Genomic DNA, 57,671 nt, shown 5'->3' with positions numbered 1-57,671 from the left:
AAAAATCCCAACGTTTTAGAAGGAACCCTCGCTTACATCTCGCCGGAACAAACTGGTAGGATGAATCGCTCTATCGATTACCGCACTGACTTTTACTCCCTCGGCGTCACCTTCTACGAATTGCTGACAGGAAAACTACCTTTTGAGACAGAAGACGCTTTAGAGCTAGTTCACTGCCACATTGCCAGACAACCAGTTCCCCCGCACGAAATCAAGCCAGAAATTCCCCTAATCCTCTCGCAAATTGTCAGCAAGCTGATGGCAAAGAATGCGGAAAATCGCTATCAAACTGCATTGGGTCTCAAGCAGGATTTAGAAATGTGTCTGGTTCAATTACAAGAAACCGATAGCATAGCAGAATTTGACTTGGGAACCCTGGATCTTACAGACCATTTCCTGATTCCCGAAAAGTTATACGGCAGAGAAACAGAAGTTTTTCATCTATTAGCTGCCTTTGAAAGAGTTCGTAATGCTAGTGCCGAAATGATGCTAGTAGCTGGATTTTCTGGGATTGGTAAAACCGCAGTAGTGAATGAAGTGCATAAGCCGATCGCCCGACAGCGCGGCTATTTTATCAAAGGCAAATACGACCAATTCCAGCGCAATATCCCCTTCAGTGCATTTGTGCAAGCATTTCGGGAATTGATGGGACAATTATTATCAGAAAGTGACGCTCAGTTACACAGATGGAAAACCCTGATTCTCACCGCAGTAGGCGAGAGTGGGCAAGTCTTGATAGACGTAATTCCTGAATTAGAGCACATCATTGGCGCTCAACGTCCTGCATTAGAATTGTCGGGGAGTGCAGCACAAAATCGCTTCAATCTGCTGATGCAGAAATTTGTGCAAGTATTTACCCAAGCAGAACATCCCTTAGTGATGTTTTTGGACGATTTGCAGTGGGCAGATTCGGCATCTTTGAAGTTATTACAACTATTGATGGAAGATACGGGGCATCTGTTAGTATTGGGTGCTTATCGGGATAATGAGGTATCACCGGCTCATCCGTTTATGTTGACGGTGGATGAGATTGTGAAGTCGGGAGCCACGGTGAATACGATTACTCTGCAACCGTTGAGTTTAGCAGATCTCAATCAGTTGGTAGCAGATACGCTGATTTGCGATTTATCTTTAGCCGGGCCCCTGACAGAATTGGTTTATCAAAAAACCCAAGGTAATCCCTTTTTCTCGACTCAATTCCTCAAAGCCTTGTATGAAGATGGTCAAATTATTTTTAACCCCCCTCAATCCCCTCTTACTAAGGGAGGCAGTAAAGGGGGGTGGCAGTGCGATATTAATGAACTTAAATTTGCCGACGCCTCGGATGTGGTGGAGTTTATGGCGACGCAATTGCAGAAGTTGCCTAAAGAAACTCAGGATGTTCTCAAACTTGCCGCGTGCATTGGGGCGCAGTTTGATTTAGAGACATTGGCAATAGTCAGCGAAGAATTACCAGAACAAACGGCATCAGCGCTGTGGAAAGCCTTGCAAGAAGGACTCATTTTAGTGATTTCAGAAGGCTATAACTTCATTCAAGCAGATGCTCAATCCCCGAATCAGTCTGTTGCTAATCCCACTTATAAGTTCCTGCACGATCGCGTCCAGCAAGCGGCTTATTCCTTGATTCCCGACGATCGAAAACAAGCTACTCATCTCAAAATTGGACAGTTACTGCTACAAAGTTCTTCCGAGATAGAAACAGACGAAAAAATCTTTGATATTGTGGGGCATTTAAATCAAGGAATTGAGTTAATCCATCAATTCAGTGAACGCTCAGCCTTAGCTCAACTAAACTTAGAAGCTGGACGTAAGGCTAGAAATTCTACCGCCTACGCTGCCGCAAATATCTATCTACAAACGGGAATTGAGCTACTGACACGTCAATGTTGGCAAACTGAATATGAATTGGCGCTAAATCTTTACGTTGCTGCTGCTGAAATTGCCTATTTGAATGGTGATTTTGATAGTATGGAACAGATGGCAGCACTGGTTTTGCAAGAAGCCCAAACAATTTTAGATCGAGTTAAAATTTACGAAATTCAAATTGCCGCTCAGACAGCCCAGAGCAAGGTTTTAGAAACGATCGCAGTAGCCAGAGACGCACTCTTACAATTGGGCATTGAACTTCCTGCCGAACCTGATGAAGCCAAGATTGGCAAAGCGCTACAAGCCCTTGCGGGCCAACTAAGCGGCAGAAAGATTGAGGAATTGGTTGACCTACCTGTGATGACAAATCCACAGACTCAGGCAGCTATGCAACTGTCTGGTATGTTGTTTCCACCCATTTTCCAGGGAATGCCCGGTTTGCTGCCCCTGCTGAGCTCCACGATGGTAAGTTTATCGCTCTCCTTTGGGAATGCGCCCGCATCGACGGTGGGTTATGCGATGCACGGGATGGTATTCTGTGCCTTTTTACAAGAGGTGGAAACGGGCTATGGCTTTGGGCAATTGGCACTCTCATTGCTGGATAGGTTGAATGTACCCGAATTCAAGTCCACAGTTCTACTTTTGTTTGGTGGCTGGATTCAGCATCGCCAAGAATCTCTTTTGGCAACGATACCGACGCTGAAAGAGGGCTATAGGTTGGGCATGGAAACAGGCGACTTTGTAAACGCTGGCTACAACATATATATTTGTTTTTATACTTATTTATTTGCTGGGGTAGAACTAGACACTTGGGAACCAGAAATAGCAAGTTATAGGGCTGTCATGGCGCAGTTGAAACAATCTTCTGCTGGGGTTTATTTGGATATGATTCAGCAGACGGTGCAAAACTTGAGGGAAACCCGTATTCGACCGGATTTGTTAATAGGCTCTGCCTACGATGAAACGGTGATGATTCCCAAGCACTATCAGGATAATGAATTTACGGCGATCGCTTGTGCCTGCATCTACAAACTGCTGCTTGCTTACTGCTATGGGAATTATACGGCTGCCTTAGACCACATTTCCCAAGTTAAACAGTATTTGATGGGAGTATCTGGATCAGCTTTTGTTCCAATTTTTCATTTTTATGCCGCCCTGACGCACCTGGCACTTTTTCCCGCACAGCCAGCAATTGAGCAAACTGAAATTATTTCCTTAGTGGAAACCCATCAAACCACGCTGCAACAGTGGGCGCAAAATGCTCCGATGAATTATCTTCATAAATGGTATTTAGTGGAAGCAGAACGGCAACGGGTGTTGGGCAATAAGGCCGAGGCGATTGAAATGTACGATCGCGCAATTTTTGGAGCCAAACAAAACAAATATGTTAATGACGAAGCCCTGGCAAACGAAATCGCAGCCAAATTCTACGGGGAATGGGGCAAAACAAAAGTTGCTCAAGCCTACATTTTTGAGGCGTATTATTGTTATGTTGAATGGGGAGCCACTGCTAAGGTAACGGATTTAGAAACGCGATATCCCCACTTATTCGCAGTAACTCAACCGGGAAGGAAAAACACTCAAACTACCGTAGCAATGACAACGACTGGTTCGGGAAATCACCTAGATATCACTGCCGTCATGAAGGCTTCTCAGGCGATTTCTGGAGAAATTATGCTAGATAATTTACTGTCTAGCTTGATGAAAATTTTGATGGAAAATGCAGGGGCGCAACGAGGCTATCTGATTTTGTTAAGCCAGGGACAACTGTTCATTGAAGCTGAAGGGACAATCAATGACGAACTCGTCACCGTGTTGCAGTCAATCCCCGTTGAAACCTGTCAAGACCTTTCCTCCGCAATTGTCAATTATGTGAGTCGGACTCAAGAAAGCGTGGTACTAGATGATGCTGCGCGATCGGGACAATTTACTAACGACGCCCACATCCGAAAGCATCAGCCCAAATCAATTTTATGTGTGCCGCTGATTAACCAATCTCAAATCATTAGTATTGTTTACTTAGAAAATAATCTGACAGCGGGAGCTTTTACCCCTGAAAGAGTGGAACTATTAAAAGTGTTATCTGGACAGGCGGCGATCTCGATTCAAAATTCTAAGCTTTATACAGAAGTACGAAAAAATGAAAGCAGGCTGGCTCAACTCAACAAAGCTTACGAGCGATTTGTTCCCCATCAATTTCTCCAGTTTTTAGAGAAATCAAGCATCATTGATGTGGAATTGGGCGACCAAGTGCAGTTAGAAATGTCGGTGTTGTTTTCCGACATTCGTGACTTCACCACGCTTTCGGAAACTATGACGCCGGAGAATAATTTCAAATTTATCAATTCCTATCTTTCTCGTATGGAACCTGTTATTAATCAAAATCACGGGTTTATTGATAAATATATTGGCGATGCGATTATGGCGCTGTTTAGTGGGGAAGCTGATAATGCGGTGAAAGCGGGAATAGCGATGCTGCACCGTCTCGTTGAATATAATGAATACTGCACCAACTCGGGCTGTGCGCGGATTCAGATTGGGATTGGGATTAATACGGGTTCTTTGATGCTGGGAACTGTGGGCGGACCAAATCGCATGGACGGGACGGTAATCAGCGATGCGGTAAATTTAGCTTCTCGTGTGGAAAGTTTGACAAAAAATTATGGGGTTTCGCTGTTAATTACTCAGCCAACTTATACGCGCCTGAAAAATCCATCTCAGTACACAATCCGCACTCTAGACACGGTAAAAGTCAAAGGAAAATCCGAAGCTGTGACGATTTATGAGGTGTTTGATGCAGATCCGCCAGAAATTAAACAGACCAAGTTAGCTACGCTGGAATTGTTTGCAGAAGCTAGGGCACTTTACTCGGAAGGCAAGTTATTTGAAGCGGCGCGACTGTTTTCTGAGTGTTGGCGTCAGAATCCGGGCGATCGCGTTGCTAAAATTTACTGGGAACGCTGTGAGTCTGCATTGGTGACTCGCACCAAAATCAAAGACAGGCTACACAATTTAAATTAAGCGGTTTCTATACCTGAAAATCACAGCAAAAGTACGATCGACTGTTGAGTCAGCATACAAATTAGGCGATCGAAATCGGGTAGGTATGTTGTGGCGCTAAAGCGCTTTAGCGCCACAACATAGGCAGTCTAAAAAGTTACTGCCTGAACTATACTGCTGGCAGTGACTCCTTTCAAGACAGCTAAATATTCCCCTGTTACCTGATACTGAATTATAGTATCGCTAACAAAAGCGCCTGTTCCTTGATAAATATTTAACTGGCTAAAAGCCAGGGGGCTAATTAAATCAATTTTGTCTTGATTTAGGGTAAAATCAGCAATCACATCGGCAGCGGAAGCGTCTGTTCCACCAGTATCGATCGCGAGGGCAAACACATCAAAACCCAATCCGCCTGTGAGAGTGTCGGCACCAATTTCTCCACATAAGTAATCATTGCCCCCGTCGCCAAACAATATATCGTCACCATCGCCGCCGTAAATGCGATCGTTTTCCTTACCTGAGTAAATCAAGTCAGAACCGCCGTCACCCCGAATGAATTCAATGCCTTGGCCGCCAAAAATAATGTCATTGCCATCACCGCCGCTAATACCATCATCACCTTTTTGTCCGTAAAGCAAATCATCCCCTGCTTTGCCATGAAGATAGTCATTGCCGGGGCGTGCGTAGATAATGTCATTCAATGGCGATCCTGTGACGCGATCATCTTTGTCTGTCAAACCGATTACTGATTTGTTCAACAAGGTTTTGACATCGCCTAAGTTATCGTTATCGCTGATATTGACTGTGAGAGGGGCGACGAGATTATTATACAAAGTGTCTGTGCTGGTAGTGGCGTGGCTAATTGGGCTGACACGATCGCCCTCAACAACCGCATCGTTAACCGCAGTCACCGTTACCGTTTGAGCGACATTCCAATTGGCGGGAGTAAAAGTAAGGGCCCGTTGGCTGAGTGTAACTTGAGTTTCAGGGGTAATGGCGACCGTGACATTAGCAGTTGGCTGAGTATTTAGTCGCACTTTGTATATATCGCTGCCCAAGCTTTCGAGTACGTCGGTACTGCCAAGTGGTTGAAGGAAAATGACAGCGGGAGTACCTGGAGTTGGCGTGGGAGTCGGAGTCGGAGTCGGAGTCGGAGTTGTTGTCGGAGTTGGAGTGATTGTGGGAGTCGGAGTTGTTGTCGGAGTTGGAGTTGTTGTCGGAGTCGGCGTGGGAATCAGAGTTGGCGTCGGAATCGGAGTTGGCGTCGGAATCGGAGTTGGAGTTGGAGTCGGAGTTGGAGTTGGAATCGGAGTTGGCGTCGGAATCGGAGTTGGCGTCGGAATCGGAGTTGGCGTCGGAATGTTAACAGTAAAACTGCCTAAATTGCTACCTAAAACTTGATTGCCAAAAGTATCTTTTACTTGTGATGCTTGCAAATTAACAGCGTAACTGCCATTATCTGTATCATCCCAACTTCCCCCAGGTGGAGTTAGAGAATAAGTTGCCGTGCGAGGTGTACCGTTACTATTAGTATCGACGCTGACAAATGTAGCGGGAATTGCACCACCTGACCAGTTTACTACCAGATCGGAATTATCTAAACTGCTAACATCAACTCCACTGCTATCAGTGAAAGTAACTGTCAATGTCTGACTTGTGCCGCCCGCTGTAGTAATGTTAGAAATTGCACCCAAGTTACCAGTAGGTGCGGTGATATTAGCAGTACGAATTAGTTGAGTGGCAGCGACATTGTTATTAGTCGCAATATCATTGGCTTTAGCAGCAAGTACATCAACTGTGACGGGGCCATCAGCATTCGGAGTAACGGTAAAATTATAAGTCGTGGCGCTACCTGTAAAGCCGCTCACCGTACCGTTAGTAACATTAATGCCACTCGAACTAAATCCTGTTACATTTTCACTGAAAGTTGCTGTGACTAAAAATGGTGCGTTTGTGGTTGTTGGGGAGGCGGATATTAAGGCAACTGTGGGTGCAATGCCATCAATAACTATTGCTTTGGAAGCACCCAAAGAATTCGCTGCACCCGGAGTTACTAAAGTTAAGATGGCGTCACCATTGGCAGCATTCTTAATAGTACCCCCGCTCAGGGATAAAGCAGTTGTGGAAAAATAGTCTAAATCGGTACTGTTATCACCTGCGGCTACAGTGTAGCGGAATGTTAAAGTATTGCTACCTGTTCCTGAAACGTAATTGGCAACAGGAATTACACCAGCTAAACTTAGTTTTGGCGTACCAGTGACGTTGACTGTTTGAGAGAATTGAACGGTGATGTCGATCAATGTACCAATACCGTAAGTCCCGTCTGCTGTGGTGGCACTGACACTGGTAACGGTGGGGACGGGATTAATTGTGATGTCGGCGGTTTCGGTAGTGCTGCTGAAAACGCTGGATGTCGTGTTAGTAGTTTGGTCTGTGGTGTAGTCGGCTACACCGCCGTTAGTGCCAGTAATTTGATCCCAGGCGGCAAAGGTAATGACGTTAACAACAGTGCCGTTATAACCTGCAGTGGGAACCAACCGGATTTTGGTATTAGCATCACTGGCTAATAGTAAGGCGTTGGTGGTAGAAACGGTTGGGGTATTATTCCAGGTTGTGCCGTCGGTGGTGTATTGCCAAGTGCCGTTAGTGGTGTCGAGGTTGGTGATGGCAATACCTTGTAAGGCACTGGCGTTGGGATCGGTGATTTTTGTACCGCCGAGGTTGGCGATGATGGTGCTAATTAATGTACCTGTACTAGCGCTGTCGTTTTGGTTTTGGGGGTTGAGAGTGGGGATGCCGGAATTATCGAGGGTGGGAGAATCGTTGACTAAAACGCTGACGGTGGTGGGTGTGGAGGCGGTGCCGTCGGTGGCAGTGTATTGAAAGGTGTCTACACCGTTGAATCCGGCGTTGGGGGTGTAGAAGATTTCTCTACCAGCATCGATGGCGATCGCATTGACAACATCTTCCGCATTCGGGTCAAAGGTAGCATCGGCAACACCTGTGGTGGGGTTTAATTTAGCGATATAGTTGCGGGTACTACCGCCGATGGTGGTGATGAACTCGCCGCCCACTATGGGGTTGCCACTGCTGTCAAGGGCGATCTCATTGACAACACGATCCGCATTCGGGTTGAAGGTAGCATCAGCAACACCTGTGGTGGGGTTTAATTTAGCGATATAGTTGCGGGTACTACCGCCGATGGTGGTGAAACCGCCGCCCACTATGGGGTTGCCACTGCTGTCAAGGGCGATCGCATTGACATTACTATTAGCATTCGGGTTGAAGGTAGCATCAGCAACACCTGTGGTGGGGTTTAATTTAGCTATTCTATTGCGGGTACTACCGCCGATGGTGGTGAATTGGCCGCCCACTATGGGGTTGCTACTGCTGTCAAGGGCGATCGCATTGACAAAAGCATCCGCATTCGGGTCAAAGGTAGCATCGGCAACACCTGTGGTGGGGTTTAATTTAGCTATTCTATTGCGGGTACTACCGCCGATGGTGGTGAAATAGCCGCCCACTATGGGGTTGCCACTGCTGTCAAGGGCGATCGCATTGACAACAGCATCCGCATTAGGATTGAAGGTAGCATCAGCAACACCTGTGGTGGGGTTTAATTTAGCGATATAGTTGCGGGTACTACCGCCGATGGTGGTGAAATTGCCGCCCACTATGGGGTTGCCACTGCTGTCAAGGGCGATCGCATTGACAAAACTATCCGCAATCGGATTGAAGGTACCATCGGCAACACCTGTGGTGGGGTTTAATTTAGCTATTCTATTGCGGGTACTACCGCCGATGGTGTTGAAATAGCCGCCCACTATGGGGTTGCCACTGCTGTCTAAGGCGATCGCTTCGACAGTATTATCCGCATTCGGATTGAAGGTGCTATCTACCGTGCCATCGCTATTCAACCGAGCGATATAGTTACGTGCAACTCCGCCGATGCTGATGAAATCGCCGCCGACATAAATCGCATCATTAATAATCGCTGTACCGTTGGTAGGGGCGGTGGCGATGCTTTGTACATTTAGTCTTCCGGTGCCGCTGTCGTTGGCTAATACGTCTATTTTTGTGGCGGTTGGAGATCCGCTGACGAGGAGGGCTTTGTTGTCGGGGTTGGCTGTTGTAGGTAGAATGTGACTGTAGGCTGGGGCGTTAATTGGTGTGGCTTGAATTGTGCCGATTTTTACTTCTAGTTCCCAGTCGCCGCCTAATGCTCGATTCCCAGTTTTGTTATTCGATGCGGCGATGTTTGCCCCTGTTAATTGATGCAGCTTTTGAATGAATTGTAATCCGGTTTCTGTGGCGGCTACATCACATCCATAGAGGAGGATATCAGCATTTTTGGTTAATGCTTTCCCCCACTGTTGAATTTTGTGGCTGAATTGTGGTAAGTTCTGATTGCTTATGGTTTCTGAGCCGAGGTTTAAACTGCCTGGACTGCCGTGAGAGATAATGTGGATAGCTTCTATATTTTGTTTAGTTGCTAACCTTTCGGTAATTTGCTCAACGCCATCCCGCGTTTCATCTAGGATAATTGCTTCAGCATTTTGGGAAACACCGCTAATTAAACTCTGGTAATCTTCTACATTTGAGTCAATAAAAACTAGATTTGAAACATTTTTTGGCTGTATCATTATGCACCATCTTTACTTTTTAAGTTTTATATATCTCATTCAAATAGGACTTACAGCAGATTCCACGTTTAGGAAGTACCCCCGCCTATCGTTCTATCCCCGTAGGGACACGGCGAAAGCCTTTGTCCCTACACTTCATCAACTAGCATCTGATTGCGAGCTACGCCTAAAGTCCTTACGATTGCTTTGTTCCTCGCAATGACATTACCAAGGACTTCCAATCATCGTAAATCCCGACCAATAATAAGGATGGGAGAGATTTTCATTACCCAGTTTAGCTAATTCTGGCGGCAATTCTAAATCCTTATTTGAGTTTGACAAAATTAAACGACCATTTTCAATGCGAACTTGACCTTCGATCATAGCAATTTGAGCCTGCCGCAAAGCTTCAGCTTTAATCGGCGCAACTTTCAAGTGATGGTAAAATTCAGCCATTAACCCTAAAGTACCTTCATCGCTGACAGACCAAAGACTCGCCAAAACAGACTTCACCCCCGCTTGCACAGCTAACCCCGCAAAACCTAATTCGGTGTCGTCATCACCCACAGCAGTTTTACAAGCGCTCAACACCAATAGCTCAACTTTAGGTGGCTGATTCCACCCTAGTTCGCGCACGCGATCGAGTGTTAGCCTGCTATCTGATAACTGAATGTAAGAATTGCTCGGCGATCCTGACTTAAAGTATCCGTGAGTAGCGAGGTGAATAATCCGAAAGGCTTGGGCGGTGCGTTGCGACCTCAGATTATTGAGAGTAAAGGTTTGGTTGAGGAAAGATTCGCCTTTCCATTCGGAGGCAATAGCGTCAAGTTCTGCAGGTACTGCTAGCAAGGGTTTGTTATTGGTAAATTGCGAGGCTCCCATTGCTAAAACGTCAGCATCTTTAACGCTTTCATAGCTAGTATCGGTTAAGTTGACGCTGGGAATGAGTCCGATGCTGTATTTTTCTACTAGAAATTGAGAACCGTCATGGAGGGCGGCTAAGGGGAGCGATCGCAACCCCGCATCCATACTAAAAACTAGGGTGTCGATGCCCTCAGCTTTCAAATCAGCTTCCAAGGGAGCAATTATCCACTGGTAAAGTTGTTGGGATGCTGGCAAATAGCTCTGAGTATTGATTTTGCTGGGACTAAGGAGTTCCGATCTGAAATTGGCGACGACTTGCATCAGAGTTTCGCGCCGGGCGGCGGGGATGCTTTTGTGAATTGGGATGCCTGTAGGGGGAACGATGATCAGGTCTAATTGTTCGGGGCGAGCTAAGGTGTAGATAATGGCTGGTTTTTTACCAGTTTGGCTAGCGATCGCTCTAATTCTTTGCTGTATGGCCGTAAAAGATTGCAAATCCCGCCTGATTTGCTGGTTAATGTATGAGCCAACTTGTTCACTGTAGAAGATATCGATAAAGAAACTGGCTTGTGGGATATCACCTCTATCGATTAGGCGTGTGATATCGCTGGGGCTAACTCTACTTAGAGGCGATGCCGTTTGGACAACTTCGCTTACCCAATCGGATCTGTAGTTAAAAAGAGATTCAATTCTATTAATGCTATTCAGGTTGCCAGATTGGGCGATCGCATTGGTAATTGAAATATCCGGTAAAGGGAAGGTGGCATCAAGAGACGGAGATAAAGTTGGTGTCGGAGTAGGTAATGGCATCGGGGCTAGCCTTTCAGGCGCAATGGAGGGCACAACTAATATCGGAGACGGTATTGCTTGTGGAATTGGCGCGGGTGATGGCGTTGGTTCTGGTATTAAAGATGGCGCAGGTGATGGCGTTGGTTCTGGTATTAAAGATGGCGCAGGTGATGGCGTTGGTTCTGGTATTAAAGATGGCGCGGGTGATGGGGATGCCGTTGGTTGTGGGGTTGGAGATGGTGTCGGTTCCGGTGTCGGTTCCGGTGTTGGAGATGGCGTCGGTTCCGGTGTTGGAGATGGTGTCGGTTCCGGTGTCGGTTCCGGCGTTGGAGATGGTGTCGCTTCCGGTGTTGGTTCCGGCGTTGGAGATGGTGTCGGTTCCGGCGTCGGCGATGGTGTCGGTTCCGGCGTCGGCGATGGTGTCGGTTCCGGCGTCGGCGATGGTGTCGGTTCTGGTGTTGACGATGGCGCGGAAGAACTGATCGCAATATTGCCCTGAGTGTAAGTGCTAGGTGGCACGGGCACCGCAAACTGTGGCGAAATTGTCTCGGAACCTGATGTAATGGCTCCCGTCGTCCCATTCGTTCTCGCATCGCCGACAATAAAAGGTGTAGTAGTGCCCCCTGCGTGACGAATAGTAATCGCGCCGCCACCCGTGCCATTAGCGCTGGAAATGCTCACATTTACACCGTTACTATCTGTAAAAGTGCCGCTGACTGTGAGAAGATTGCCAGCCGTAAGGTCAATACTGCCGCCAGTAGACTGAAGAGTACCTGTAACGGCGATGTCGCTGGCAGCTTTGAGAGTAATATTACCGCCAGAAGTCGCGATCGCATCCAGCGCAATGTCCCCTGCTGATTCCAAAATCACAGGCCCGCCTTCTGTCGAAATCGCTCCCACTCCGATGCTATTGCCCGAAGCAACACCGGGCGAAGCAAAAAATGTCTCCCCTGCTGTCGTATTCGGCGGCACATTGGCAGCATTCGCCAGAGTCGAAACGCCCGATCGCAGAATTAAAGCTGCACTACCTGAAAGCACCGCCGCATCTGGATCGGCGGAACCTGACAAAGTAGTATCTGGCCCTGTGATGGTAATATCTCCCGCCGCGATCGCGCCTTTTGCTTCTACCTTAAGTGAGGTTCCAGTATAATCACCAAATCTCACATCTCCGTCGGAGCTAATAATCGGGTCGTACAAACTCAAAAAACTGCCACCGTTGCCAGACAATGTGAGAATACTTACATTACCTCCCGCAGCGAAGTGAGCATCACCGGAAACATTGCCGTTGCTCAATAATGTGATATCCCCTGCAGATTGGAATGCAGGGTTAGGGTAATTTAGCGCGAAGATATCAATATTTTGATTACCTTGTATAGTAAGATTTCCGCCCGCGATCGCCCTGAAAGCGTTATTTCCATCCCGCACCCGCACCGTATCTCCTGCCAACAGATACAAGTTGTTCTCAGTAAGTAGCTGGCTTTCTACCAAAGTGAGATTACGTGCTGCCGAGAGTGTAGCATTCTGACTATTAACAGTAGAACTAGCGATCGCCACATCCCCGCTTTCCACCCTCAAACCCGCCGTCAAAACCACTTCTCCTGCACCGTTAACGGAGATACCAGTAGCAGAGTTCGTACCTGCGCCCGCAAGCAATTGCGGAAGAGACAAAGGCAGAGATAATTGCCTATCCTGTGCCAACAATCCCCCGTCAACAACCCCTATTTCTAAATTTAATAAATGTCCTTCTTGACTAAGACGAACAGCATTTTTACCGGGAACAGCAGCGACAATAATATTACCTTGGGGAGCATTGAGGGAACCAGTGTTGACAATTGTGCCGCCAATTAAACTTATACTTTGCCCCGGCATGACTGCTAAATTACCTGCATTAATGATACTTCCCGGTTGGCTGAGATTAAAGTAAAAAGTGTTCGGAGTTCCTATCAGCGTACTGTAATCGTTCGCTCCTGCAACATTGAACAAACCGGAATCAAAACCGATGTTAGTAGCAGTAGTAGCTGTAAAAGCAGCCGGAAGATTCAAGCTAGCATTAGGGCCAAAGATAATGCCCGAAGGATTGATTAAAAACAGGTTGGAATTGCCGCCACTTACTTGAATTAAACCGTTAATAATAGAAGGATTGCCGCCTACTACCCGTCCTAAGATGTTGCGAATAGCGGGATGAGAGATAAAATTAGCAATCTGCCCTTCGCTAAGCCCAAACTGTTGAAAACTGTGGAAAAGATTGGCTCCATCTCTAGAAGTTTGGCCACCTGTGATATTGAAGCGATCGCCGTTGTCAGGTATGACAGTAGTGCCAGTGCGATCGGATGCGGGAACAATGGGTTGTCCTTGTACCACCGCTGTACTCAAAATAGTGGCTGCGATCGCTAGCATTGCAGCACCCTGTATAGAAAAGAAGGCTAGTTTCATTAGCTTTGAGCTGGCAGAGCACGTATCTGACAATTATAACTTTAAGGTATTAGCTGCTCAGTGCGGTCAACTGCGGCGTAAACTTAGCGATTAAGAACCTCGTCACCATCAGGGCGGTTGCTATACCTGAAACCCACATTCTGCACCCTCAACTGTCACAATCGGTTTTTACTTATTTTTAGCCAGCAATAAAGCTATAATTTATAGCTTTATACCGTACATTGACTGATAAAAAACGTTTTAAAGCCATAATTTTTTATTTTAAAAATAGAGTTTTCTGCGTAATTATGCTGTGTCACACCTCAAGCAGCGTAATGTGGGCTGAAAATCAAAGCAAAAGTGCGATCGACTGCTGAGGCATCCTATGCACTAGGCGATCGCACTCGGGGCAACCAGAAAGTATTTGCAGGCTGGCACCCGAAAAACTAAACATTTGTTAACAAACCTTTTTTTTGCCTTTCTAACGCGCTATTCTCTACACATAGCTGGTGCGTTTTGACTGCGCGTTAATTTTTACCATAAAAATCAATATGCTCTCTATTCCAGGCGTTGCCGTCCAGACACTTCTCTATGAAAGCGCCAACTCTCTGGTTTACCGAGCCATTCGGGAAGCAGATAACCAGCCGATTATCCTCAAACTGCTCAAAGAAAGCTACCCCACACCTCAAGAATTGGTGCGCTACCGCACGGAATATCGCATCACCCAAGAGCTAAAAGAGCCAGGAATTGTGCAGGTTTATGACTTGCAAAAATACCAAAACAGCCTCGTGATGTTTGTGGAGGAATTTGGCGGTGAATCCTTGAAAATTTGGATGCAGCACCGCTCCTTTAGTCTAAAGGAGTTTCTGCAAATTGCGATCGCCACCACCGAAGCATTAGGGCAAATTCACAGGGCAAACGTCATCCACAAAGATATTAACCCTTCTAATATTGTTTACAACCCGGAAACGAAACAATTAAAAATTATTGACTTTGGCATTTCCACTCAGCTAAGCCGAGAAACACCGATACTGAAAAACCCCGGAGTTCTTGAAGGAACTCTCGCTTATATATCGCCGGAACAAACTGGTAGGATGAATCGCACTCTCGATTACCGGACGGACTTTTACTCGCTCGGCGTCACCTTCTACGAATTGCTGACAGGAAAGCTGCCTTTTGAAACAACCGATGCTTTAGAGCTAGTCCATTGCCACATTGCCAGACAGCCGCTTTCACCCCACGAAATCAAGCCAGGAATCCCTCTAATTCTCTCGCTTCTTGTCAGTAAATTGATGGCGAAAAATGCCGAAAACCGCTATCAAACAGCAGGGGGGCTAAAGCACGATCTAGAAATGTGTCTGGTTCAATTACAAGAAACCGATAGCATAGAACAATTTGACTTGGGAACGCAGGATATTACAGACCGTTTCCTAATTCCCGAAAAACTCTATGGCAGAGAAACTGAAGTTAATAATCTATTAGCAGCTTTTGAACGAGTCAGTACAGGTAGCGCCGAAATGATGCTGGTAGCTGGCTTTTCGGGAATTGGTAAAACCGCAGTAGTGAACGAAGTCCATAAGCCGATCGCCCGACAGCGTGGCTATTTTATTAAAGGCAAATACGACCAATTTCAACGCAATATTCCCTTCAGTGCATTTGTGCAAGCATTTCGGGAATTGATGGGGCAATTATTATCAGAATCAGATGCTCAATTACAAACATGGAAAACCCTGATTCTGACAGCAGTAGGCGAGAGCGGGCAAGTGCTGATTGAGGTAATTCCTGAGTTAGAACGCATCATTGGTGTTCAAAGTCCTGCACTAGAATTGTCCGGGAGTGCCGCCCAAAATCGCTTCAATCTGCTGATGCAAAAATTTGTGCAAGTATTTACCACAGTAGAACATCCCTTAGTAATGTTTTTGGACGATTTGCAGTGGGCAGATTCGGCATCCCTGAAGTTGCTACAACTGTTAATGCAGGATAGGGGGCATCTGTTAGTATTGGGTGCTTATCGAGATAATGAAGTCTCCCCTGTTCATCCGTTTATGTTGACGGTGGATGAAATTATCAAGTCTGGGGCAGTGGTGAATACTATTACCCTGCAACCGTTGAGTTTAGAAGATCTCAATCAGTTGGTAGCAGATACGCTGATTTGCGATTTATCCTTAGCTCAAACCTTAACAAAGTTGGTTTATCAAAAAGCTAAAGGAAATCCCTTTTTCTCTACTCAATTCCTCAAGTCTTTATATGAAGATGGGCTGATTAGCTTTGATTGGGATGTACGGCATTGGCAGTGCGATATTGATCAAGTTACATTTGCCGATGCCTCGGATGTGGTGGAGTTTATGGCGGCGCAATTACAGAAGTTGCCCAGAGAAACTCAGGATGTTCTCAAGTTGGCGGCTTGCATTGGGGCGCAGTTTGATTTAGATACATTGGCAATAGTCAACGAAGAATTACCTGAACCAACAGCATCAACATTGTGGAAAGCTTTGCAAGAAGGACTTATTTTACCTATTACAGAAGGCTATAACTTTATTCAAATAGATGCTCAATCGCCTACTAATTATGTCGCTAATCCAATTTATAAGTTCCTGCACGATCGCGTCCAGCAAGCGGCTTATTCCCTAATTCCTGAAAACCAAAAACAAGCCACTCATCTCAAAATCGGACAGTTACTCTTACAAAAATATTCGGAACTAGAAAGAGAGGGAAAACTATTTGATATTGTGGGCCATTTAAATCAAGGAATTGAGTTAATCAATCAATTAAGCGAACGAGAAGCTTTAGCTCTACTCAACTTAGAAGCGGGAGGTAAGGCAAGAAGTTCTACCGCCTATGCTGCGGCAAATATCTATCTGCAAACAGGGATTGAGCTACTGGCAGCCAACTGCTGGCAAAGTCAGTATGAGTTGACCCTGAATCTTTATGTTGCTGCTACCGAAGCTGCCTATTTGAATGCTGACCTTGAGGTTATGGAACAGATGGCAGCACAGGTATTGCAGAATGCTCAGACAATTTTAGACAAAATCAAAATTTACGAAATTTTAATTGCCGCCCAGACAGCCCAGGGCAAGATGTTGGAGGCGATCGCAGTCGGTAGAGATGCCTTGGGACAATTGGGTGTTGAACTATTTACCGAACCTGATAAAGCCACGATTGGTAAAGCGTTACAAGCCCTGGCTGGCCAACTTCAGGACAGACAGATCGAGCAACTGTTTGACTTGCCTGTGATGACCGATCTTCAGACTCGCGCTGCTATGCAACTCTTAAGAATGTTATGTGCACCCATTTTTCAAGCAATGCCGAGTCTAACGCCCCTAGTTAGCTCTACTATGGTGAGTTTATCGCTCTCCTTTGGGAATGCACCCGCATCGACGGTGGGGTATGCGATGCACGGGATGGTGCTGTGTGGTTTTTTGGGAGAGGTAGAAACAGGCTATCGCTTTGGCAAATTGGCACTTTCATTGCTGGATCGGTTCAATGTGCCGGAATTCAAGTCCATGATTCTGTTTGTGTTTGGTTGCTTTATTCAGCATCACCAAGAATCTCTCTTGGCAACGGTAACGACGCTGAAAGATGGCTACACGGCCGGCATGGAAACTGGCGACTTTCTATGGGCTGGCTACAACATACATATTTACTTTTCTGCCAACTTTTGGGGTGGGGTAGAACTAGAGACTTGGGAACCCGAACTAGCAGATTACAGCACAGCCTTAGATCTGGTGAATCACTATGCTGCTCAGGATTCTTTGGATCGGATGCGGCAGACGGTGCAGAACTTGACGGAATGTGTGAGTCAACCGGATTGCTTAATAGGAACTGCATACGATGAAACTGTAATGATTCGTCAGTACTATCAGAACAATCAATTCACCGCGCTCGTTTTTATCTACATCAACAAACTACTTCTTGCTTACTCGTTTGGCAATTATTCGGCTGCCATATACCACATTACCCCAGTTAAGTCGTATTTGATCGCCATATCAGGAAATGTTCTTGTTCCCATTTTCCATTTTTATGCAGCACTGACGTATCTGGCACTCTTCCACACCCAGATAGAAACCGAACAAGCTGAAATTCTTGCCCTTGTGGAAAATCATCAAACGACTCTGCAACAGTGGGCGCAAAATGCTCCCATGAATCATCTGCATAAATGGTATTTAGTTGAGGCAGAACGGCATCGAGTATTGGGCAATAAATCTGAGGCGATTGAAATGTACGATCGCGCCATTGCTGGAGCTAAACAAAATCTATTCCTCAATGAAGAAGCACTAGCCAACGAACTAGCCGCCAAGTTTTATCTAGAATGGGGCAAAGAAAAAATTGCTCAAGCCTACATGATTGAGGCGTATTATTGTTATGCCCAATGGGGAGCCACTGCGAAGGTTAGAAATTTAGAAACGCGATTTTCCCAGTTATTAAAACCAATTCAACAGGAAAATAAAAACACTAAAAATACCGCAACAGTGACGATCACTGGTTCAGGTAATAACTTAGATATCACCACAGTAATGAAGGCTTCTCAAGCAATTGCTGGCGAGATACTGCTGGATAAGTTACTGTCTAGCTTAATGAAAATTTTGATTGAAAGTGCAGGCGCGCACAGAGGATATCTAATTTTATTAAGCCGGGGTAAGCTGTTAGTTGAAGCTGAAGGCACAATAAATTCCCAACAAGTCACCGTGTTGCAGTCAATCCCCGTTGAACATTGTCAGGAACTTTCCTCGGCAATTGTCAATTATGTAGCCCGCACTCAAGAAAGTGTGGTACTAGATGATGCGGTTCGAGAGGGACAATTTACCAACGACGCCTACATCCAAAAAAATCAGCCCAAATCAATTCTCTGCGTGCCGCTGATTAACCAAGCTCAAATCGTCAGTATTGTTTACCTAGAAAATAACCTGACAGCAGGAGCTTTTACGCCAGAAAGAGTGGAATTATTAAAAATGTTATCTGGACAGGCGGCGATCTCGATTCAAAATTCTCAACTCTATACAGAAGTCCGCGAAAGTGAGAACAGGCTAACTCAATTTTTAGAAGCAATTCCAGTGGGGGTGTCAGTGCTGGATGCTTCTGGCAAACCTTACTATAGTAATCAAGCTGCTATTCAATTATTAGGTAAAGGAGTTATTCCTGAAGTCACCAGCGAGCAACTACCAGAGGTTTATCAAATCTATCAAGCTGGAACAGAGGAGGAATATCCCTCTGCCGAATTGCCAACTACGCGGGCGTTGAGTGGAGAAAGTGCCACTGTAGATGATATGGAAATTCACCAAGGCAACAAGATTATTCCGATCGAAGCTTGGGGTACACCAATTTATGATGAAAACGACAATATTTCTTATGCAATTGTAGCCTTTCAAGATATCACAGAGCGCAAAAAAGCCGAAACTGAGCGAATCAGGTTTACCAATGAACTGTTCCAACTCAACAAAGCTTACGAGCGTTTTGTCCCCCATCAATTCCTCCAGTTTCTAGAGAAAGCAAGCATTATAGATGTGGAATTGGGCGACCAAGTTCAGTTAGAAATGTCGGTGCTATTTTCCGATATTCGCGACTTCACCACGCTTTCGGAAAGTATGACGCCGGAGGATAATTTCAAATTTATCAATTCCTATCTTTCTCGTATGGAACCTGTTATTAATGAAAATAATGGTTTTATTGATAAATATATTGGCGATGCGATTATGGCGCTGTTTAGCGGCGAGGCGAATCATGCGGTGAAAGCCGGAATTGCTATGCTGCACTGCCTCGTTGAATACAATCAAAATCGCGCCCATTGTGGTTATCCACCGATTCAGATTGGGATTGGCATCAATACTGGAACTTTGATGCTGGGCACGGTGGGCGGTCAAAATCGCATGGAGGGCACAGTAATTTCCGATGCGGTAAATTTAGCTTCTCGCGTGGAAAGTTTGACGAAAAATTATGGGGTGTCGCTATTAATCACCCAGGAAACTTACTCGCGTTTAGAAAATCTATCCCAGTACGCAATCCGCACTCTCGATACGGTCAAAGTCAAGGGCAAATCTGAATTAGTAACAGTTTATGAGGTGTTTGATGCTGATCCGCCTGAAATCAAAGCGGGCAAGTTAGCTACGCTGGAATTGTTTGCAGAAGCTAGGGCAAATTACTTGCAAGGGAAGTTTGCTGAAGCGACTGGGCTGTTTTCCGAGTGTTGGCGTCAGAATCAGGGCGATCGCGTGGCTAAAATTTACTGGGAACGCTGTCAGTCTACTTTAAGAAATCGCACAAAAATCAAAGACCGGCCACACAATTTAGATTAATCATAAAAGTCCAAAGCTCGATCGCTACATTGTTGGAAGGGGAGATCATTTTCATTTTTCACCAGTGGTATTGGGGCGACGGTTGGGTGCAGTCTCGGTTGGAGGGAGTGTGGGTGCTGCCACTGAATTTGGGGCAAACAGCTAGTTTGTTGCGGCTGCGGGAGTTTTTGGCGGGTAAGCAGAAAGTCTCAGAGTGATGTGAAGGGCGATCGCTTCATTGAGGACTAGGATTAGGTCAAGATCCATCACAGCAGCGATCGCCCGCAAGGAGGGCAAAAGCAAGAGTAACCGAATTTTTCTGGCCTTATCTAAACTGATGTTCCGGTGTAAAAACATACCGGAACATCAGTTTAGATTTTTTGCCCTATTCGGTATGCAACATTGGCTGTAAGTTTGGGACTAGAAAATTTGGCAAAATATTTTCCTAAATCTGACTTTTCCTCATCGAAAGGCACCTTCATGTTAGTTTCGTTACTCCTTAGTATGTCTATTTTATGATTTGCAGCTAACTGGTCAAACCACTCATAAAAGTGGGAGCTATTGTTATCAATAAACAAGAAAAGTGAGCCGATTTTTGCCCTATCAAATAAGTGAGCGAAGTATTCCTCGGCTGAGTCCCGCAGGCTAAATACTTCTGACATAAAGTAAATCATTGTAAAAAGGTCTGACTGAAAATACTTTATGTTAGATTTCCAGTCATCACGTTTAGTGACATCTAGTGGCAGCCAAGAAGTTGATATGCGAAATTCGAGGTCTTCTACTTTGTCATTAACGTCACTCCAAGATTCTGCCCAGCTTTTCTCCCGATCGTAGAGGTGAAACTGTATGTTCGGTGACTTTTTGTTCGTCATCAAGTATTTGAGGATTCCCAAGAAATCGCTGCCTGGTCCTCCTCCAATACAAGCTACCTTGACTTTTTGGTTGTCAAAAAGATTACCTAAAACAGTATTTTGCTGAATAATACTACATACCAAATTAGAATGGGATGTTACGTAGGCATAAATATAAGCAAACCTAGTCGTCGGGTCACTATAATTTATGTTACATTCCTGTGATAGTTTAGAATATTTTTTTTGCAGGTCTTCTAGTTCGTCCTTAATTACCTTATCCTTTTCAGCTTCATTTCCTGGAATTTCGGCATAAGCTTCATCAAGAACAGATTTAATTATTTGAAAGCAATTCATAGTACATAGCTAATTGACACCAGTCTCATCTTAACTCACGATTCAGGATTTGGTTGGTGAATACATAAAAAATTATGTATATTACAAAAAGTAATTATCCTTGTCTTGTTAAAATGCTAAAATTAGCTTTACATGATTAATGGTAAAGCTGGGCAGTGATTGTGTCAACAACTGTATATTTATAAATTTCAGTAAAACGTAATCAGCGAGCAGAGTTATGTATACTCAACTTTCATTGTGGGAAGAGCCAAAAGCAGAAAGCCAGAAGCACGGTCAGCAATTATCTCTGCCTGATGCCGAAGTAATCATGTACCGCGACTTCTTCAATAACAATGAGAGCAACGAGATATTGGCGGAATTGTACCGCACTATTAATTGGAAGCAAGAGGTGACTCGGCTTTTCGGCAAGCAAGTCGCTATACCGCGACTTACCGCATGGTACGGAGATGCAGGTAAATCTTACACTTACTCCAACATAAAAATGGAGCCTAATCTATGGACACCTACACTCATAACAATCAAATCTAAAATAGAAGCAATAGCAGGTACATTGTTTAACAGCGTGTTGCTTAATCTATATCGCGACGGCAAAGATAGTGTAGCTTGGCACAGTGATGATGAATCAGAGCTTGGTGAAAACCCAGCGATCGGTTCTGTAAGTTTTGGGGCTACTCGTCGTTTTATGCTCAGGCACAAATACCAAAAAGAAACGAAATTAGAAATTCAATTAACTCCTGGAAGCTTCCTGCTCATGAAAGGAGCAACCCAGCATTTTTGGCAACACCAAATCCCGAAAGCAGCCAAAGTTACTGAACCAAGAATCAACCTTACTTTTAGGAAAATAAGCTAAATGAATTCAGGGTAACTTGTAATTTGCATATGCGTTTATATGGCTTTAGTTGCGGTTTTTATAAAAAAATATTGCAATTTTTGTTAACAGTAAAAGTAGCGATTTTAGCACAGCAATAAAAGTACCGCCGAATTAGCGATCGCACGGGAGTGCCGCTGCTAAGGCTGAATTTGGGTCAAACGGCTAGTTTGTTGCGGCTGCGCGGGTTTTTGGGGGGTAAGCAGAAAGGCTCAGACTGATGTGAAGGTCGATCGCACTTCTTTTCTCTCAAAGTCTCATTCTTCACGTTTAGCAATTTTGCCTTAGTGCATCCCCTTAAGTTTTACCTCATCTTTATTCCCTAACTCTTTCAAGTTCCTTAACTAACTCGAAGCTAAATGCGATCAAACTATTGACATAACTTTAGCAACATCTATATTAATAATTCGTAAATAGCTAGGTCGGGAGGAATACAAATCTCGACAAAAATAATTATATCTGAAGATAGACGAACCATAAATTCAACACAGCTAGGCTATATAACTAGCATCAAAGAAACTACTTAAAAATTGCTTATAGTATTGATTGATATAACGAATGATATAAGGAATTGTTAAGTAGGGCTTAAGATAAAAAACAGGAAATTTATGGTACTGAGTATTATTGTTCACGGTGGAGCAAAAACCATCACAGAAGACAAGGTTGCAGCCAACAATGCAGGCTGTACCGCAGCAGCAGAAGCTGGTTGGGCAGTGCTCGCAAGCGGGGGTACAGCAGCAGAAGCTGTTGAGGCAGCTATCCGGGTTCTGGAAGCTGACCAGACATTTAACGCAGGTTTTGGATCGGTTCTCAACAACCAGGGAGAGGTAGAGCTAGACGCAGCGATAATGGAAGGCGGTTCCTTAGGTTGGGGAGCCCTTGCAAATGTTCAAGGCGTGCGCCATCCCATCTCAGTGGCGCGAAAGATTATGGATAAAAAACCCATGTTCTTAGTAGCGGATCACGCAGAACATTTTGCTGCTGAAAGTGGAGCCGAGATGTGTACAAAAGAAGACTTAATCGCGGATGAGCAACAGGAAGAGTGGGAGGAGGAAAAAGAAGTTATTGACCGCCCCAATACGGTTGGTTGTGTAGCTTTGGATAGTAGTGGCACTTTAGTTGCCGGTACCTCAACTGGGGGCACTATGAATAAGCCCGCCGGTCGCGTCGGCGACAGCGCCATTATCGGCTCAGGGTTGTTTGCTGACAGTCAACAGGGCGCTTGCTCGACAACAGGCGATGGCGAGTCGATTATGCCAGTAGTTCTAGCTAAGACGGCGATCGACATTCTAGCGTCCGGCAAGCACCCAGATGAAGCAGCGCAGATCGCCATTGAGACTCTGGCATCTAAGGTGGCAGGAGAAGCTGGGTGCATCCTCATAGACCCTCAAGGGCGGGTTGGCTGGGCGCATAACTCAACCGACATGGCTTGTGCTTATAGAACCTCAGAAATGAACAAGGTGGCTGTCTTCACTAAGAAAAAACAACTCGTCCATCATTGAAATTATTGAGGTTGCATTCTCCCTAGTTGGAGAGTGTGAAAATTCCGCAACTAATATCTTGTTTCCTAGGTATTAAGTAGCTGGACATCAATAAACATTTTTTCAATTTGTAGGGCGGGCATTGCCCACCCTACTTTTAATTATGTCGAGCTACTTAGTGACCGGGGAAACAGTTCAATTCAAACTCTACTTGAAGGTTTATTATGAACTCAACATACGACTTTCCTTACTTTCAGGGTAATTCTCTTTCCGATTTATTTGCTCCAGACATCACAGATGCACGTTATGCGTTCATCCTAAATTACCCTGCAACTGCCAGTTGGGCTGCTTACCCCAACAGAAAAAAATACTTTATTCAAGACGGCAGCAGTGAAGCCACCAAAACTTCCTTCGACAAGATTGGTCAGAAGGAACCTTGGAAAAATCTGGCTGTGTTAGGGGATGCCATCCCAGGGATTGTGATTAATCAGCCGCCGAACTCGCTGATGGACTATTGGCGGGAGCATTTTGGCTTCAGCTACAGCAGTATGGAGATGATAGACTGCTCAACTTATCTCGAAGATCTCAGCGTAAGCGATCGCTTTGACAAACTCCTTACTCTATTTCCCTTCGACAATCTCAAAGCTGAAAAACACGCCGTCCATCCCGACATCCACTACCACTTGCTCAGCAAAGCCACGCTAGCAGAATTAGGCGTGCAATGTCCGAAATACCAAACCTACAATCTGTACGAAGTCAATCTCGAAAGCATTCAGTTACCAGAGCAATTCCCCTACTTGATTAAAACATCGCACGGACTTTCTGGAGAAGGCACTTATATTATCAAAAGCGCCAGCGATCTGAACTACTGCTTGCAGGAAGTGAGGAAATATCTGGATATTAAGTTGCTGGATACGATTATTGTCTCGGAATTCGTCAAGAATGAAGTGCAGAACTACTGCGTGCAGTTCTATGTAAGCAAAACGGGAAATATCACGCTTATCGGCACTACCAGCCAACTTGTCACCCCTGAGGGCAGCTATTTAGGGGGACTGATTCACTACCGCGAAACCGACATGAGTAGGTTTTTTGAGATGATTGCCGCTATTGGTAAATATGCTCACCAACAAGGTTATTTCGGCGTTATTGGCTTCGACGTGCTGGAAGACTCTGAGGGACAGTTGTATGCCATAGATGCCAATTTCCGAGTTAATGGCTCGACTCCGCTTTGTGTGCAGCGCCATACCTTACTGGGGCTGGGAAAGGAGGTGGCTCAATATTCCAGTAGCTGGCGAATGGATGGGACTTTGGAATCGATTCTTGTCACGCTGAAACCAGAACTCGATCGCAAGGACTTGATAATCCTGTCGGCTTTAGAGAAGGTTAAATACGGGAAAATCTACACGGAAATTTACGGGATAGTTGCGGGTGAGGATATGAAGGAAATGCAGCACATCGAGGAGAATTTGCACAGTAAGGGATTGCAGCAATTTGGTTAATATCTACTCTACCCATTGCAGCGGTTATGGGGTTTTCCCGCTCATTTAGCGCGCACCACCAACACCGAACAAGGAGCCTCAGCGACAACCTCAGCACTCACCGAACCCTCCAAAATCCGCTTTAAACCAGTCAAACCCCGACAGCCGATCGCAATTAAATCCGCCTTATAAATATTAGCCAAACGCACAATTTCTTCTGCTGGCTGTCCCGAAACAATCTCCAATTCGCTCTGGCAAGGCAACTTTTCCTGATAAGATTGCAGTAACTTCTCCACCTCTCGGTAAGCAATCTCATCTCCCTGAGCGTGAGGTCGATCGACAACCGCGTCAAAATCCGACGTAGCAGAACTCACAACATGAACTAGAATCACCTTGGCCGTCGGTTCTAGCTGAAATTTTCCTACAACTTGCAAAACCCGTTCTGCAAGCTCTGAATTGTCGATCGCTACCAAAACAGTATTCAATACCATGCACCTTTAAATTTCAGATATTTAGACTTTAAATTTTTCGTTGATTGTCGCCTACTTTCCACAATTTCGCGCTCCCCACCAACATCATTATTACCTACCCAGAAACCCGGTTTCTTAACATAATTGCGTCATTTAAGCAAGATTCTTGAAGAAACCGGGTTTCTTAAGCCCGCAGTGCGTAAGTAGATAGGTGCAAATAAACTGGACCGCTTGTCACAGAATGTAAAGCTACCATAATCGCAAGAGAATTGCTTCCTTTCATTGCATTTCACTCGCTTTTGACTACCTCTGTATTTTGCCGATTATCTACTTAAATCTACCCTCTAAAACTCACCCTTTCCCTCATTTTCAGTCCGCAGCCGCACTGAATCAGCGTGAGAAGGAAGCCCCTCTGCTTCCGCCAAAACATTAATTGCCCTACTCACCTTCTTAAGTGCAACAGGCGAATATTGAATCAAACTCGAATGCTTCATAAAAGTTTCGACACCCAGCGGCGACGCATAGCGCGCCGCCCCAGAAGTCGGCAAAGTGTGATTCGGACCAGCCAAATAATCGCCCACAGCTTCCGGCGTCGATAAGCCCAAGAAAATCGCCCCAGCGTGGCGAATTTGCTCGAGCAAAGCCCAGGGATCTGAAACTTGCAATTCCAAGTGTTCCGGGGCAAACTCGTTAGAGAGTTCCGCCGCCGCTTTGAGCGAGTCAACTACCACGACTAAACCGTAGTTGGCGATCGCCTTTTCTGTTAAAGTTCGGCGCGGGTGATTTGCCAACTGTCTGTCTACCTCAGCCACCACCTTCCTAGCCAGCACCGAATCCGCCGTCAGCAAAATTGCCGACGCCATCGAATCGTGCTCAGCTTGAGCCAACATATCTGCAGCCACGTGCACGGGATTCGCCGAACCATCCGCAATAATCAGCACCTCCGACGGGCCAGCCAGAGAATCGATCCCCACAGTCCCGTAAACCAGTTTTTTAGCTAGGGTGACGTAAATATTCCCCGGCCCGGTAATTAAATCCACCTTCGGAATAGTTTCCGTACCGTAGGCCAAAGCCGCGATCGCCTGCGCCCCGCCGACCCGATAAATCTCATCAACTCCCGCTTCCTGAGCCGCTACCAGCACCGCAGGATTCATTTTCTTCTCCTGTCCGGGGGGAGTACACATTACCAGTCTCGGCACCTTGGCGACCTTCGCAGGAACCGCATTCATTATCACCGAGCTCGGATAGGACGCCTGACCGCCAGGAATGTAGATTCCCGCTCGATCGACCGGCGTGTAGCGCTTGCCCAAAACAATCTCGTCATCACCAAACTGCACCCAAGACTTCGGGACGCGCTGTCGGTGAAACGCCTCTACCTGTTTGCAAGCTAGCCGGATGGCATTTAATAATTCTTTCGACACCTGCTGGTAAGCAGCATCCAATTCGGCGCCGCTGACCCGTAAATCTTCCACATTTAGGGTCATGCGGTCAAATTCAGCAGTGTAGTGCAGCACAGCCTGATCGCCTCTGCGCCTTACAGCTTGCAGCACCTCCCGCACGGTGGCTTCTTTGTGAACGACAAGTTCGTCATGGGTGCGATCGCAGATCCGTCGCAGTTCAGCTTGTGCCTCAACCCACTGAGTAATGATTCGCAGCATGGAGATTAGGAATGCCGTCTATAACTTCACTAACATTTGCTTGACAATTGGGGATTTTTGTGGGGTTCTCCTAGAGAATTAAGCCACCACCAGTCCACAAGCTTAAACCGCGAGAGTCGCGGCATTTTCCAAGGCTTCAGTGCAGCGTTTAAATCTCTGTCGAGGATTTTGCAACACTGAGGACAAGTCACAACCTTCTCTAGGAATTGTCCGCCAGAGAACCAGGTGCCCAGGAAGAGGGTTGGAACGCAGAGGAGAGAGTGTTCGACCCCGATAATATCCGAGAGGGAGAGTGTTCGAGCGGAAGAATTTTGATTCTGCCTTCTACCTTCTACCTTCTGATCCGGCTGTCTTCTACCTTCTACCTTCTACCTTCAGCTTTTTACCTTCTACCTTCGGTAAGTGCTTCTTGCCGAAGCCCAAATCACCCGTATTCTTTGTTATAGCTTAACTTGGATTTTTCAGAGAATTGGATTTTAAGCAGAATAGGTGCTATATTAGTTTTTCCAACACCTGATAATTTTTTTTATAAAAAAACGCCAAATTATTGTATACTTGAAAATTGCGCGCAAGAAACCGTGACTTTAACTCGTGACGGTGGAAACACCGCAAAACGCCTCTTTAACACCCGTGTCATACCTTTGGGTATTGTCAGGGGTAAAAAGCAGGCAGTTAAATGAGTCAATAAAAAATTATTGCGCGGGCGTCGCCAAAAAGTAGCCACAGACTCAGCTCAATCTGAGCTAATGGAAAATTGGCTGTCTCACTCCGCCTTTAAAAATCAAGCTTTTTGCGGCTCGATCCCGAAAAGGTTGTCCTTCAAAATCCCCGTGTCTTGAGACTAGGGTGTATCAATGAATACCTACTTCCAGCAACTGAACTATGGCAAATATTAAGTCCGCCGTCAAACGAGTCAAAATCGCCGAACGTAACCGCTTGTACAACAAATCTTACAAGTCAGCGGTCAAAACTTTGATGAAGAAGTATTTCGCTGCCGTTGACAAATACGCCGCAGCTCCGAGCCCGGAATTAATGCAAGAAGTCCAGCAGCGAATGTCTGAGGCATACAGCAAAATTGACAAAGCTGTCAAAAAAGGTGTACTCCACCGCAACAACGGCGCTCGCAAAAAGTCCCGCTTGGCAAGAACCCTCAAGCCGCACGAAACATCCTCGGTAGCATCTTAAGGAAGCAGAAAGTTCGCCAACGAAGCAGTGTACAAGATTGAAGGGATGGATGTTGAGGGAAGAAGTCAAGCGTGAAGAAGTCAAGCGTGAAGAAGGAAGAAAGAAGACGGAAGACGGAAGATTTTTCCCACACACTCTCTCCCACTCCCACTCCCAGACTCTCTCACTCCCCCCTCGCCCTATCCCACAAGGACTTTCCCGTATCACCTCTAATCTGCTTCCCCCATGCAGCTCATCGACACTCACGTTCATATCAACTTTGAGACCTACAAATCAGAGTTAGAAGCCATTCGAGAACGCTGGCGCGAAGCTGGTGTAGTTCGGCTGGTTCATTCTTGTGTAGAGCCAGAAGAGTTTGCCGGCATTCAAGCAATCGCCAATCAGTTTGCAGAAGTCTCCTTTGCGGTGGGACTCCACCCCCTAGATGCCGACAAGTGGAAAGACGAAACTGCAAGCCAGATTAGGGAATTAGCAAGTTCGGACTCTAGGGTAGTGGCGATCGGCGAAACCGGACTGGACTTTTATAAAGCTGACGATCGAGAACATCAGTTTAAAGTGTTTGAGGCACAGCTTGCAATCGCCCAGGAACTTGACAAACCAGTCATTATCCACTGTCGCGACGCCGCCGCCCCAATGGCCGAAATGCTGAGGAACTTTTGGCAAACACGCGGACCAGTGCGCGGGGTGATGCACTGCTGGGGAGGCACACCCGAAGAAACCCAGTGGTTTTTAGACCTAGGTTTCTACATCAGTTTTAGCGGAACAGTCACCTTTAAAAAAGCCTTGCAAATACAAGAATCAGCTTGTATGGTAAATAGCGATCGCATCCTAGTCGAGACAGATTGCCCTTTTCTCGCCCCCGTACCCCAACGGGGAAAACGCAACGAACCAGCCTACGTCTACTACGTAGCCGAGCAAGTTGCTAAATTGAGAGGAGTTTCTCTCTTAACTTTGTCCCAGCAGACAACCGAAAATGCCTGTAAGCTATTCGGCTTTTCAGTTTAGTTGTAGCAGAACAGAGAAACGAGGAAAACAGGTCGATTTAGGAGCCCGCGCTCAGAACAATCCCATTTCTATCATGCCCGAAAAACCGGATTCATCGTTTATGGGAGATTCTTTTGGCGTTGCCTGTTGCGATCGGATTTGCGTCCTATAATAAAAAGAACTGACCGATCGGGCGTTGGCTTAGTATCCGCGACTGCGATGTCGCCGGGGAACTACCAACACAACGCGAGTACGCTAACCTTCGGGATCGGTCACAACTTCACGCAATACCTCAAACTTACACACTCAAACTTACACATCAGAAGAAACTTGGAACCTCAGCAATTTGGCAATAGCTGTCAAGTCAATTTTAGGAGTCAAAAGTGTAGGGGATTTACCCAGGAAAACCACGAGATCGGAGCTAAAAGCATCGGGATCGAAACCAAAATCCGCACAAAAATACTGCGAGCAAACCGCACAAATAACCGTTGCAGCAGTTGATAGGCGATCGAAAACATCATATAAATTCTCTCACACAATCAATCAAAAAAACGCAACAAGGTAAAAAAGCCCAGCCTTGGCGCCATGTAAAAAGCTAGAGCCACTGCGGAAAAAGGACCCCCATGACAACTAAAGATTACACAGAATTCGCCTTCACCTTGCCCGATTTGATCGAAATCCAGCGGGCAAGTTTTCGCTGGTTTCTAGAAGCCGGGCTGATCGAAGAACTCGACAGCTTCTCCCCGATTACAGACTACACGGGGAAGCTGGAACTCCACTTCATGGGCAAAGACTTCAAACTCAAGCGCCCGAAATACGACGTGGACGAAGCCAAGCGCAGGGACAGCACCTACTCGGTGCAAATGTACGTCCCCACCCGCCTGATTAACAAAGAAACAGGGGAAATCAAAGAACAAGAAGTCTTCATCGGCGACTTGCCCTTGATGACCGAGCGCGGCACTTTCATCATCAACGGCGCGGAACGGGTGATTGTCAACCAAATCGTGCGTTCCCCAGGCGTCTACTACAAATCGGAAACAGACAAAAACGGTCGCCGTTCCTACAACGCCTCGCTCATCCCCAACCGAGGCGCTTGGCTGAAATTTGAAACAGACAAAAACGATTTAGTCTGGGTCAGAATCGACAAAACGCGCAAACTATCGGCTCAGGTGCTGCTCAAAGCCCTCGGACTCACAGACGGCGAAATCTACGACTCCCTGCGCCACCCGGAATACTTCCAAAAAACGATCGAGAAAGAAGGACAATTCGGCGAAGAAGAAGCTTTGATGGAGCTCTACCGCAAACTCCGTCCAGGTGAACCCCCCACCGTAGCGGGGGGCGAACAGCTCCTTAACTCGCGCTTTTTCGACCCCAAACGCTACGATTTGGGCCGAGTCGGCCGCTACAAACTCAACAAAAAATTGCGCTTGACAGTCCCCGATACCATGCGGGTGCTGACATCCCAAGATATCTTGACAGCGATCGACTACTTAATTAACCTCGAATTCGACATCGGCTCCACCGACGACATCGACCACTTAGGCAATCGTCGCGTCCGCAGTGTCGGAGAACTGCTGCAAAACCAAGTCAGAGTCGGCCTCAACCGCCTAGAACGGATCATCCGCGAAAGAATGACAGTCTCGGATGCCGACTCCCTCAGCCCCGCTTCTCTAGTCAACCCCAAACCCCTGGTAGCAGCAATCAAGGAATTCTTCGGCTCCTCCCAGCTATCCCAGTTCATGGATCAAACCAACCCCCTAGCAGAACTGACTCACAAGCGCCGGCTTTCCGCCCTAGGCCCAGGAGGTCTGACTCGCGAACGCGCCGGGTTTGCAGTGCGGGACATTCACCCGTCCCACTACGGCCGGATTTGCCCGATCGAAACACCAGAAGGCCCCAACGCCGGTCTGATCGGTTCCTTGGCAACTCACGCCCGCGTCAACCCCTACGGCTTTATTGAAACTCCTTTTTATCCAGTAGAAAAAGGACGGGTGCTGCGCGACAAAGCCCCTGTTTACATGACAGCCGACGAAGAAGACGATTTGCGCGTCGCCCCCGGAGACATCAGCCTCGACGAAAACAACAACCTCTTGGGCGAAACCGTAGCCGTCCGCTACCGCCAAGAATTTACGACGACTACACCGATGCAGGTGGACTACATGGCGATTTCGCCCGTGCAAATCGTCTCCGTCGCGACATCCCTGATTCCGTTCTTGGAACACGACGACGCCAACCGAGCTCTGATGGGCTCGAATATGCAGCGGCAAGCTGTGCCGCTACTGAAACCTGAACGGCCGCTAGTCGGTACGGGCTTGGAAGCTCAGGCGGCGCGAGATTCCGGGATGGTTGTGGTTTCCCGGATCGACGGCGAGGTGATTTACATCGACGCTACCCGGATTATTGTCAAACCCCTGGCTGTAGATGCCGAATCGAATTCCAGCGAAGAACATTTCCTGATTAAGGAATACGACGATCTCAAAGTCAAACAGCCCTCGGTTTGGAAGCAAAAATATGCTGGCTGCATCGAACACGAACTGCAAAAATATCAGCGTTCTAACCAGGATACTTGCTTAAACCAGCGTCCGCTGATTTATGAGGGCGATCGAGTCGTAGCAGGTCAAGTTCTCGCCGACGGTTCCTCTACCGAAGGGGCAGAACTCGCTCTGGGCCACAACATCCTCGTAGCTTATATGCCTTGGGAAGGCTACAACTACGAAGACGCGATGCTCATTAGCGAGCGTTTGGTGTACGAAGATGTCTACACTTCGATCCACATTGAAAAGTACGAAATCGAAGCCCGTCAAACTAAACTCGGCCCCGAAGAAATCACCCGTGAAATTCCTAACGTCGGCGAAGACGCGCTGCGCCAGCTAGACGAACAGGGCATTATCCGCAAAGGTGCCTGGGTAGAAGCCAGCGACATCCTAGTCGGCAAAGTCACCCCCAAAGGTGAATCCGACCAACCGCCGGAAGAAAAACTGCTGAGGGCAATCTTCGGCGAAAAAGCCCGCGACGTGCGCGACAATTCCCTCCGCGTCCCTAACGGCGAAAAAGGCCGCGTAGTGGACGTGCGGGTGTTTACTCGCGAACAGGGCGACGAACTGCCCCCCGGCGCCAACATGGTCGTCCGCGTCTACGTGGCTCAAAAGCGGAAAATTCAAGTCGGCGACAAAATGGCCGGCCGCCACGGGAATAAGGGTATTGTTTCCCGGATTCTGCCGATGGAGGATATGCCTTATTTGCCCGACGGGACTCCCGTTGACATAGTGCTCAATCCCTTGGGCGTACCGTCGCGGATGAACGTGGGTCAGATTTTTGAGTGCTTGCTGGGATGGGCGGGCGAAAATCTGTCGATGCGGTTCAAGATGGTGCCTTTTGATGAAATGCACGGCGCTGAAAAGTCGCGGGAAACCGTACACGGCAAGTTACAGGAAGCGCGCGAAAAAACCGGCAAGCCTTGGGTGTTTAATGAAAAGCACCCCGGCAAGACTATTGTCTACGATGGCCGGACAGGGGAACCGTTCGATCGCCCCGTCACAGTCGGCATCGCCTATATGCTGAAGCTGGTGCACTTGGTAGACGATAAGATCCACGCGCGCAGCACAGGCCCTTACTCGCTTGTAACGCAGCAGCCTTTGGGCGGTAAAGCGCAGCAGGGGGGTCAGCGGTTCGGAGAAATGGAAGTCTGGGCTCTGGAAGCGTTCGGCGCAGCTTATACTTTGCAAGAGTTGCTGACTGTGAAGTCGGACGATATGCAGGGGCGGAATGAAGCGCTGAATGCGATCGTCAAAGGCAAAGCTATTCCGCGCCCCGGTACGCCGGAATCTTTCAAGGTGCTGATGCGGGAGTTGCAGTCTTTGTGCTTGGATATTGCTGTGCACAAGGTGAATACGTCCGACGAGGGCAGCGAGCACGTTGAGGTGGATTTGATGGCAGATGCTGGGGGCAAGCGATCGCCCTCCCGGCCTACTTACGAATCGCTTTCTCGTGACGAACTTGACGAAGATTAGGGATTTTAGATTTTAGATTTTAGATTTTAGATTGAAGAATTGTTTGACAGCATTCAATCTTACATCTCACATCTAAAATCTAAAATCGAGAAGTGCCAATTAAAATGCCTCAGCAGTGGTACGAACACTGTTGAGGCGAATCAACGCTCTTAAGAGGAGAGACGCTGACATGACTATTGTAACAGTTGTCCCAGGAATAGAAGGAGAAGTTGACCGGGCGACAGGCTGTATTAACTGGCAAGGGAGCAAGCTGAAAAATGGTTACGGGCGCAAGTGGATTGAGGGCAAAACGGTATTAATCCACCGATTAGTGCTCGAATCAAAAATACCAGGATTTATAGATTCCGGTTATTTTGCTTGCCACATCTGCGACAATCCAAGCTGCATCAACCCAGCACATCTCGTAGCTGGAACTGCGGCTGAGAATACGCAGCATATGATGGGCCGCGATCGCAAAACTCCCAGACGCAAAAGTATTCCCGGTATTGGTAAACTATCGATCGAACAACTGCAGGAAATTCAGCGTCAATATTTAGCTGGAACCACCAAAAGCCACCTAATAAAAGAGTATGGCGTACAGTATGACACTATTACTAAGATACTTCAGGCAAAAATTCCCCATAACTTCACTACAGTTCCCCCCGGTTTTGTAGGAGAAATTCAAGACAGTGGCTGCATAATTTTTCAAGGGGCAAAGGATGGTCAAGGTGGTTATGGCAGGTACTTTAAAAATGGGAAATCCCAATCAGTTACTCGTGCTGTTTTAGCAGAGAAATTAGGATGTGCAGTTCCGACTTCAATAGATGCTTGTCATACCTGCGATACTCCCAGTTGTATTAATCCAGAACACCTTTGGGGTGGAACGCGCACTCAAAATTTATTAGATGCTTCTAAGAAAGGACGCACTCAAGGCAAAAGTCATCCCCTTTCAAATGCCAAATTAGATTGGGAAAAGGTGCGAGAAATTAGGCAAAAACTAGCAGCAGGAGAGAGAGTGAAGGATGTAGCTCACGAATACAGTGTTGGTCGCAAAACCATACACGATATTAAGTATCACATCACTTGGAAGGAAGCAGGCGAAGAGGTTCCAGTTCCTCGCATGGGTGGATATCTCGATCGCAAACTGACTTTCGAGCAAGCTCTTGAGGTACGAAAAAGAATTAGTGGTAGAGAATCAATCTCTAAAATCGCTGATGACTTTGGAGTATCCTCAAGTGTCATCTCTGATATTAAAAATCACGTCACATATAGAGGAGTATAACATTGATTTAAGCCGTGAAACAAGCCAACAAAAAAGATAAACAACCACAAATAATCGACTGTAAATTATCAATTGGAGTCAAGAATGGCTAAAATAGAACAACGCTTTGATTACGTCAAGATCGGGTTAGCTTCACCAGAAAGAATTCGACAGTGGGGAGAAAGAACTTTACCCAACGGTCAGATTACTGGAGAGGTGACAAAACCGGAAACCATAAATTATCGCACCTTAAAACCTGAAATGGATGGCTTGTTTTGCGAGCGCATTTTTGGACCTGCAAAAGATTGGGAATGTCATTGTGGGAAGTACAAACGAGTTCGCCATAGAGGCATTGTTTGCGAAAGATGCGGTGTAGAAGTCACTGAATCTCGCGTCCGCCGTCACCGGATGGGATTTATCAAATTAGCAGCTCCAGTAGCTCACGTTTGGTATCTCAAAGGCATTCCGAGTTACATGGCAATTCTGTTAGATATGCCGCTGCGAGATGTCGAACAAATCGTCTATTTCAATGCCTATGTTGTTCTCAATCCCGGTAATGCCGAAAAACTGCAATACAAGCAATTGCTCACGGAAGATGCTTGGTTGGAAATAGAAGACGAACTTTACAGCGAAGATTCCACACTCACAGGTGTAGAAGTAGGCATAGGTGCTGAAGCTTTGCAAGTTTTGCTGCAAAATATTCCGCTAGAAAGTGAAGCGGAAAAGTTGCGGGAAGATATTGCCAATGCTAAAGGTCAAAAACGGGCGAAGTTAATTAAACGTTTGCGGGTAATTGACAACTTCATCGCTACGGGATCTCAACCCGATTGGATGGTGCTCAATGTGATTCCGGTGATTCCCCCCGACTTGCGGCCGATGGTGCAGTTAGACGGCGGGCGTTTTGCAACCAGCGACCTCAACGATCTTTATCGGAGAGTCATCAACCGCAACAACCGCTTGGCGAGACTCCAAGAAATTCTGGCGCCGGAGATTATCATCCGCAACGAAAAGCGGATGCTGCAAGAAGCTGTGGATGCGCTGATTGACAACGGTCGCCGGGGCCGGACAGTGGTGGGGGCAAACAACCGCCCGCTGAAGTCGCTGTCGGACATCATTGAAGGGAAACAAGGTCGCTTCCGGCAAAACTTGCTGGGGAAACGGGTTGACTACTCCGGGCGTTCGGTGATTGTGGTGGGGCCGAAACTGAAAATTCATCAGTGCGGTTTGCCGAGGGAAATGGCGATCGAACTTTTCCAGCCTTTCGTCATCCACCGCTTGATCCGCCAAGGATTGGTCAACAACATCAAAGCTGCCAAAAAACTGATCCAGCGCAACGATCCCAGTGTTTGGGACGTGCTTCAGGAGGTGATTGAAGGACACCCGGTAATGCTAAACCGGGCGCCGACCCTCCACCGTTTGGGGATTCAAGCCTTTGAGCCGATTTTGGTCGACGGGAGGGCGATTCAGCTTCACCCGCTAGTCTGTCCGGCTTTTAACGCTGACTTTGACGGCGACCAAATGGCCGTGCACGTGCCGTTGTCTCTGGAATCTCAGGCGGAAGCGCGCTTGCTGATGCTGGCTTCTAACAACATTATGTCGCCGGCAACCGGAAGACCGATCGTTACTCCTTCTCAAGATATGGTGCTCGGTTGCTATTACTTGACAGCCGAAAATCCTGACGCTCAAAAAGGAGCCGGTCACTATTTCTCCAACCTTACCGACGCGGTGGTCGCTTACGAACAAGGAATCGTTGACTTGCACTCTTATGTGTGGGTGAGGTTTCAAGGCGCCATAGAAAACTCAGAACCCGAGGGAGAACCCCTGAAGGTGGAACGCTCTACCGACGGTATCGTGACGAAAGAATACAAGTTCCGCCGGGTTCGGGAAGACGGAGAGGGCAAGATTCTCAATCAGTTCATTCGCACTACCCCGGGCCGGATTATCTATCACCAAACCATCGAATCGGTAATTAACAATTAGAAATGGGTAATGGATAAGAGGTAATGGATAAGAGGTAATGGGTAAGAGGTAATGGGTAATAACTGATAAATAATCGCTAATAAATAATAGTGATTGAAACCGGAAAATTCACCCATTACTACTTACAAATACTTCAAGGACGCGGTTCCTAAGCAAAGTCTAAGGGCAGTAAAAGTTACCAATTACCAATTAAGTAGGTAGGTGCAAATAAACTTTATTATGGGAAGGGAATTTGAGTCGATTCATCTCCTAGCTTCGCTCTCTTCCTTATACGCTAAACCAGCCCCTACCAACAAAATGCTTGTTGTTTTTTTCCCGCAGCTCTACTTATCAATTACCAATTACCACTTACCAATTACCAATACTTCGGCTACGTTCTGAAACCTTGGGCTTCGCTCAGGGGAGCCGAAGTCGAACGGCAGTAAAAGTTACCAATTACCACTACTCAGAAAAATGACAGAAAATAAGGAAATTGTTTTTCGCAATCGAGTTGTTGACAAAGGTCAGCTCAAAAAACTAATCTCTTGGTCTTTCATGCACTACGGAACGGCCCGTACAGCGCAAATGGCCGATAAACTCAAAGACTTGGGTTTCCGCTTTGCGACACGAGCGGGAGTTTCGATTAGCGTAGACGATTTGCAAGTGCCCCCGTCAAAACGATCGCTCCTCGATGCAGCCGAAGAAGAAATCCGCATCACCGAACAAAAATACACCAGAGGTGAAATCACCGAAGTCGAACGCTTCCAAAAAGTAATCGATACCTGGAACAGCACATCAGAAGACCTCAAAGACGAAGTAGTCAAAAACTTCCGAGCCACAGACCCCCTAAACTCGGTCTACATGATGGCCTTCTCCGGGGCGCGGGGAAACATTTCTCAAGTGCGACAGCTAGTCGGAATGCGCGGATTGATGGCTGATCCCCAAGGAGAAATCATCGACTTGCCAATTAAAACCAACTTCCGCGAAGGACTCACCGTCACCGAATACATCATCTCTTCCTACGGCGCGCGCAAAGGCTTGGTAGATACAGCTTTGCGGACGGCAGACTCTGGCTATTTGACTCGCCGTTTGGTGGATGTGTCCCAAGACGTAATTGTGCGGGAAGTGGACTGCGGCACTCAGCGGGGAATTCGAGTACGACCGATGACGGACGGAGCAACAGTGCTGATTCCCCTCAAGGACAGGCTGCTAGGGCGGGTGTTCGCCAAAGATGTGCTGCACCCCAAAACCGGGGAAATCGTGTCTTACGGCAGCGAAAAAGCCGTGCGAAATCAGCCAATTACCGAGGAGTTGGCGACGGAAATTGGTAATTCTGGGGTGGCAGAGGTGTACTTACGATCGCCCCTGACTTGTGAATCTACCCGATCGGTTTGTCAGCACTGCTACGGCTGGAGTCTCGCCCACTTGAAAATGGTGGACATGGGAGAAGCGATCGGGATTATTGCAGCTCAGTCGATCGGGGAACCGGGAACCCAGCTCACCATGCGTACCTTCCACACCGGCGGCGTATTCACTGGAGAAGTCGCGAAACAAGAACGCGCACCCTTCCCCGGTGTAGTGAAATTCAAGAACTTGCGTACTCGCTCGTTCCGCACCAGACACGGCGAAGAAGCACTGGTGGCAGAAAACAACGGCAAACTTGTATTTGAGGGCGACGGATTTGAAGAAGGGAAATCCGGCGCCAAGAATCAAAAACTGAAAATCGAATTGGCGATCGTCCAGGGTTCTACTCTGATGGTCAAAGACGGACAGCGCGCCATTCCCGGTCAAGTTTTGGCAGAAGTGCCGATCGTCGGCCGCGCCGCCCGCAAAACCACCGAAAAAGTCACCACAGACGTAGCCTCCGACCTAGCCGGAGAAGCCAAATTTGCCGATTTAGTCCCCGAAGAAAAAACCGACCGCCAAGGGAACACCACCCGCACGGCCAGCAAAGGCGGGCTGATTTGGATTCTTTCGGGAGAAGTCTACAACTTGCCCCCGGGCGCGGAACCGGCAGTGAAAAACGGCGATCGCATTCCCGCCGAAAGCGTGATTGCCGAAACCAAACTCGTCTCCGAACACGGGGGCGTAGTCCGCATCGCCGACCCCAGAGAAATCGAAATTATCACCGCCCAAGTCCTGCTCGACCAAGCAGTCGTGCGGGCCGAAAGCGCGGGCGGCCGCGACCACTACACGATCGAAACATCTTCCAAACAGCGGTTTTCCCTCAAGACAGCACCCGGAAGCAAAGTCATCAACGGAGAAGTCGTCGCCGAACTGCTCGACGACAGCTACCGCACAGCCACGGGCGGCATAGTCAAATACGGCGGCGTAGAAGTCCACAAGCGCGGCAAAGCCAAACTCGGCTACGAAGTCGTCAAGGGGGGGACTCTGCTCTGGATACCCGAAGAGTGCCACGAAGTCAACAAAGATATCTCCCTCCTGCTAGTCGAAGACGGCCAGTACGTTGAAGCCGGCACAGAAGTCGTCAAGGATATTTTCTGCCAAACCAGCGGGGCAGTAGAAATCACTCAGAAAAATGACATCCTCCGGGAAATTGTGATCAAACCGGGCACGCTCCATGTAGTTGACCGCCCGCCGCTAACATTTGGGGAAGGTCAAATCGTCAACGCCGGTGAAGAAATTTTCCCAGGCTTGGTTGCCGAAGAGTTGGGCTATGCCGAGTATATCGAAACTCCTGAAGGCCCGGCTTTGTTGCTGCGGCCTGTGGTGGAATTTCCGGTGCCAGATAAGCCACCTGTGCCTTCTCAAACGGCGCTCAATGAGTCCATCTCTTTGAAAGCGGTGCAGCGACTTCCTTATAAGGATGGGGAGCGCGTCAAATCGGTCGAGGGATTGGAACTGCTGCGGACTCAGCTTATCTTGGAAATTGGTTCCGGAGCTCCGCAACTGGCGGCGGATATCGAGCTGCTGCCGGATGAGGACGATGCTATGGCTTTTGGGGCGGATGGTTCGGGCCCGGCTTGGGGATCTGCCCAAGACGGTACGGAGTCCCAAGAATTGGCGATGACAGTAGCCGATGGGGGCGATCGAGCTTCCAAGACTTTCCGCTTGCAGTTAGTGATTTTGGAATCGCTGGTGATTCGGCGGGACGTGTCTGCCGATCCGACTCAGGGCAGCACCCACACGCGACTGTTGGTCGAAGATGGGCAGTCGATCGCGCCCGGGGCAGTAGTCGCCCGCACAGAGATTCTCTGCAAAGAAGCGGGTATCGTTCGAGGCATCCGTGAGGGGCATGGCGAACCAGTGCGCCGACTGTTGGTGATGCGAGAGGCGGATTCTATTTCGATCTCTGTGGCAGGTACGCCGGATGTGAGTCCGGGTCAACTGCTGGTGGCTGGTACCGAAATAGCTCCGGGGGTTGTTCTCGAAGAGTCCGGCCAAGTTGTGAAGGTTGTACCTGCGTCGGAGACAGAACCGGCGAAACTCTTGCTCAGGGTGGCTCGTCCTTACCGGGTTTCGGCTGGTGCTGTGCTGCACGTAGACGACGGCGACTTGGTGCAGCGGGGTGACAATTTGGTGATTCTGGTGTTTGAGCGGGCAAAGACTGGGGATATCATTCAGGGTTTGCCACGGATTGAGGAACTTCTTGAAGGGCGGAAGCCGAAGGAAGCTTGTATTTTAGCCAAACGGCCGGGGACGGCTCGCGTGGTTACGGATGACGATGTTGTGGAACTTGCGGTGATTGAGGATGATGGCCGGATTGAGGAGTATCCTTTGTTGCCTGGTCAAAACCCGATCGTTTCCGACGGACAGCGCGTGGGCGTCGCCGAAGCTTTGACCGACGGGCCTGCTAACCCTCACGAAATTCTGGAGGTCTTCTTCCACGTGCTTAAGGAGCGGCAGTCTACTTTTGAGGCTGCCTTGGAGAGTTTCCAACAGGTGCAGACGTTTTTGGTGAATGAGGTGCAGTCGGTTTATCAGTCTCAGGGCGTGGATATTTCCGACAAGCACATCGAGGTGATTGTTCGCCAGATGACCAACAAAGTCAGGATGGAAGATGGCGGCGATACTACTATGCTCCCCGGTGAGTTGGTAGAATTGCGGCAGGTTGAGCAGGTGAATGAGGCGATGTCAATTACTGGTGGAGCGCCGGCGGATTATACTCCGGTGTTGCTGGGGATTACTAAGGCTTCGCTGAATACGGATAGCTTTATTTCGGCTGCTTCCTTCCAGGAGACTACGCGGGTGTTGACTGAGGCTGCGATCGAAGGTAAGTCTGACTGGCTGCGCGGTCTGAAGGAAAATGTGATTATCGGCCGCCTGATTCCTGCGGGTACCGGGTTCAATGCCTACGAAGATGCTGGGGTGCAGGATGCCGGTTTTGATGGTGCTGTGTTTGATGACGACATCCACGATTTACAGGAGGATGTGGTACTTGATGACCGTACGGCCCGCCGCGCTTATACGATCGAGAGCGGTTTTGAGATCGGGCGCGCCTCTGATCTTGAGCCTGATGAGGATTTTGAGGAAGTTGAGGTTGATGAAGACGATTTTGTCGCTGAGACTGAGGATGATGCCTTGGGACCGGATGATGATGATGATGATATCGGTTTTGACTTCGATGAGGACGAAGACTAATCATAGTTTTGAGATTGCATGAATCAATGAACAGCGTTGCGCTCGCTGAGGATAAGTTGGTTCCTCGCCGCAACGCACACTTCGATTTCATGAGTTGAAAAACCTCAAATTTTTCCTCACTAATTCAAGCTCCGAACTCATAGCATTGTGTAATCGGGACATCCAAAAGAAGAAGGAAGAAGGAAGATTCAGAGTTTAAGCAAACTTTGTAATTCTAGAGTTTTAATTGTTTGTGGGTTCAAACAAACAATTCTTTCTTCCTGCTTCCTTTTTCCTTCTCCCTTCTTATTTTTTATTCATGTATGGTTCACTCAATCAGGTAGCAAAGCCTTGATTTGATTAACAAACTCTTGATGGTCTACCACAGGTTTAGAGATGTAACCGTCGGCACCGCTTTGATCCAGAAATGTTTCTTTATCACCAGCCATCGCGTGAGCAGTCACCAAAATAATCGGCAGCGAGGCCGTTTGCGGGTCAGCTTTGAGCAGTTGAGTAATCTTAATCCCGTCAACAGATTTGCCCTGGTACACGCTGCGCGAAAGAGACACATCCATTAAAATCAAATCAGCTTCGCCGTTGGCAGCAATCTGCATCACTTCTTCAACATTTTCCGTGTGCTTCACGGCTAAGCCCCCCCGCTTAGTCAGAATTTTGGAAAAAACCCGAGCATTAACCAAATCGTCCTCTACAATCAGAACGGTTTTCATAAATAAATATGGGAAGTATAGAAACTTTGTGACTTTAGTCCAAAGAGGAACACGACACGGGGACTACATTCCCCGTCAAAAATGCAGAGTTTTTAGCGCCATCAGCCGGGAACCCTGCAAAACCCGTATGTATATCCTTGAGCCACTAGCTGTGAGAGGGTTTATAGATGCCTAGAAGCATCCAGTACCATCATTTAGACTACTACACACAGACAGTTTAGTTCTTTTTTATAACTAGACCTGACACTGGTGAGAGTCTCAAGATTCTCAGGTAGCAGGTTTCTAGTACAATCCAGGACGCATGGACGACGCCTCGCAACCGGGTTTTTGCTCGTTTCGGCGGGCTATAACGAACTATTGCTATGAAAAAACCCGGTTTCTGACTACCAGTGCGTCCTGGACTTATAATATCCTTTCTTTCGGTCAAGCCTCCGGCTTCTACCATTTCTGATTTTATATTTTATATTTTATATTTTAGATGGGAACTGATTGACTGGATATCAGTTTGGATCGCGGGCCTACAGTTGCATTATTTTTTGAACTGGTATTAGAATCGGGAATGTGTGATAATTATTTCCTTCCTCGCGTCGCCACAGCACTCGAAGTAGCGAATCTAGCGGGGATTGTTGGAGATTCCTAATTCTGAGTTTTAACCCATCAAAAGGGCTTCAAATATCGACGCTTTCTTTCATCAAGCGGAGGCCAGACTAGGAGATATCGCCAGGAGAGCTTTTGAGTGATGAATTCATCGATATCGGCATTTTTGACACTCTCAGTGAGGGAAGCATCTCATAATTTGTACAAACACTTCTTCTGGCTCCTTCCTTCTTCCTCTTTCCTCCTGGCTCCTGTTTCCTGCCTCCAATTTCTAGCTTGGGTGCTTTCATTGAGATGTTCCCTCAGTGAGTCACGGCCACGCTCTATTGTTGAATAAGCCCAAAACAGGGACTTCACTCATCGTCCAGTCGTCTCTACACGCTCAGAACAATTACCACTACCAGGGGTATTCCAATTGCGCTTACTTTTCTTTTTTAATACTTTCGGAGTCCATCACGCTTGCCAAAATACGGTCAGCTAGATCGTCAACCCTTGCTGCTTGATCCACGCTACGGCTGTACTGAGACGAGATCAATCCGGGGTTTCTCCTGAATAGAATATTTCTTCGGGTAGATGGTTATTCCTAATTGCAATTAAATTCTATCATAGATTGACGGGGACTCAAGTCCCTCGTGACGCTTTCCTAGGAAGAGCTACAGCCTCACTACGTTCTGAGTTTCTGGCATTCCGTGTTCTCCTGTCTATTTACCTTCTGCCGTGAGAAGGTAAATAGACAGGTAGGCGCAAATGAAGGCAACATAGAGGTTAGGGTAAGAGTGGAGAGTAAGAGGCAAGTGTTGCCCGTCTTCGGGACTCTGATTCTGCTTTCACCAGTTAAGTTTATTTTTATTCTTCAAATGGGCGGTTGGGTCGAACTTTCGGTTCGCCTGCAGCAAAGGCTTTTCAATCGAGACAGGGAACCTCGGCATTATTGACAGAGGCTGTTTTCACTCAGGAATTAACGGACACAAGGACTCATGGCTAAACAACTCAACCTACTTTCCGGGCAAGTAATTTCTACGCCTCTGCACGCCGAGATGCAGCAATCGTACCTCGAATATGCCATGAGTGTGATCGTCGGGCGAGCTTTGCCTGATGTCCGCGACGGTTTAAAACCAGTTCACCGTCGAATTTTATATGCGATGCACGAACTCGGTCTGACGCCAGACCGACCTTACCGTAAGTGCGCCCGGGTAGTTGGAGATGTTTTGGGAAAATATCATCCCCACGGTGACCAATCGGTTTACGACGCTCTGGTACGCATGGTTCAGGAGTTTTCGAGCCGCTATCCTTTACTGGCGGGTCACGGCAATTTCGGTTCGGTGGACAACGATCCGGCGGCTGCTATGCGCTATACGGAAACGAGGCTAGCACCGATCGCCCACGAAGCTATGCTAACCCAAGTCGGCGAGGCAACTGTTGATTTTACTGGTAACTTTGACAATTCGCAGCAGGAACCGACGGCACTGCCTGCTCAGTTGCCGTTTCTGTTACTCAACGGCTGTACCGGCATTGCTGTGGGGATGGCAACTAATATCCCGCCCCACAATTTGGGGGAGGTGGTAGACGGTTTAATTGCTTTGATTGAAAACCCGGAACTATCCGACGAGAAGTTGATAGAACTGATTCCGGGCCCGGATTTTCCAACCGGAGGGGAAATCGTCGCTACAGAGGGCATTGTTGACGCCTACACTAAGGGTCGAGGCAGCATTGCGGTCAGGGGTGTGGCCGGGGTGGAAGAGGTGCCAGGTAATCGCAAGGTGCGTACTAAAACGGCGATCGTGGTAACGGAGTTTCCGTTTCAGGTAAATAAGGCGGCTTGGATTGAAAAGGTGGCGGAGTTGGTCAATGCTGGCCGCCTCGACGGTATTTCTGATTTGCGTGATGAGAGCGATCGCGAAGGCATTCGAGTGGTGATTGAACTCAAGCGGGAATTTTCCCCAGAAGCGGTTCTGGCTCGCCTTTACCAACAAACTGACCTGCAAACAAATTTTGGGGCAATTTTGCTGGCAATTGTCAACGGTCAACCGCGACAGTTAACGCTCAGACAATTGTTGCAGGAATTTCTGGATTTCCGGGAAGTGACTCTTACCCGCCGCTACAATTACGAGTTGCAGGCTGCGGAACGCCGCTGTCATATTGTCCAAGGCTTGATGTTGGCTTTGACAAATCTCGATACAGCGATCGACATTCTCAGAAATTCTCCTGACGGGTCTACTGCTAAGCAAACTTTACAAGTTCGCCTCAATTTGAGCGAAATTCAAGCTGATGCGATTTTGGCGATGCCGATGCGGAGGCTGACTGGTTTGGAAAGGCAAAATTTGCAGTCTGAGTTTGATGAGTTGATGACTAATATTCAAGAATTGCAGCGGTTGTTGAGCGACAGGCGCGAACTTTTGAAGGCTTTAAAGAAGGAACTTCGATCGCTAAAACGCAAGTACGCTGACCCCCGCCGCACTAAATTCGCCAATGGAACTGCACGCGCAGCAAACGCCGAACCACAATTTGCTGGTAAGAAAAATTCTGCGGTGAAGCAGTTGTCGCCGGCAACGATTCAGCCTAACTTATTGCCCGTTGTAGAGGCAGAGGAAACTATTGTTGAATTTTCGCACAAGCAGTACGTGCGACGCTTGCCGACTGGGGAAAAGCCACGCTCGAAAAGTCGCGAAAAATCTGTTTCAGCTTTAGAAAAAAATGAAGATTTTATTGTGACGGCAAATCTGACGAAAACAGATCGCACTTTGGTCGTCTTAACTCCTAACGGCAAAGCTTACCCACTGAAAGTGGCGGATATTCCTAGTAGTAGCGCCAAAGACCGGGGAACGCCGATCGTTAGTTTGTTGTCGCCGAGTGCTACTAAAGATAGTGCCGGTCGCGCTTTGTCGGAAATCACAGTGGCACACTTTATTTTGCCGGAAAATTCGGAAGCAGCAGATTTAGTAACTCTGACTCAGCAAGGGAAAATTAAGCGCTTGCCGATGCAGGAATTTGCTGATTTGACTAATCGCGGCGTTACTGTTGTTAAACTCAAGGAGGACGACCGGCTGCGCTGTGCGAGTCTGGCTAAAATCGGCGAGCAAGTGGCGATCGCAACTTCAGGAGGCCGAGTCCTCCGGTTTGAGATTGATGATGAACAACTGCCGCCAATGGGCCGCAGCGCCCAGGGATCTCAAGTAACCAGATTGCGGAAGCAGGAAGAGTTGGTGGGTTGTATCACTCTCGACCCGGAAGACAGTCTGGTGCTATTTTCTGAGTTGGGTTGGGCAAAACGAATGCCTGCCGGTTCTGTCAGACTTACTAACCGGGGCGAAATTGGCACTCAAGCTTTTCGTTTCTCAGAGCCTAAAGATGCTTTAGTTGGCTTGCTGCACGCTGTTCCGGGTACGGATGTTAAACTTTTTACTAATTCTGGCCGCCTGCTGCGATCGGCTATGGATGCTATAGCTTTTTGGGGGAAAGATGCTGCGGGCGATCGAGTTTTTGACCTCAATCCAGGTGAAAAAATTATCAAAGTTATCAGCAGTCAATAGTTATTAGTCATGGGTCATTCATTGTGTCATTATTCGCTGTGAGTCACTTAAAGCTTGCCTTTTTTGCCTTCGAGCGTATACGTCCAATTCCATTCCCCATTCAGCCTTGTTCCCAGGCAGAGCCTGGGAATAAATACCCATCGGAGCTGCCTCCAATTCTCCACTCTAAAATCTAAAATCTAAAATTGTTTAATGGCGCAAGTTGTATTAGAAAATATCTACAAAAGTTTTCCGCTCCGCCAAGGAGAACAGGAAAAAGAAGCAAACACCGTGGCAGAAAGTGTCTCGCCTCTAGCCGATCGCCCTTCGTCTAACAGCGTTTTGCGGCGCATTAACCTAACGGTCGAAGACGGGGAATTCATGGTGCTGGTGGGGCCTTCTGGCTGCGGAAAAAGCACTTTGCTGCGATCGATCGCCGGTTTAGAAGTTTTGACAGCCGGCAATATTTGGGTTGGCGATCGGCTCCTTAACGATTTACATCCTAAAGACCGAGATATCGCTATGGTATTTCAAAATTATGCTCTCTATCCTCACTTAACAGTTTACGATAATCTCGCCTTTGGATTGCGCCGCTCGGAAAGGGAAAAAGACGAAAGAAGGAAGAAGGAAGAAGGAAGAAGGAAGAGGGAAGAGGGAAGAGGGAAGAAAGTAGAAAGGATAAGGGGGAAGATACAAGGAGAAGAACGAAGCATCCAGAATATAGAAAAAATTAGGGATAAGGTAGAAGAGGTTATTAATTATTTAGCTTCTAATTCTTTTAAAAATCATCTAATTTATCCTTTGTTTGAGGACTTTTTAGGAGGAGCGACTCGCAAGTTGCCTCCGGGTTTGCGCTATTTGTCGGAACGGGAAAAAGCCGTAGGAAAACGAGTGCGGGAGGTAGCTGAATTATTGCAAATAGAATCTCTTTTAAATCGCTTGCCAAAACAACTTTCGGGAGGGCAAAAGCAGCGGGTAGCTTTGGGTAGGGCGATGGCTCGAAATCCTCAAGTTTTTTTGATGGACGAACCGCTATCTAATCTTGATGCGAAATTGAGGGCGGAAACTCGATCGCAAATTGTGCAGTTGCAGCGACAGTTGCGAACTACAACTATTTATGTGACTCACGACCAAACTGAGGCGATGACTATGGGCGATCGAATTGCTATTATGAATGTCGGTCAGCTTCAGCAAGTAGCTCAACCTCTAGAGCTTTACAACAAGCCGGCTAATCTGTTTGTTGCTGAGTTTATCGGTTCTCCGCCGATGAATTTCTTGTCTGTGGAATTTAGTGCTCCGCTGTTGATTTCTCACCCGCAATTTCGCTTTACTTTACCCGATATTTGGGCAAAAAGTCTACAACAATATGACGGGCGAGGGCTAATTTTGGGCATTCGGCCGGAACATCTGAGCATTAACCCTCCGGCTACCAAAAATCTTTCGGTACAAGTGGAAATTGTAGAGGCTTTGGGACACGAAACTTATTTGGGGGTTTGTTTGACGGATGCTCCGGCGGTGCGGATGCAAGTGCGGGTTCCTCCTGAGCGATCGATCCGAGTTGGCGAGGAGCTTTGGTTAGCCATCGCCCATGACAAAATTCACTTGTTCGACCCTGATACCGAGTTGGCTATTTTTCCTCGTTAGGCAAAATCATCAAGGTCGATCGACCGTTGTGACAGATCTCACTCATCACAAACTTGCATTTTTATCAAGGAATGTTATATTTATTCACATAAGCCTTACACAAGTTAACGACAGGAGTTCGCACTATGCAAGAACAAAAACGCAACGCTTGGAACTGGGGCTTCAGCGAGGGAGCCGAAAATTGGAACGGTCGTTTGGCGATGATTGGTTTCTCTGCCGCTGTCATCATCGAATTGGTTTCCGGTCAAGGCCTGCTTCACTTTTGGGGCTTGATGTAATTTTCTAGTTAAGGATTTTGTGACACTGCAAAGCTTGGGAGTTCCGTAACGGGCTCCCTAAATTTTGGCAGCAGGATTTGGGTGGCAAATAGCCACTTGCTCCGGGCAGTTAGCAGCATAAAAATTAACAGCTATAGCTCCAACCGGGGCGGGGGGTCTCCCCCCCAAAAAAAAGAGTGCGAATCACTCTTTCGGGTGATGCTAGCAAATTACTCTAGCGGATATATTCTTTTAAGATGCTGTTGCGGTTGGGATGGCGCAACTTCCGCAGGGCTTTAGCCTCGATTTGGCGAATCCGCTCACGAGTGACGTTAAAGATTTGACCAATTTCCTCCAAGGTCTTCATCCGTCCGTCATCTAAGCCGTAACGCAGCCGCAGTACATCCCGTTCTCGGGGGCTGAGAGTATCCAAAACGCTTTCCAAGTCTTCCCTGAGCAAGTTTTTCGAGACTTGATCTTCTGGTGTTTCCCCGTCTGATTCAATAAAATCTCCCAGACGTGAGTCTTCCTCTTTGCCGATCGGAGTTTCTAAAGAGATGGGCAACTGTGCTGACTTAGCAATGAACCGCAACTTCTCGATCGTCATCTCCATGCGGGTAGCAATTTCTTCTTCCGTAGGCTTGCGACCCATTTCCTGAGAAAGGAGTTTGGTAGTTTTCTTGATCCGCGAAATGGTTTCGTAAAGGTGAACCGGCAGGCGGATAGTGCGCGATTGGTCGGCAATTGCTCGGGTGATGGCTTGACGTATCCACCAAGTTGCGTAGGTAGAAAACTTGTAGCCTTTTTCGTGATCGAATTTTTCAGCAGCCCGGATCAGACCCAAAGATCCTTCCTGAATCAAATCTTGGAAAGACAAACCGCGATTCATGTATTTTTTGGCGATCGACACCACCAAACGCAGGTTTGATTGCACCATTTTTTCCTTTGCCCGACGGCCGACGTGGAGTCGGTGACGGAATGCAGGAAGTGCCATATCTACTGCATTTGCCCATTCGCTGTCTTTGGGTTCGCGGTTATACTCTTCGAGCAGTTGTTCTCGAACTCGCTCTAATTCCAGCAAATCTGCAATCTTGCGCGCTAGTTCAATCTCTTCGTCAGCTCGCAGCAGTCGAATCCGACCGATTTCTTGCAGGTAAAGACGAATAGAGTCTTCAGTATAATGCTTTTTCTTTGCCTGTGCCCGACGGCGGGCTTTGGCGCCTTTGCCAGATTTAGGGTCTTCCTCAGATTGAGAGTCTAAGAATTCTTCTCGATCGTCTTCTTCGTCGATAAAGAGTTCTAACTCGCTCTCAGGTAGAACGCTTTCGGCGCCCCGAAGCAAGTCGATTGTTTCCATTTCCGGTGTAATTGTGGTTTCGAGTACGGTGTTAGCCTGGATCATGCCGTCTTCCTCATGCTCCTGAATTAAAGAATAAATAACAGTGGAATAGTGTCTGTTTGTAGTTTAGACAAGTTAGCCAGTATTGACATTCCCGCAGGAAAAAATAGTGGGATTTTCGGTCTGCTAGCTGAATCTGTTACCGAAACTGCACCAGTTTTATGAGTCAAAGTTCGAGTTCGGCTTTGAAGCAGGCAGCGCATTCAATCGATCGCAGATTTTAACATGGCGACCTTAAATTGAGCTGGCGGCTTTTTCTTTCGGAGCGAGTTACCGCATCATCTGCAATACCTTGCCCCGAGAAGCAAACCATGAACTACGAGCTATCGCACTTCCAAAAATACTGGCTTTTTTACTCGGTACTTCGAGTTTTTACCCGTACAAGTTTTCCGGCACGGAACCCTCTAACTTTTGTATTCTAGGTGTCGAACTTTTGATTCGCCTTGCTTTACTCTGGTTGTCAGACATGACAGTTGCGCGGCAAATTTTCGCCACTTTGGATGTCGTTCTGCTGCCTCAAATGCAACAGCAGAGGGTTGAAGCACCAAACGGGGAGAATCGGATCTTGCAAAGACCTTCCCGATTGTAGCCTTTCTCACAAAAAATGGAAGTTGTTTTCCATTGTTGGTCAAGAACTAGGAAAACTCTGTCAGCTTAGCTTGACAATACTAACTTATGTCCGGCTCTGCTAAATCCTGAGAACGGCCCGCAAAAACTTTCGCACGATCGAACGGCGCTGTTTTCTGCGTATATCTGGGTGAACGGCTGCGGCGTAGTTGGCCAGACAGTTAGTAGCAGACAATTTTTGAGTTGCCCAAATTGGGACCAATACAATCCGTGTAGATACACCCATCATTACCCTGTTTCCCTGAATTGAATCATACGCAATCTGCGATTGAATAAAGCTCGTAGCTTTAGTTTTAAGCCGGCAACTCTGGATTAGAGACCGACTCTGACCCCCAATGAAGCGTTGCGGGTTGAGTAATGCAACAGGGGCTTTCATTGTTAAGTTAGCTCAAATCTCAGAAATTGGGTTTAATTTTGATGTTAAATCACATTAAGTTCTTAACGTCACATTCTTATTTAAGCAGTTCGACACGAGTTTGTCGCGTCAGTGGCAAAAACCACCAGGATAAATTCTACTGAGAGTTAACCCGCCTCGCAACTCTCGGCTGCGGATTTCTCTAAATTTTTTGGCTTTCGGTTCCCACTTGCGCGATCGCACATTCTCACAAACAACACAATTCGCCATCTTCCGGAAGTATAACTTCACGATTCCTTTAAATATATCGTGACCGTGTGAAGATTCCATAAAGCCTCTCAATCAATTTTAGGTAGCATTCCCGAATTGTCTTGATAATTTCAAGCATACGAAAAAAAATCCCCAGCGGATGTTGATGCAACTGCCTGCTGATGATAAATCCGCCAAGGAAGAAAAATTTACCCAGTTAGCGATGTGCTTGCTATGGTTAGAGAAGGCCTAAACTCCAGGATACTTAAAGCCATCGAATGGTAGGACGCTAGTGCGAGGCTCAAAATTTTGTTATTATTTACAGCGTGTCATCAGAAAGCACAGAGCCTGGCTTTATCCTCTACTCGGGTTTAAATTATGTGGCTTGACCTTTAGAAAATGAAGCTATCAAGAAAAATTTCAGATCCGTGTCTCTATTGACAACCCAATAAACGTTTACTAGAAATAATTCACCTTCTTGAGAGAAAGATTTAGTAATTAATCGGGCCGAGATTACCATCTCTTTATAGCGCCTGTTCTAGTCAGGACTTCAGTTTTTTTTATATTTGTGAATAAGCACTAAAGTCCTGACTGCGAACTTAATGTAAGCGCGAGACAGATTACTGCTGATTCCGCAGCCGAGGGTTAACAAACTCGTTTAATCCTTCCCCCACCAAAGACAGTCCCACCACCATTAAAGTCATCGCCAAACCGGGAAACAAAGCTGTCCACCAAATGCCAGTAGGTAGCGCATCTAAAGCTAAACGCAAGTCGTGTCCCCATTCGGGAGTTGCTTCGGGAAGTCCTAATCCGAGAAATCCCAAACCTCCTAATGTTAAAATTGCATCGGCAGCGTTGAGCGCAAACAGCACAGGTACGCTCTGAATCACATTCAGAAACAGGTAGCGCGAAAGCACTGTCCAAGTGTCAGCACCCATTGCTCGGGCGGCTTCGACAAACAATTCGGTTTTGACGCTGACGGTGTGATTCCTGACGACGCGGTAGTATTGAGGAATGTAGGAAATGCTCAGGGCGATCGCAGCATTCAAAACTCCTTTTCCCACTACAAACGCTAGCGTCAAAGAAAGCAGCAGCCCCGGCAAAGTATAAATTGTATCCATTAAAAATAACAACACTCGATCGAGCTTACCGCCCAAATAACCGCTAACCAAACCCAGCGGCACACCGATAAACAAACTCAAAGCAGTGGCTAAAATTACCACTTGCCAAGCCGCCCGAGAAGCAAACAGCGTGCGGGAAAACACATCATAGCCGCTGCGGCTAGTACCAAACCAATAATTCGCCGACGGCGGTTCGTGGATGGGGTTAATCAAAGCCTCCGTAGGATTTTGCAGCCATCCCCAAGCTTGCATAGCTGGAGACAAGGTGGCTACCAATATAAACACGGCAGTTATTGTCAAACCTGCCCACATCATTTTCATTGACAGGTTTGAGGGCGAGGCACTGTTGAGAAATCGCGGCAGTCGGAGGCGGCTTTGAGCCATAATGACGATCGACCTATATAAGACTTTTCGATTTTAGTAGCACTCAGGCGAAAAAACCCGGAACAGTCAAAAATCCTCTTTCTCATTCGCCAAACACTCGCGACAAACCGGGTTTTTTCGGGGGATGCTGCTAAAAAAAACCCGGTTTTTATCCTGCAGGGGACTTGCGCGCAGGCGAGAAACCGGGTTTTTGGCAGGCGGTACGCAAGTCGAGTTTAGGTTAAACCTCTCTCGGCGACTCTCAAATCTAAAATCGATCGACTTCCTACAAATTACTGGCAATTAACTCGCGGTACTGGCTTTTTGGCTTCACTCCTTTGAGCTCAGCCACCAAATCTTTGTCTTTGAAATACTGAATCGTCGGCGTACCAATCACGCCAGCATTTTCAGCAATTTCTGGATCTTCTTCGATGTCAATTTCCACGTAGTGGATTTTGCCCTCGAACTCATCTACTACTTTGCTCAAAATCGGCTTGAGGCTGTGGCAAGGCCCACAACTCGGAGAGGCATATTTGACCACAATCAGTCGATCGCTATCGTGGAACAACTTCCGCAAAGCATAACCTCCTTCGTGGCGCGTGTCTTGGATATCAAAGTTCGCGCTGGTTTTGCGTACTTTTTGAGCTTCCGGCGCTGCGACGGGTTGCTCGGATTCCTCGGTTTGGCGGAACTCCTGAGCTAAACCATTGGACGACAGCCACCTTTCTGCCAGCATCGCCCCCATACAACCGCTACCGGCGGCGGTGATGGCTTGGCGAAACTCGTGGTCTTGCACGTCGCCGACGGCGTAAACTCCCTCGACGCTGGTTTCTACCGAACCGTGTTTGGGAACGATATAGCCTACTTCGTCGAGTTCTAACTGACCTTGGAACAGTTGAGTGTTGGGAGTGTGACCGATCGCGTAAAACAATCCTTTCACCAGCAAATCGCTTTCGGCCCCGGTTTCGATATTTCTAATTCTCACCCCGTCCATTTTGCCGCCCGCTTCGCCCAAGATATCCACTGCTTCGGTGTTCCAGTGCACGGTAATTTTGGGATTGCTCAGCACTCTGTCTTGCATGGCTTTGCTGGCGCGCATTTGATCGCGCCGCACCAGCATATGTACGTGAGAGCCGTATTTTGTCAAATAAATAGATTCTTCCGCTGCTGTGTCGCCCGCACCGATTACAGCTAAATCTACTCCTTTAAAAATTGGGGTAGCGCCGTCGCAAATCGCACAGGCCGAAATGCCGTGACTCCAAAATACGTGTTCGCTAGGCAGCCCCAGCCTTTTCGCCGTCGCGCCTGTAGCGACTACTATCGTGTGGGTTTTAATTTCTCTGTCTTCCGATCGCACTGTAAACGGCCGCTGGCTCAAATCCACCGAAATTACATCTTCTGTGTATAATTCGGCACCCCAGCGGACTGCTTGAGCTTTCATCCGATCCATGAGTTCCGGCCCGGTGATCCCTTCGGGAAAGCCGGGGAAGTTTTCTACTTCTGTGGTGGTCATCAGTTGCCCGCCGGGGACGCCTCCGGCTTGGTAGCCTTCAAAGACTACGGGTTTCAGGTTTGCCCTCCCGGCGTAGATGGCTGCGGTGTAGCCTGCGGGCCCTGAGCCGATAATTACTAGGTTTTCTACGGTTTCGTTGGTCATAGCTATTTACTTAAACTCATAACGACTTCGTTTTACTGATTCTAGCAGAGTTTGATCGAGTTTGGTTTGATGCCATTGTGCGATCGAGCATCTGTATCTATTTTTGAGGGTCGATCGGTCTTCGGGGCAATTCCAACTACTTTAATAAGCAAAAACAATCTAAAAGTCGATTTAGTTTTAAATGTTCGATCTATTTTGACTGCTGAAATCTTAAGAAAATCTAAAGTTGACCAAAATTATTGACTTCATTCTCAATTATTTGACCTATTTACTTGCTTTGAGGCTTGTGGTAAGATTTTCACAATCCAGGGGCGTTCTGACTAATTTAAGTTTTTGATGCTGAAAGCTTTTAAAATCGTCAAACTAACGAACTCTGCAAATGTAATAAGTACAATTTTTTATGCAAAATCCGCATTTTATGGTTTAAGAATTGTAACGTAGATTTGGGTAAGTTTGACAAAATACATGATTTGTGGTATGTAAGGTGCGATCGGGGGGGAATTCGATCGAGCTTTTTAACCGCAGATGTGGGCGGATTAACGCGGATGAACGCGGATAAGTAAGATCGAATTTTGCTTTTTAAACTTGTGGATAAAATCAAGATATTGTTTCTGTGCAGTCAGAATAAGTGGAGGAGTTTGACTGCCGAGAAGATATGGGAGAATGTTAGCGGCTACAGCGTGCGATCGGCGGGAACGGAAAAAGGTGCAAGAATTAGAGTAACTGAGGGTCTTGTCGGTTGGGCAGATGTGATATTTGTGATGGAGAAGAAGCATGGCGATCGACTCCGCAGCAAATTTCCCGAAAGTCTCGAAGGCAAGAAAGTTATTTGCCTGCAAATCCCGGACAATTACGAATATATGGAACCGGAGTTAGTCGAGCTTTTGCAGGCGAAACTGAACCCCTATATGGAAATGCCAGATAACGAGATAAATTTTATGCAGCGAGTTTTGGAACCGGAAGTGATGGATTCCTTGGAAGAGGCGATCGAATACGATTCGATGGATTTTGCTGAGGTTAATGCTGCTTTTGCTCAGAGTGCTGCGGTCTTGGGGCCAGTTTTTGGAAACGTTTTGGATGCGGGGACGGGTACGGCGAGAATTCCGATCGCCCTTTGTCAACTCCGCCCAGCATGGAAATTGACTTGCATCGATTTGTCGGCAAATATGCTGAAAGTCGGGGCCCAAAATGTGGAAAAGGCGGGCGTGCGATCGCAAATTAGTCTCGAATTAATCGATGCTAAGGCCATGCCGTATCCAGACAGTTATTTTGACATGGTGATTTCCAACAGCATTATCCACCATTTGCCCGATCCGCTGCCGTTTTTGCAGGAAGTCAAGCGGGTGTTGAAGCCACAGGGAGCAATTTTTTTGCGGGATTTGCTGCGGCCGGAAAAAACGGAAATCAGGGATAATTTAGTCAATCTGTATGCGGGAGATTGCAACGCGCATCAGAAGCAGTTGTTCAGCGATTCCTTGCAAGCAGCATTTACGCTGGATGAAATTGAGGAGATGCTCCGAAATGCCGGGTTGGATGGGTTGAGGATTTATGAATCTTCAGACAGGCACTGGACGGCGGAGCGTGCTTGGTGCGAGTCTTTGTAGGCACGGGACGATCGTCCGATAAAATTTTACAGGCAGTATTGCGCACCTTCAAGCTAAATACTTACCCAAATCCGACCCACTCCGAAACCGACCCACGACGCTTCTATTGTCAATTGCGAAGCAGGCGAACAATAACCTAGGAATTCAGACGCTGTTTGTCAGGCATAATCGATTCATGCTCGTTTCCAAAAGTGTCTAATCAATTTATTGTTTAGTCAAGATGCTTAAGCATCTTATATAAAAAATGTGCGCTCAAGGTTATGCCGAAAAAGCCCGTTCCGCGATCTGAAGATGAAGAGTCGCATTTGAAGAAGCTCAGGGAAGAACTGGAGATGAGTCAGGAAGATTTGGCCCGAGAGCTTGGCGTTTCGTCGCAAACAATCAGCCGTTGGGAGTTGGGAAAGAACGTGCCGACGTTCACCGTCAAGCAGATGAAAGCTTTGGAGAAATTGCTCGCTACCATCGGCAGGTCGATCGGCGATTTGCCAGACAATCTGTGATCGAAAAGATTTTCCAATCTAAAATCCATCCGTATCTAAAATTACTCGATCGCGCCCTCGGTTTTTAGCTTGATAAAGCGCGCGGTCTGCCGCTGCAATCAAGTTTTTTTGTGCTGTAGACGATCGAGGAAATGTACTCGCTACCCCCAAACTCAGCGTCACGAGAGAACACACCGCTGAATTAAGGTGTTCGATTTCCAGTTCTTTTACGCAAACTCGAATTTGCTCTGCAATCCAAACAGCTATTTCAGACGAAGTGCGGGGTAAAATTACCGCAAATTCTTCACCTCCGTAACGGGCTACTAGAGTCTCCCCCGAAACTTTGCCTGCTGAGTAATTTACCGCTGCCAAAATAGCTTGGGCTACCTGCTGCAAGCAAGCATCTCCCGCCTGGTGTCCGTAAGTATCGTTGTATGTCTTAAAAAAGTCAACATCGCATAAAATTAAAGATATTTCTGCTGCAGCTCCTCCCAATTCTGGCCATTTTTCCTGTAAGTATTCGTTAAAACAGTGGCGGTTGGCAATCTGAGTTAAGCCATCTAAGTTGGCAAGGCGATATAATTCGGAATTAGCTGCTTTTAATTGATAATTAGCTGCTTCTAGCTCGGATTGCGTGAGCGATAAATTGTAATAAAGTTCGCTCATAGACCAAGTAGCTTGTTGGTGAATTTGGGATAAAGCTACCCACAGTTGATGCACGTCTAAAAGTCGGTAAACTTGAGGTTCTAACTGCACAACAATCGGCTCGTAAAGCAGTTCTGGCGGTCGCTGCACGGAGCGCTGAGCTGCCATGACAATTAAGGCTACTCCTGGTAAAATCAAAATATCAGTTTGAGCTATTTGATACAAGGCTATAATCGGTCTGCAAGCAAATATATCTACTCCGTAAGGGCGGCTCATGCGTTCCATAAACCGCCGACGGGATATCATCCCTAAAAATTCCCCATTTACGGTCAAGATAACTCCCGGAAGCAGCGGGTGAGATTGAAAAAAACGAGCTACTTCTTTGGCGAGATATGAGGAGTCAACCTGAAAATTGAATAGAGGCAGATCCTTAAGAGTAGACTCTAAAGATAAATTGTTGGGTGAGTTTTCTGGCGAGTTAGACGGCTCAATAAATTCAACAGACACAGCGCAGATCCGAATAAACAATAAAGCAGCAACAAAGCTAGTCTCAACTATTAACTTATCTTAGTATTTGTTTTTTACCATTGGCTGTATTTGTACTACACTATATATATATTTAAGGGAATAAGCTCATGCGTTAGTTTATGCCCTGCCTGCATTGCCTTGCATTGATGCCTCCTCACTCAATTAGAGCTTTATTGAATTATTAGTCATTTTTTTACTGTTGGCTTTTTGCACCGTAAAAAAAAAGGATGTCAGCGCCATTTCTCAACTTCTTCACGGGTCACACAAACTCAACAAATCAGGTTTTTATAACTAGGTTTTGCGTAAGAAAAAAACGTGGTTTGTGCCGTTATTATCTACTCAAAACTCAAAACTCAAAACTCAACATTCCCTCACCACCCCCAAGTTCCTGGCCCCCCCTTAAACGGGCCGACAATATCTTTGGTAATCCAGCCACCGTAAAAATCCCCTGGTTGAGATTGCACTAATTCCCCGTCCACATAACAGGCATCCATCTTGCTCGGATAAAAAGCCACATAATCTTTAATAGCTGCAAAAACCTGATTGGGATTGGGATAAAACCAAGCTGCATTTACTACTTCTTTCGACTCTACCGTCACAGTGTAATAACCGGCTTGTCCCTTCCACTCGCACCAAGAACCCCGTAAAGTTTTGTGCAAATATTCCATTTTGATGTCATCGGGGCAGATATAGTAGGCAGGAGGGTGACTTGTCTCCAATACCCGCTGAGGACGGCGCGTATCGGCGATCGTCACTCCATTAAAAATTATCTGTACGTGTTTGGTCGATTCCTCAAGCCGAGGGGGACGTGGGTAATCCCAAACAGACTCTTGACCAGGGCCGGGATCTATTCGATCGAAGTTCATTTGCACCATCTCCCCTGGAAAAAAACACTTAGCGACTTAGCATTACAATTTAATGTACCCTTAATCGAGTCGCTGCTTCAGAGCAAACCAGCTTTTTTCAAC

General features: G+C 47.1%; 30 protein-coding genes (1 of these 30 cut by a window edge). 16 read left to right on the top strand and 14 right to left on the bottom strand.

All coding sequences use genetic code 11. The features are described 5' to 3' along the window. Positions 1 to 4,887 carry the 3' portion of an AAA family ATPase gene (locus QUA27_RS05515; protein WP_333066853.1) on the top strand. 483 nt of this gene lie to the left of the window's left edge, so only the last 4,887 of its 5,370 coding nucleotides appear in the window; the start codon falls outside the window, past its left edge; it ends in the stop codon at positions 4,885 to 4,887. A 128-nt stretch (positions 4,888 to 5,015) separates the two neighbouring features. Here QUA27_RS05515 and QUA27_RS05510 read toward each other — a convergent pair whose 3' ends face one another. Both QUA27_RS05510 and QUA27_RS05505 read right to left on the bottom strand, forming a co-directional pair. Next, complete coding sequence (locus tag QUA27_RS05510; protein ID WP_333066852.1) at positions 5,016 to 9,509, bottom strand: DUF4347 domain-containing protein; 4,494 nt, start codon at positions 9,507 to 9,509, stop codon at positions 5,016 to 5,018. 204 nt (positions 9,510 to 9,713) lie between these two features. Continuing rightward, positions 9,714 to 13,538 (bottom strand): CHAT domain-containing protein, encoded by a 3,825-nt coding sequence (locus QUA27_RS05505; RefSeq protein ID WP_445251475.1) that lies wholly within the window; start codon positions 13,536 to 13,538, stop codon positions 9,714 to 9,716. 566 nt (positions 13,539 to 14,104) lie between these two features. On the opposite strand from QUA27_RS05505, the gene QUA27_RS05500 reads away from it, so the two are divergent. Then, positions 14,105 to 19,843, top strand: coding sequence for an AAA family ATPase (locus QUA27_RS05500; RefSeq protein WP_333066850.1), 5,739 nt, complete (start codon positions 14,105 to 14,107; stop codon positions 19,841 to 19,843). Between the two features lie 141 nt (positions 19,844 to 19,984). Here QUA27_RS05500 and QUA27_RS05495 read toward each other — a convergent pair whose 3' ends face one another. Further along, positions 19,985 to 20,125, bottom strand: coding sequence for a hypothetical protein (locus tag QUA27_RS05495; RefSeq protein ID WP_333066880.1), 141 nt, complete (start codon positions 20,123 to 20,125; stop codon positions 19,985 to 19,987). A gap of 68 nt (positions 20,126 to 20,193) precedes the next feature. Continuing rightward, a complete protein-coding gene (locus QUA27_RS05490) occupies positions 20,194 to 21,027 on the bottom strand; it encodes a hypothetical protein (RefSeq protein ID WP_333066849.1) in 834 nt (277 codons plus the stop codon). 217 nt (positions 21,028 to 21,244) lie between these two features. Between QUA27_RS05490 and QUA27_RS05485 the strand changes: the two genes are divergently transcribed. From QUA27_RS05485 to QUA27_RS05475, 3 genes are all read left to right on the top strand, one after another. Then, positions 21,245 to 21,877, top strand: coding sequence for an alpha-ketoglutarate-dependent dioxygenase AlkB family protein (locus QUA27_RS05485; RefSeq protein WP_333066844.1), 633 nt, complete (start codon positions 21,245 to 21,247; stop codon positions 21,875 to 21,877). 626 nt (positions 21,878 to 22,503) lie between these two features. Continuing rightward, positions 22,504 to 23,397, top strand: a complete 894-nt coding sequence (locus QUA27_RS05480; protein WP_333066843.1) for an isoaspartyl peptidase/L-asparaginase family protein — start codon at positions 22,504 to 22,506, stop codon at positions 23,395 to 23,397. A gap of 203 nt (positions 23,398 to 23,600) precedes the next feature. Then, positions 23,601 to 24,875, top strand: coding sequence for an ATP-grasp domain-containing protein (locus QUA27_RS05475; RefSeq protein WP_333066842.1), 1,275 nt, complete (start codon positions 23,601 to 23,603; stop codon positions 24,873 to 24,875). 41 nt (positions 24,876 to 24,916) lie between these two features. Here the strand turns inward: QUA27_RS05475 and QUA27_RS05470 are convergent, their stop codons facing one another. Both QUA27_RS05470 and hisD read right to left on the bottom strand, forming a co-directional pair. Next, positions 24,917 to 25,345, bottom strand: coding sequence for a universal stress protein (locus QUA27_RS05470; RefSeq protein ID WP_333066841.1), 429 nt, complete (start codon positions 25,343 to 25,345; stop codon positions 24,917 to 24,919). A gap of 323 nt (positions 25,346 to 25,668) precedes the next feature. Next, complete coding sequence (gene hisD / locus QUA27_RS05465) at positions 25,669 to 26,982, bottom strand: histidinol dehydrogenase (protein ID WP_333066839.1); 1,314 nt, start codon at positions 26,980 to 26,982, stop codon at positions 25,669 to 25,671. An 882-nt stretch (positions 26,983 to 27,864) separates the two neighbouring features. Between hisD and rpsT the strand changes: the two genes are divergently transcribed. From rpsT to QUA27_RS05435, 6 genes are all read left to right on the top strand, one after another. Beyond that, positions 27,865 to 28,167: a 30S ribosomal protein S20 gene (rpsT, locus tag QUA27_RS05460; protein WP_333066838.1), complete on the top strand. Its 303-nt coding sequence runs from the start codon at positions 27,865 to 27,867 to the stop codon at positions 28,165 to 28,167. A 225-nt stretch (positions 28,168 to 28,392) separates the two neighbouring features. Next, on the top strand, positions 28,393 to 29,172 hold the full coding sequence (locus QUA27_RS05455; protein ID WP_333066837.1) for a TatD family hydrolase: 780 nt from the start codon (positions 28,393 to 28,395) through the stop codon (positions 29,170 to 29,172). A gap of 602 nt (positions 29,173 to 29,774) precedes the next feature. Continuing rightward, positions 29,775 to 33,161 (top strand): DNA-directed RNA polymerase subunit beta, encoded by a 3,387-nt coding sequence (gene rpoB, locus QUA27_RS05450; protein WP_333066836.1) that lies wholly within the window; start codon positions 29,775 to 29,777, stop codon positions 33,159 to 33,161. A 169-nt stretch (positions 33,162 to 33,330) separates the two neighbouring features. After that, complete coding sequence (locus tag QUA27_RS05445; protein WP_333066834.1) at positions 33,331 to 34,422, top strand: HNH endonuclease; 1,092 nt, start codon at positions 33,331 to 33,333, stop codon at positions 34,420 to 34,422. Between the two features lie 84 nt (positions 34,423 to 34,506). After that, positions 34,507 to 36,381, top strand: a complete 1,875-nt coding sequence (locus QUA27_RS05440; RefSeq protein ID WP_333066833.1) for a DNA-directed RNA polymerase subunit gamma — start codon at positions 34,507 to 34,509, stop codon at positions 36,379 to 36,381. Positions 36,382 to 36,834: 453 nt separating this feature from the next. Continuing rightward, positions 36,835 to 40,962, top strand: a complete 4,128-nt coding sequence (locus QUA27_RS05435; RefSeq protein WP_333066832.1) for a DNA-directed RNA polymerase subunit beta'' — start codon at positions 36,835 to 36,837, stop codon at positions 40,960 to 40,962. 311 nt (positions 40,963 to 41,273) lie between these two features. Here the strand turns inward: QUA27_RS05435 and QUA27_RS05430 are convergent, their stop codons facing one another. Continuing rightward, positions 41,274 to 41,669, bottom strand: a complete 396-nt coding sequence (locus tag QUA27_RS05430; RefSeq protein WP_006632892.1) for a response regulator — start codon at positions 41,667 to 41,669, stop codon at positions 41,274 to 41,276. A 1,574-nt stretch (positions 41,670 to 43,243) separates the two neighbouring features. Here QUA27_RS05430 and QUA27_RS05425 point away from each other — a divergent pair. From QUA27_RS05425 to QUA27_RS05415, 3 genes are all read left to right on the top strand, one after another. Beyond that, a complete protein-coding gene (locus QUA27_RS05425) occupies positions 43,244 to 45,796 on the top strand; it encodes a DNA gyrase/topoisomerase IV subunit A (RefSeq protein ID WP_333066831.1) in 2,553 nt (850 codons plus the stop codon). Positions 45,797 to 46,156: 360 nt separating this feature from the next. Then, positions 46,157 to 47,419 (top strand): ABC transporter ATP-binding protein, encoded by a 1,263-nt coding sequence (locus QUA27_RS05420; RefSeq protein WP_445251474.1) that lies wholly within the window; start codon positions 46,157 to 46,159, stop codon positions 47,417 to 47,419. A 125-nt stretch (positions 47,420 to 47,544) separates the two neighbouring features. Further along, positions 47,545 to 47,697: a CAB/ELIP/HLIP family chlorophyll-binding protein gene (locus QUA27_RS05415; RefSeq protein ID WP_172186457.1), complete on the top strand. Its 153-nt coding sequence runs from the start codon at positions 47,545 to 47,547 to the stop codon at positions 47,695 to 47,697. Positions 47,698 to 47,911: 214 nt separating this feature from the next. Here the strand turns inward: QUA27_RS05415 and rpoD are convergent, their stop codons facing one another. From rpoD to trxB, 5 genes are all read right to left on the bottom strand, one after another. Next, on the bottom strand, positions 47,912 to 49,078 hold the full coding sequence (gene rpoD, locus QUA27_RS05410; protein WP_333066828.1) for an RNA polymerase sigma factor RpoD: 1,167 nt from the start codon (positions 49,076 to 49,078) through the stop codon (positions 47,912 to 47,914). A 685-nt stretch (positions 49,079 to 49,763) separates the two neighbouring features. Further along, positions 49,764 to 49,931, bottom strand: coding sequence for a hypothetical protein (locus tag QUA27_RS05405; protein WP_333066827.1), 168 nt, complete (start codon positions 49,929 to 49,931; stop codon positions 49,764 to 49,766). Positions 49,932 to 50,186: 255 nt separating this feature from the next. Further along, entirely contained in the window at positions 50,187 to 50,387 is a 201-nt protein-coding gene (locus tag QUA27_RS05400; RefSeq protein ID WP_333066826.1) for a hypothetical protein, read from the bottom strand. 539 nt (positions 50,388 to 50,926) lie between these two features. Beyond that, positions 50,927 to 51,811, bottom strand: a complete 885-nt coding sequence (locus tag QUA27_RS05395) for an ABC transporter permease (RefSeq protein WP_333066825.1) — start codon at positions 51,809 to 51,811, stop codon at positions 50,927 to 50,929. A gap of 265 nt (positions 51,812 to 52,076) precedes the next feature. Continuing rightward, positions 52,077 to 53,447, bottom strand: a complete 1,371-nt coding sequence (gene trxB / locus QUA27_RS05390) for a thioredoxin-disulfide reductase (RefSeq protein ID WP_333066824.1) — start codon at positions 53,445 to 53,447, stop codon at positions 52,077 to 52,079. Between the two features lie 587 nt (positions 53,448 to 54,034). Here trxB and QUA27_RS05385 point away from each other — a divergent pair. Both QUA27_RS05385 and QUA27_RS05380 read left to right on the top strand, forming a co-directional pair. Beyond that, a complete protein-coding gene (locus QUA27_RS05385; protein ID WP_333066822.1) occupies positions 54,035 to 55,051 on the top strand; it encodes a methyltransferase domain-containing protein in 1,017 nt (338 codons plus the stop codon). Positions 55,052 to 55,311: 260 nt separating this feature from the next. Next, the gene (locus tag QUA27_RS05380) at positions 55,312 to 55,551 is read left to right on the top strand and encodes a helix-turn-helix transcriptional regulator (protein ID WP_333066821.1); all 240 of its coding nucleotides are present in this window, start codon (positions 55,312 to 55,314) and stop codon (positions 55,549 to 55,551) included. Positions 55,552 to 55,569: 18 nt separating this feature from the next. On the opposite strand, the gene QUA27_RS05375 is transcribed toward QUA27_RS05380, so the two are convergent. Together QUA27_RS05375 and QUA27_RS05370 are read right to left on the bottom strand one after the other, a co-directional pair. Next, positions 55,570 to 56,682 (bottom strand): GGDEF domain-containing protein, encoded by a 1,113-nt coding sequence (locus tag QUA27_RS05375; protein WP_333066820.1) that lies wholly within the window; start codon positions 56,680 to 56,682, stop codon positions 55,570 to 55,572. A 392-nt stretch (positions 56,683 to 57,074) separates the two neighbouring features. Beyond that, positions 57,075 to 57,569, bottom strand: a complete 495-nt coding sequence (locus QUA27_RS05370) for a DUF427 domain-containing protein (RefSeq protein WP_333066819.1) — start codon at positions 57,567 to 57,569, stop codon at positions 57,075 to 57,077. Positions 57,570 to 57,671 lie beyond the last annotated feature (102 nt).

The sequence above is a fragment of the Microcoleus harperi Pol14_C6 genome (assembly GCF_036701295.1).
GTDB lineage: Bacteria > Cyanobacteriota > Cyanobacteriia > Cyanobacteriales > Microcoleaceae > Microcoleus.
Note: the sequence above shows the minus strand (reverse complement) of the source record. Positions and strands in the feature narration are given on the sequence as shown.

Coding starts and splice junctions, on each gene's coding strand:
- QUA27_RS05510 (WP_333066852.1), bottom strand. CDS start 9,509: ATGATACAGCCAAAAAATGTTTCAAATCTAGTTTTTATTGACTCAAAT.
- QUA27_RS05505 (WP_445251475.1), bottom strand. CDS start 13,538: ATGCTAGCGATCGCAGCCACTATTTTGAGTACAGCGGTGGTACAAGGA.
- QUA27_RS05500 (WP_333066850.1), top strand. CDS start 14,105: ATGCTCTCTATTCCAGGCGTTGCCGTCCAGACACTTCTCTATGAAAGC.
- QUA27_RS05490 (WP_333066849.1), bottom strand. CDS start 21,027: ATGAATTGCTTTCAAATAATTAAATCTGTTCTTGATGAAGCTTATGCC.
- QUA27_RS05485 (WP_333066844.1), top strand. CDS start 21,245: ATGTATACTCAACTTTCATTGTGGGAAGAGCCAAAAGCAGAAAGCCAG.
- QUA27_RS05480 (WP_333066843.1), top strand. CDS start 22,504: ATGGTACTGAGTATTATTGTTCACGGTGGAGCAAAAACCATCACAGAA.
- QUA27_RS05475 (WP_333066842.1), top strand. CDS start 23,601: ATGAACTCAACATACGACTTTCCTTACTTTCAGGGTAATTCTCTTTCC.
- QUA27_RS05470 (WP_333066841.1), bottom strand. CDS start 25,345: ATGGTATTGAATACTGTTTTGGTAGCGATCGACAATTCAGAGCTTGCA.
- hisD (WP_333066839.1), bottom strand. CDS start 26,982: ATGCTGCGAATCATTACTCAGTGGGTTGAGGCACAAGCTGAACTGCGA.
- rpsT (WP_333066838.1), top strand. CDS start 27,865: ATGGCAAATATTAAGTCCGCCGTCAAACGAGTCAAAATCGCCGAACGT.
- QUA27_RS05455 (WP_333066837.1), top strand. CDS start 28,393: ATGCAGCTCATCGACACTCACGTTCATATCAACTTTGAGACCTACAAA.
- rpoB (WP_333066836.1), top strand. CDS start 29,775: ATGACAACTAAAGATTACACAGAATTCGCCTTCACCTTGCCCGATTTG.
- QUA27_RS05445 (WP_333066834.1), top strand. CDS start 33,331: ATGACTATTGTAACAGTTGTCCCAGGAATAGAAGGAGAAGTTGACCGG.
- QUA27_RS05440 (WP_333066833.1), top strand. CDS start 34,507: ATGGCTAAAATAGAACAACGCTTTGATTACGTCAAGATCGGGTTAGCT.
- QUA27_RS05435 (WP_333066832.1), top strand. CDS start 36,835: ATGACAGAAAATAAGGAAATTGTTTTTCGCAATCGAGTTGTTGACAAA.
- QUA27_RS05430 (WP_006632892.1), bottom strand. CDS start 41,669: ATGAAAACCGTTCTGATTGTAGAGGACGATTTGGTTAATGCTCGGGTT.
- QUA27_RS05425 (WP_333066831.1), top strand. CDS start 43,244: ATGGCTAAACAACTCAACCTACTTTCCGGGCAAGTAATTTCTACGCCT.
- QUA27_RS05420 (WP_445251474.1), top strand. CDS start 46,157: ATGGTGCTGGTGGGGCCTTCTGGCTGCGGAAAAAGCACTTTGCTGCGA.
- QUA27_RS05415 (WP_172186457.1), top strand. CDS start 47,545: ATGCAAGAACAAAAACGCAACGCTTGGAACTGGGGCTTCAGCGAGGGA.
- rpoD (WP_333066828.1), bottom strand. CDS start 49,078: ATGATCCAGGCTAACACCGTACTCGAAACCACAATTACACCGGAAATG.
- QUA27_RS05405 (WP_333066827.1), bottom strand. CDS start 49,931: ATGATGGGTGTATCTACACGGATTGTATTGGTCCCAATTTGGGCAACT.
- QUA27_RS05400 (WP_333066826.1), bottom strand. CDS start 50,387: ATGGAATCTTCACACGGTCACGATATATTTAAAGGAATCGTGAAGTTA.
- QUA27_RS05395 (WP_333066825.1), bottom strand. CDS start 51,811: ATGGCTCAAAGCCGCCTCCGACTGCCGCGATTTCTCAACAGTGCCTCG.
- trxB (WP_333066824.1), bottom strand. CDS start 53,447: ATGACCAACGAAACCGTAGAAAACCTAGTAATTATCGGCTCAGGGCCC.
- QUA27_RS05380 (WP_333066821.1), top strand. CDS start 55,312: ATGCCGAAAAAGCCCGTTCCGCGATCTGAAGATGAAGAGTCGCATTTG.
- QUA27_RS05370 (WP_333066819.1), bottom strand. CDS start 57,569: ATGAACTTCGATCGAATAGATCCCGGCCCTGGTCAAGAGTCTGTTTGG.